Here is a 55,350-nt window from a genome sequence, read left to right as displayed (position 1 = left end):
CCGCCGAAGCCGCCCTCCCCGCGCACGAAGATCTGCGCGTCGCTCGTCCACAGCGGCCCGTCGGCGTCCGCGACCTCCGAGCGCAGCACGATCACGGCCGCCTTGCCCTTGTCGTAGACGGCGGCGACCTTGGAGCTGGAGGTGGCCCGCCCCTTGACGGGGATGGGCCGGTGCAGCTCGATGGAGTGGCCTCCGTGCAGGACGGCGGCGAGGTTCACGTCGATCCCGGGTGCGCCCAGGCCGCCCAGCATGGCCATGCCGGCGCCGGCGACGGTCGCGAAGCTGGGCAGGACGTGGAGCTTGGACTCGAGGGTGTAGCGCAGCTCGTCCGGGTCGGTGGCCGGCCGGCCCGCGCCGAGACCGAGGTGGTAGAGCTGGACGTCCTTGTGGTCCCAGCCGATGTCCCCCGGGCGGGGGTCGGCGGCGAGGGCCTTGGCGGCATCGATCGGCATGGGGGTGCTGCTCCCTGTTGTCGGAGGACCGGGGCCGTGGAAGAGCCGTGGAAGACCTCGGTGCGGCCGTCCGCACCGTCGGCCGCACCGAGGTCGTATGCGAGGGCCGGTTCTAGAACGCGTTCTAGGCCCGACCCGGTGAGGGAATGTATAACGCACGCCCCCGCACTTGGGAAGACTCTTGACTTCACGTCAGATCCACTCCGTGCGGGGCGTGTTGCGCGCCCCGCCGGGGGCTGGGCAATACCCTGCCCGCGTGGACGAAATGCCTGCTGATCACCGGGAGCACCGGGCCCTGCGCGTCCTGCTGGAGCCGCCGAATCCGGCCCTGGCGCTGCAGCTCGGCCTCCAGCCGGACATCGAGGTCGTACGGGACCCGATGGCCCGGCCCGCGGTGGCCCTGGTGGAGGAGCTCGCGGCGGTGACCGGCCTGCTGGCCGACGACCCGGAGTGCCGGGTGCTGGTCCTCACGGGCTCGGCGCACCCGGGCCTCGCGGACGCCGCCCTCGCCGCGGGCGCGGCGGGACTGGTGTTGCGGGACGGCCAGGTCGAGGACCTGGCGGACAGTATCCGCCGGGCCTCGCGGGGTGAGACGGTGGTGGACCCGGCCCTGGGGTGAACTCCGGTGGATCCGGGTGAATCCTTTCGCGGTGCTCACGCCTCTTATGCATGTGCCGACGCCAAGGTCGGCACCTGACCTGGAGGTTGTCGTGATCGCTGTTGTCGCCGGGGCCGTCGCACTGCTACTGCTCTGCACCTGCACCGTCCTCGTGGTGCGCCGACGGGCCCGCTCCCGTGGCTGAGTCGACCTGGCCCGCCGAGCCCCTGGTCCTCGCCGCGCAGCGCGGGGACCTCGATTCGCTGACCGCGCTGGTCTCCGGCTCGCACCCGAACGTACGGAGGTTCGCGCACTCGCTGTGCGCCTCGCCCGAGGACGCCGAGGACGCGGCCCAGGAAGCGCTGATCATCCTCTACCGGAAGATCGGGATGCTGCGCGCCTCCGGCGCCCTGGCCTCGTGGATGTTCCGCATCGTCCGCAACGAGTGCCTGCGCCGCGCCCGGTTGATGCCGCGCGAGCGCGCTCCTGTGCCGGACACCGCGGTGATGTCGGCCGAGGACGAGGTCCTGCAAGGCCTGGAGGCGGCCCGGGTGGCGCGGGCGATCGCCGCCCTCCCCGAGGACCAGCGGCGCGTGCTGATCATGCGGGACATCCGGGGCTACAGCGGGCGGATGGCCGCCGACGCGCTCGGCATCGGCACCGCCGCGATGAAATCGCGGCTGCACCGGGCCCGCGCGACCCTTCAGGACACCCTGCGTACCGCCCCCGGAGGCCACGATGAAGACCACTGACGGCCCCGACTTCGCCAGCTCCTCCCTGCCCCGCCACCTGGCCCGCGGGGCGATCGGCCTCGGCAGCCTGACCGCCGCCTTCGCCCTGCTCCCGCTCTACGGCCCGATCACCCTGGCCCTCGCCCCGGTCGGCCTCCTGGCCCTGCGCGGCTGCCCGATGTGCTGGGCGATCGGCCTGGCCCAGACGCTCTCCCGCGGCCGACTGCAACGGGAGTGCACCGAGGACGGCAGCTGCGCACTGCGGACCGCCGCCCGCTGAGGACGCGCAGGCCGGGGCGGGGCGCCGGGGCCGGGCGCTACGAACCGTCGCCGGCGCGCGCGTGCGCGAAGGCGGCGAGGAGCTCGCTCTCGCCCGGGGCGGTGAACAACCGCTTGGGCAGCACCACGAGGCACCTCCGGCGGCGCGAACGGCCCACGAACACGTGCAGCCGGGGCGTCTCGTGGTACCAGCGCACCTCGTCCCACACGATCCGCTGCGGCTCCCCGCCGCGGAACACCTCGATGCCCGTACCGTCCACCACGACCCGCTTCTCCTCGCAGGCCCCGCCGGTGCGAAAGCCCCGGGCCGCCGCCCACCGGGGCAGGACCAGCAGCACGAGGAGGCCGTACGCCGCCGCGATCCCGAGAACGGCGGGACGCACCGTGAGGCCGTCGGAGGACAGCGTCACGCCGGCCGCGGCGAGGAGGACCGTAGCGAGGGCGGCCACCGCCCGGCCGCCCCGGAACAGCCCCGCCGTCCGGACGGCCTCGCCGTACTCGTCCCTGGTCAGGCTGCCGGTGGCATGGAAGGACGCCTCGTGTGTCTCGCTCACGGGGGCGGAGCCTAACGCCCCGCGCCCATGGCCGAAAGCGCGTTCCTATCCCCGCCGCAGCAGCGTCACCACCGCCGCGCCGCCGAGCCCGATGTTGTGGGCCAGGCCCACCCGGGCCTGCGGGACCTGCCGCGCCCCGGCCTCGCCCCGCAACTGCCACACCAGCTCCGCCGCCTGCGCCAACCCCGTCGCCCCGAGCGGATGCCCCTTCGAGATCAGCCCCCCGGAGGGGTTCACGACCCACCGCCCGCCGTACGTCGTCGCACCCGACTCCACCAGCTTCCCGGCGGAGCCGTCCCCGCACATGCCCAGCGCCTCGTACGTCAGCAGCTCGTTGATCGAGAAGCAGTCGTGCAGCTCCACCACGTCCACGTCCTCGATGCCGAGCCCCGACGCCTCGTACGCCTGCCGCGCCGCCGCCGCCGTCATCGGCTTGCCGACCACGTCGATGCACGAGCCCGAGGCGAACGAGGCCTCGGTGTCCGTCGTCATCGCCTGGCCGACGATCTCCACCGCCTTGTCGTGCAGCCCGTGCCGCACCACGAACCGCTCCGACACCACCAGCGCCGCCGCCGCACCGTCCGAGGTCGGCGAGCACTGGAGCTTCGTCAGCGGCGCGTGGATCTCCTTCGCCGCCAGGATCTCCTCCACCGAGTAGACGTCCTGGAACTGCGCGTTCGGGTTGTTCGCCGAGTGCCGGTGGTTCTTCGCACCCACCGCCGCCAGCTGCGCGGCCGTGGTCCCGTACCGCTCCATGTGCTCCCGCGCCGCGTTCCCGAAGATCTGCGCCGTCGGCGGGGACATCTCGAAGCCGTGGCCCGCGGCCATGATCCCGTAGTGCCGGGCGACCGGCGAGGTCTTGAAGTCGCCACCGTCGGCGCCCCCGCCCAGCGCGCCGCGCTTCATCTTCTCGAAGCCCAGCGCCAGCACGCAGTCGTTGATCCCGCCCTCCACGAACTGCCGCGCCATCATCAGCGCCGTCGACCCCGTCGCGCAGTTGTTGTTGACGTTGTAGACCGGCACCCCGGAGAGTCCCAGCTCGTACGCCGCCCGCTGCCCGGCCGTGGACGCCTGGAAGCAGTAGCCCACCGGCACCTGCTCGACCAGCCCGTAGTCCACGCCCGCGTCCGCGAGCGCCGCGGCCCCGGCCTCCTTCGCCATGTCCCAGTACTGCCAGTCCCGCGACTCCGGCTTCTCGAACTTCGTCATGCCGACGCCCACGATGTACGACTTCATGTCCCTGGTGTCCCTTCAGTCCCTCGGGAGGCCGAGAATCCGCTCGGCGACGACGTTCAGCTGGACCTGTGTGGTGCCTCCGGCGATGGTCAGGCAGCGGGACATGAGCATCCCGTGCACCGCCCGCTCCCCCGCCCCTTCCCGCACCGCGCCCGCCGGCCCCAGCAGTTCGAGCGCGAGCTCGGCGGTCCGCTGCTGGTGCGGGGTCTGGACGAGCTTGCGTACGGAGGCGCCCGCGCCCGGCTCCAGCCCCGACACCTGCTGGAGCGTGGTGCGCAGTCCGATGCAGGCCAGGGCGTGCGCCTCGGCGGCGAGCGCGCCGATCCGCGCCCTGTACGTGCCGTCGAGGTCGGCGGCGCGCGCGAGCAGCGCCTCCAGGCCGGTGTCGAAGGTCATCTGGTCGGCCATGTGGACGCGTTCGTTGCCGAGGGTGTTGCGGGCCACCTTCCAGCCGCCGTCGGCCGCGCCGACCAGGGCGTCCGCCGGGAGCTCCACGTCGTCGAAGTACACCTCGTTGAAGAGGGCCTCGCCGGTGATCTCCTTCAGCGGCCGGATGTCGATGCCGGGGGTGTTCTTCATGTCGACGACGAAGTAGCCGAGCCCCTTGTGCTTGGGCGCGTCCGGGTCGGTGCGGGCCAGCAGGATCCCGAAGTCGGCGCTGTGCGCGGAACTCGTCCACACCTTCTGTCCGTTGACCCTCCAGGAGCCGTCCTCCCGCCGCTCGGCCCTGGTCCGCAGCGAGGCCAGGTCCGAGCCCGCGCCCGGCTCCGAGAAGAGCTGGCACCACGTGAGGTCCCCGCGCAGGGTCGGCAGGAGGTAGGCCTCCCGCTGCGCCTGTGTCCCGTAGGCGAGCAGCGAGGGCACTACCCAGGTGGCGATCCCGAGGTCGGCGAGCCTCACCCCGGCAGCGGCGAGCTCCTGCTGGACGACGAGCTGCTCGACGGGCCCCGCGCCGAGCCCGTACGGGGGCGGCAGGTACGGGGCCGCGTAGCCGGTGGGGGCCAGGATCCGGCGGGCGGCCGCCGGGCCGAGCCCGCGCGCGTCCGCGATGGCGGTACGGGCCTTCGCGCGGTACGCCTCGGCCTCCGCCGGGAGTTCCAGGCGCAGCTCGCGCCGCGCACCGCCCGCCGCGCACCGCACGGCCCGGACCCGGTGTCCGTCGCCGGGCCCCAGCAGCTGGCGGGCGACCAGGGCCCGCCGCAGGTGGATGTGCGCGTCGTGCTCCCAGGTGAAGCCGATCCCGCCGAGGATCTGGATGCAGTCCTTGGCGCAGGTGTAGGCGGCGTCCAGGGCGGTGCCGGCGGCGAGGGCGGCCACCAGCGAGCGCACCTCGGCGGGCTCGTCCATCGCCTGCGCGGCGTCCCAGGCCAGGGCGCGGGCCTGTTCCAGCCGGACCAGCATGTCGGCGCAGAGGTGCTTGACGCCCTGGAACTGCCCGATGGGACGGCCGAACTGCTCGCGCACCTTGGCGTGTTCGGCGGCCGTGTGCAGGGCCCAGGCCGCGATGCCGCAGGCGTCGGCGGCGAACAGCGTGCAGGCCAGGTCGCGGACCAGGGCCGCGTCCAGCTCCAGCAGCCGGTCGGGGGCGGTGGCGACCCCGCGCGCCCGCACCTCGGCGGTGGGGCGAGTCGGGTCGGCGCTCTCGTGCGTACGGATGTCCAGCGCGGCGGCGTCCACGGCGAACCAGCGGGTGCCGTGCGCGGCCTCGGCGGCCAGCAGCACCAGGTCGGCCTCACGGGCGCCGAGCACGGGCGGCGCGAGCCCGTCGAGCAGGTACCCGCCGCCCTCGACGGCCACGGCGGTCAGGGTCCCCGGCCCCAGCGCGACCGCGCCGACCCGCCCGGAGAGGGGCTCGGCGCCGGCCCGCTCCAGCAGTACGGAGGCCAGCGCGCTCGGCAGGTACGCCCCGGGCAGCGCGCCCCGGGCCGCCTCCTCGACGACGACGGCCAGGTCGAGCAGGGTCCCGCCGTCCAGATGGGGCTCCAGCAGCCCCTGCGCGGTCAGCGCGTCCCAGTAGGCGGGCCGCGCCCCGGTCTGCGGCGGGGTGTCGAGCAGCTTGCGCACCTCCTCGGGAGGCACGGCCCGCGCGACCCAGCCGCGCACCGCCTCGGCCAACTCGCGCTGCTCCTGCGTGATTCCGATGCCCATGCGCGGCAGACTAGAACACGTTCCAATCTGACGGAAGGTCAGATGAGGGGTCAGATGGACGACCGGATGACGTGTTCCTCGTGCAGCCGCCGACGCCGCAGGTCAGGCCCTGGGCCGGGGGTCACTGACTGACGTGCACCGCCGCCAGCGCGGCCTTGGCGACCTCCTTGGCCTTGCCCTCGCAGCCCTGGGGAGGGGAGAGGCCGACCCAGACGACCAGGTTGCCGTGCCGGACGGAGAGCACGCAGGACCACTCGGCGTGCCCGGACTCCCAGTACGCCCCGTCGCCGAAACCGAGGTTGTTCGCCCGTCTCCCCTCCGCCGCGTCCGCGGCGAAACCGGTCTGCTGGACCCTCGCGTTGGCCGTGGCGTCACCGCCGCGCTTGACGTCCCACCGGACCAGCGCGATCCGCTTCTGTGTGGGCGCGTACTCGTACCAGGAACACATCGTGTGCGCCTGGGTCGTGCTCGCGCTGCGGTAGTCCTCCGTGGACTCCCGCCCCGCCAGCGGGATGTTCTGGGTGACCTCCGGACAGGCCGGTACGTCGGCGTAGGCGGCGGGATCGGCGCCCGCTGCCCGGTCCAGGGCGTACGCCCCCCACGCCGAGGCCCGTCGTCAGGAGCACCCCGGCGGCCACCAGGGCCACGGTCCGCGACCGCATCCGCGGGGACCGCCCCGGCGGCGTGGCCGACGGCTCGGTCGGCGGGCCCGTCGGCCGGGGAGGCACGACGGGCGGGGCGGCCTTCGCTTCCACCGACGCCCGCTCCACCGCCGCCTCGTCCGGCACGGGGGCGGAGACGGGCTGGAGATCCGAAACCTGCTCCGGCTCCGGCTCCGGCGGCATCACGACCGTGTCCGCCGCCGGACCGGCGAACAGCCGGTCGATGTCCGCCCGTTGCGCCGCGAGCATCCGGTACACGCCGGGCGGCCACTGCCGCCCCGCCGGAGCCACCGGCCCGAGGAGTTCGAGCAGTTGCGCCGGGGTCGGCCGGGCGGCCGGGTCCTTGGCCAGGCACCGCTCCACGATCGCGCGCAGCCCGGCGGGCACCGCGCTCAGATCGGGGGTGGAGTGCACCACGTCGTAGAGCGTCCGGAGGGTCGAGGTCCCGGCGAAGGGGCTGGTGCCGGTGACCGCCATGACCAGCACGGAACCGAGCGAGAACACGTCGCTCGCCGGCGTCAGCGACTTGCTCTCGGCCTGCTCGGGCGACATGAACGCGGGCGAACCGATCACCCACCCGGTGCGCGTCAGCCCGGTGTCCCCCTCGGACTCGGCCTCGGTCGCCCGCGCGATCCCGAGGTCGATGACGCGCACCCCGTCCTCGGTGAGGAGCACGTTGTCGGGCTTGAGGTCGCGGTGGATCAGCCCGGCCCGGTGGATCTCCGCGAGGGCCGAGGCCAGCCCCGCCGCGAGCCGGTGCACGACGGCCCCGTCCAGCACCCCGTCCTTCTTGACCACGGCACCCAGCGAGGGCCCGGCCACGAACACCGAGGCCAGCCAGGGCGTCGGCGCGTCCGGGTCGGCGTCCATCACGGCCGCCGTATAGGCACCGGAGACCTTGCGCGAGGCCGCGACCTCACGCCGGAACCGGGCCCGGAAGCCGGCGTCGTCGGCGAAGTGCGCGAGCACCTGCTTGACGGCGACAAGCCGCCCGTCGGGCCCCACACACAGAAGCACCCGCCCCATCCCGCCCTGCCCGAGCACGCCAGCCACCTCGAACGGCCCCACGCGCGTCGGACCTGCCGGTCCCACGTGCTCCATATCCCCCCGACTCCCTCCCCCTCGACAGGGGGCGGATCATACCGAGACGGACCTCACGAACGCCTCGAACGCCGAGGGTCGCACGGTGAATACAGGACCTTCGGGAATCTTGGAGTCCCGTACGGCGACCAGGCAGGACTGAGCGGCGATCTCGACGCAATTGCCACCGGTGTCCCCGCTGTACGAGGCCTTGAGCCAGCCGGTGTCACCGAGCGGCGCGCACTCGACGCAGTCGCCGCCGGTGTCCCCGCTGTACGAGGACTTACGCCACTGCGCGCCCGTCAGGTTCCGGATGGTGTCCATAACGCTCCTCCATTACGCGGGCAATCCGTGCCGCCGAGTCCTGCACGGACAGGGCGGCTGCCTGCAAATGATCGTATCGGAGCGAACCCTCCCTGAGAGCGGGCGGATTGGCCGTCATATGGCCCTGCACGAAGTCCTCGGTATAGACGATGTCGGGGTCGTCCTCGAACCGCAGAAGATTGAATGAGCCCATCACCCCGGCATGGGCGCCCGCCTCGAACGGCAGGATCTGCACCTTCACCCACTCCCGCCTCTGCAGGGCCAGCAAGTGGGTAAGCTGGTTCCGCATGACCTCGCGGCCGCCGATCTCCTGATGCAGCACACCTTCACCCATCACCACCCACATCAGTGGCGGGTCTTCGCGGTCGAGGATCCGCTGCCGCTCCATTCGCGCGGCCACCTTCCCGTCCAGATCCCCCTCGGTCCGCACGCCGAGCACGGCCCGCGCGTAGGCGGGCGTCTGCAGCAGCCCGTAGACCAGCTGCGCCTGGAAGGTCGAGATGTACGAGGCCCGGGCCTCCATCTCCGCGTACGGCTGGAACCAGGTGGGCAGCTGGCACCTCAGCACCAGCCCCACCAGCCGCGAGAACACCCCACCGGTGTCGAGCGCCGCGTCCACCCGCTCCGAGAAGTCCCGGGTCGGCACCCGCTTCGTCGTCTCGACCTGGCCGACCAGGGAGCCCGTGCAGAAGATGATGTCGCCCAACTGCGCCTGCTTCAGGCCCGCCTGCTCCCGCAGCCGCCGCAGTTCGTAGCCGTAGTAGTCCAGCGGCGACGCGCTGGGATCGAGCTCGCGGATCTTGACCACGAGGTGGTCACCCCCAAGTTCACGCTGTTCGGCGTTCGTTTCGCCCTGTAGCCGAGCGTAATCAGCCCGCTGCGCTCCGATGGCCTGATTTGCGCAACCGGTCACAGTCGGACAGGAGTTGTCGACAGCCGTCCCGCACGCGCTCGGCGATAATGCCCTGCTGAACTGATCTTGCGGTGACGGGGGCCTGGCAAGTGCGGGAACTGATCGAAGACCGGTATGCGCTGGAGGAGTTGCTCGGCCGGGGCGGCTTCGGCGAGGTGTGGCGAGCCGAGGACAGCCGGGTGGGCCGCCAGGTCGCCGTGAAGATCGGATACCCGCAGACGCCCGAGGAGACCCGCCGCTTCGAGCGCGAGGCCAGCCTCGCCGGGAACCTCGCCCACCCCAACATCGCCACCATCCACGACTTCGGCCGCACCGAGCGGGCCGGTCGCAGCGCCGTCTTCCTCGTGATGGAGCTGCTCCAGGGCCGCAGCCTCGCCCAGGTCCTGGACGAGGGCGTGCCGCCGCTGGCGGACGCCCTGGACTGGGTGGCACAGGTGGCGGCCGCCCTCGGGGCCGCGCACGACGGCGGGGTCGTCCACCGTGACATCAAGCCCGCCAACGTGATGGTCACCGGGGCCCGGGGGGTGAAGGTGCTCGACTTCGGCATCGCCAAGGCCCAGGGCGGAGTCGGTACGGAGCTGACCGGCACCGGAATGATCATCGGCTCGTTCCCCTACATGGCGCCCGAGCGCTGGACCGGCGGGGCCAACGGAGTGCCCGTCGACGGGCGGGCCGACCTGTACGCCCTCGGCTGCGTGCTCATGGAACTGCTGACCGGTACCCGGCCGTTCGCCGCCCGCGAGATGCACGAGCTCCTCGCCCAGCACCTCACGGCCACCCCGCCCGCGCCCGGCTCGCTGCGCGCGGGGCTGCCGCCCGCGCTGGACGCGCTCGTGCTCGACCTGCTCGCGAAGGACCCGCGCGAGCGGCCCGCGGACGCGGGCGAGGTGTCCCGCAGGCTGGCGGAGATCGCCCGGGGCGGGGAGGCGGTCAACCCGCCCGCTCCGGCCACGGCCACGGTCCCGGACACGGACACGGACACGGATCCGGATCCGGCCTCCGCCCCGACCGTGGTGGCCACGGCCGTGGTGTCCTGGCCGCCCCCGCCCTCGTACTCCCCCACCGTGCACACCACGGCCGGTGACCCGGTCCGCTCGATGCTGGACCGCAGGCTGACGCAGCTGCTGGAGGACGCCCCGGCCGACGCCGTGGAACGGCTCGCCGTGCTCGTCACCGACCTGACCGAGGAGCTGGGAGCGCAGGACGCGCTGACCGTGCGCGCCGCCTACCACCGCGCGCTGCGTGTCCGGCGGCAGTCCACGCTGGACCTGGAGCGCATCCTGCCCCGCATGGTGCGGGTCCTGGGCCTGGAGCACCCGGACACGATCACCGGACGCGCCGTTTGGGTCGGGGAGGCCGCGGCCTTCGGGCCCGGCGACGGCCGCCGCCACGAGGAGGAGCTGCGGGAGCTGATCGGACAGGCCACCCGGGTGCTCGGCACGCACGCCGTGGTCACGCTGACCGCCCGGTACCACCTGGCCTCGGCCATGCACCGGGGCGCCCTGGACCGCGACGGCCAGTGGGACGCCCGGACCCGCGAGCGCGCGCTGAGCGAACGCCACTGGCTGGGGCCGCTGCTGCCCGATCTCGAATGGGCCCTGACGGCCGACAGCCCGCTGCTGCTGGACGTGCGGCGCCGGCTGGCCCACGACGCCTGGCTGGTCGGCGACTTCGCCGGGGCCGCGCTCCTGTACTGGCGGTTGTTCCCGGACCTCGCGGAACTCGCCGAGTACGGCGATCCCGAGGTGGCCTACCGGGTGCTCCGCAGCATCGGCGAGGCGGGCGATCCCGTCAGCGCCCTGGCGCACATGGACCTGCTGCTGCACCGGCTACCGCTGTTGTCCGGCACCGGATGGCTGGCCCAGGAGGTCTCCGACACCCGGGCGGCCTTCCGCCGGGTCGTACGGGAGCGGCGCCGCGCGGAGGGGGCCGGCGGGGCGGGCGCCCTGTCCCGCCTGTTCGGCCGCTGAGCGGGTGGCGGCGTACGGGCGCACCCCGGCCGTAGCGTCCTACCAGCGGGTAGGGCACCATGGGCCGCCACACACGATCACCGCCGGAGGAACCATGGCCACCCCCAAGCCGGAGACCCTCGCCGCCTTCGAGGCCGCCAAGGGGTTCATGCCCGTACGCGAGGGTCTCGCCCTGTACGAGGCGGCCACCGCGGCCGGGGCGCTCGGGCTGCCGCTGCTGGAGGTCGGCACGTACTGCGGCCGCTCCACCATCCTGCTCGCCGACGCCGCCCGCGAGGCCGGCGTGGCCGCGATCACCGTCGACCACCACCGGGGCAGCGAGGAGCAGCAGCCGGGCTGGGAGTACCACGACCCGACGGTGGTGGACCCGGAGGTCGGGCTGATGGACACCCTGCCGACCTTCCGCCGGACCCTCCACAAGGCGGGGCTGGAGGACCACGTGATCGCGATCGTGGGCCGCTCCCCGCAGGTCGCGGCGGCCTGGGGCGGCAAGCTCGGCTTCGTCTTCATCGACGGCGGCCACACCGACGAGCACGCCGCCGGCGACTACGAGGGCTGGGCCCCGCACGTGGCGGAGGGTGGCACGCTCGTGATCCACGACGTCTTCCCCGACCCGGCCGACGGCGGCCAGGCCCCGTACCGGATCTACCTGCGCGCCCTCGCGTCCGGCGCCTTCGAGGAGATCTCCGTCACGGACTCGCTGCGCGTGCTGCGGCGTACGGGCGCGGGCATCTGAGCCGACAAGCGGCAGGCCGACAATCACACCACGCCCCCGGATGGCTCAGGGTCCGGCCGGGCAACCGCGCAGCGGTCTAGCATCGCCGCGTGCGCAATGACGACAGCCCCCCGCCCCCCGAGTCCGGCTCCTCCGTCAGCCCGGACCGGCCCTGGTTCACCCGACGCTCCACGCTGGTCGTCGGGGTTGCCGCGCTCGCCCCGGCCGCTCTGGCGGGCTGGGTCCTGACCCAGGCCTTCGCCGGTTCGGGCTCGGACGGGGCCCGCTCGGCGCCGCTGCCCGCCTCCCACTCGGCGCTGTCGCCGGGCCAGCGGGACGCGAAGCCGGGATCCACCCCGAGCGCGAGCGCGAGTACGAGCCCCAGCGCCGGTACGAGCACCCCGGCCGCCGCGCCCGCACCCGCGAAGGGCCCGCTCACCGGCAAGACCGTGGTCGTCGACCCCGGTCACAACACCGGCAACTTCGAGCACACCGGGGAGATCGACCAGCAGGTCGACATCGGTACGGGCCACAAGGAGTGCGACACCACCGGCACCACCACGAACTCCGGCTACAAGGAGGCGGACTTCACCCTCGACGTGTCCCGCCGCCTGCGGACCGCTCTGGAGGCCCAGGGCGCGAAGGTGGTCCTCACCCACCAGGCCGACCGCCCCTGGGGCCCCTGCATCACCGAGCGCGCCCGCATCGGCAACGAGGCGAAGGCCGACGCCGTCGTCTCCGTCCACGCCGACGGGGTCTCGGCGGGCAACCGCGGCTTCCACGTCATCCTCCCGGCCAAGGTCAAGGGCGGCGGCGCCGACACCGCGAAGATCGTCGGACCGTCCCGGGAACTCGGCGAGCGGATCGCCGGGAACTTCGCCCGCACCACCGGTTCCGCCCCCGCCAACTACCTCGGCAGCGGTACCGGTTTGGTCGTCCGCGACGATCTCGGCGGACTGAACCTGTCAACTCAGCCCAAGGTGTTCATCGAATGCGGCAACATGCGTGACGCGAAGGACGCGGCGCAGCTGACGAGTCCGGAGTGGCGGCAGAAGGCGGCTCAGGGCATCTCGGACGGCATCGTCGGCTTCCTCGGCGGATAGTCCCTTCGGGAGTCCTACGGGGCTTCCCGGCGGGACTGCCCGCCGCCCCGATCATCTCGGCCGCCGGAAACCTCCGTACCATGGTGCCGCCCGCCCCGCTGCAGGCATCATCTGCGACCGCGGCACCACGAGACGACCGAGACCGAGAAGGACACCTGAGACGTGAACATCCGCTCCCTCACTCGAGGCGACGGCGTGGTGATCGGAGCAGCGGCGCTGCTGTTCATCGCCTCGTTCCTCGATTTCTACTCCGCCACCAATAGCGACCTGCCGAGTGCATGGGACACCGACTCCTACCACCTGGTGCTCCCCAGCGTCTTCCTGGTCGGCTTCATCGCCGCCGGCCTGCTGATCGCGGCGCGCTTCCAGCCCGAGACCCGCAAGGTGCTCGGCCTGCCGCTGGCCGCGTGGGGCACCGTGCTCGCCGTCGCGGCGGCCTGGTCGGCGCTGTGGGCGCTGATCACCTGCCCGTCGCTGCTCGACCTGGGCGCGGGCTCCATCCTCGCCTTCATCGCCACGCTGGCCCTGGCCGGCGTGGCCCTGTTCAGCGCGAAGGTCCCGGCGCTGGCCGGCCAGCTGGTTCCGGACCCGAAGCCGGCGGCCGTCGCGCCGTACGGCGGCCAGCCGGGCCAGCCCCAGCCGGGTGCCGGGTACGGCTACCCGGGCGGGCAGCAGACCCCGTACGGCTCCACCCCGCAGCCGGCCCCGCCGTACGGCGGCACGCAGAACCCGACCCCGACCCCGACCCCGGGTCCCGGTCCCGGTCCGCAGGACGCCCACCACACCCCGGCTCCGGCGCCTGCGGCCGACTTCACTCCGTTCTGGTTCGCGGTGCCGGTGGCCCGACCCCTTTACGCGGAGGACGGCTCCCCGACCCCGATCGCCGAACTCGCCCCGGGCACCTGGTACCTGGCCGTCGAGCAGCGTGGCGCGGCCACTCTGATCGCCCAGACCCAGGACGGCCGCCGCGGCGTCCTGAACGACACCTCGGGCATCCAGCGCGGCTGACCGCGCCGGACCCGGCCGACGGCCCCCCGCCCTTCCGGGCGGGGGGCCGTTGCCCTACAGTCACCTGACGCCTCGTCAGTTTCGGGAGGGACCGTACATGCGCCTCGGACTCGCACTCGGCTACTGGGGCCGCGGCCCCAACCCCGACCACCTGGACCTCGCCACCGAGGCCGAGAACCTCGGCTACCACTCGGTGTGGACCGCCGAGGCCTGGGGCTCGGACGCCTTCACCCCGCTGACCTGGATCGCCGCGCACACCTCGCGGATCCGCCTCGGCACGGCCATCGCCCAGATGGCCGCCCGCACCCCGACCGCCACCGCCATGCACGCCCTGACGCTGGACCACCTCTCCGGCGGCCGGATGATGCTCGGCCTCGGCCTGTCCGGCCCGCAGGTGGTCGAGGGCTGGTACGGGCGCCCCTTCCCCTCCTCCCCGCTGACCGCCACCCGCGAGTACGTGGACGTCATCCGCCAGGTGCTGCGGCGCGAGGGGCCGGTCGCACTGGACGGCCGCTTCCACAGCCACCCGTACCGCGGCGAGGACGGCACCGGCATCGGCAAAGCGCTGAAGCCCATCACCCACCCGCTCCGCGCGGACCTGCCGCTCCTCCTCGGCGCGGAGGGCCCGAAGAACATCGCCCAGACCACCCGCATCGCGGACGGCTGGCTCCCCCTGTACTGGTCACCGACCCGCACCGACGTCTACCAGGCCTCCCTCGCCGACCTCCCCCGGGGCTTCATGATCGCGCCGATGGCCCGCGCCAAGGTCTGCGACGATGTCGCGGAGGGCCTGCTGCCGGTGAAGGCGATGCTCGGCTTCTACATCGGCGGCATGGGCCACGCGGCCCGCAACTTCCACGCCGACCTGATGGCCCGCATGGGCTACGAGGAGGAGGCCCGCCGCATCCAGGAGCTGTTCCTCGCCGGACGCAAGGAGGAGGCGGTCCTGGCCGTCCCGGACGCGTTCGCCGACGAGATCTCCCTGATCGGCCCCCGCGAACGGATCGCCGAACGCCTCGACCTCTGGCGCAAGGGCCCGGTGACCGACCTCCTCCTGACGGCCCCGGACCCCCACACCCTCCGCGTCATGGCGGAACTCAACAGCTAGCCCTGCGGCACCGCGACCAGCAGTTCGCGGACGTCCAGCGGCATGACGGCGATCTCGATGCTCCCGCCGCCGTCGTAGGCGCAGGTGACGATGCGCGAGCCGGGATTGATGGAGATCCCCTCCTTCACGGAGGGCATCCGCACGCCCGTGGCCCGGCCGCCGGGCAGCTCCACGGCCTCCCCGCGCTGCGGAACCCACCGGGCCGCACCGTCCTCGGCGTACACCGTCCCGGGCCGCCACCGGCCCTCGCCGGCCGGGACCCGGACCATGCACGGAATCCCGGGCACGGGCCCGGCGGCCATCCGCGCACGATGCTTGCGCCGCAGCAGCCACCCGGCCCCGACGACGCCGAGCCCGACCACCACGATCTCGATCACCCACCCATTGAACCAGTCCCGGGTGGCCGCGCCTCAATCGCCGGCGGGGCTGGGTTGTGCCACCCGGCCGGGGTCCGGCCCGTCGGGCGGGCCGACCCCGGTGGCTTCGGGTGGGACGGTGCCCCTCGACACGCGGCGGGTGGATCCGCCGGGGTAGGGGTGTGGCGACGGCGGGGGGTGTCCCCGCAGGCGACGCGGATCCACCGCCGCCCGGCGGCTCCGTACCGCTGCACTCCGCAAGCCGAGGAGACACCCGCCGGCGGCGCCGCGCCCCCACCCCCGGTCCCGACCCCGGCCAAGCGGCCAAACCCAGCCCCGCCGGCGTTTGAGGCGCGGCCACGGGGCGGCACCCGAAGGAGAATCGGCAACCCCCCGGCCACCGGGCCGCACCCGAAGGAGCATCGGCAACGGCCCGGCCAGGGCAAGGGTCAGCCGCCCAGCTGCGACGCGCTCGGGACCTTGTCCGTCACCGTCGCACCCGCACTCTGGCCCGCTTCCTTCACACTGCCGATGACGCTGTCGAAGGCGTCGATGTCACCGTCACCCGCCTGCCCCTTGCGGAGCTTGCTCCCCAGCCCCTTCAGGGACTCGATGCCCGCCGCGAGCGGAGCCACCGCCTTCGCCAGCAGCGGGTCCCCCTTCGCGTTCTGGGTCGCCGCCTTCAGCCGGTTGTACGCGAACGCGCCCGCGAGCCCCGCCTTGATCAGCGCGAAGGTGCGGCCCTTGGTGCCCTTCTTGAACTTCCCCGCGCGGTACGGCTTGACGATCCACTGGTACGTCGCACCGGCCGCCAGGCTCGCGTTGGCGACGAAGCGCGTCTTGGCGAACTTCTGCTTCTCGGCGGAGGTGCTGGGCGACGGCGTCACCGCGGCCAGTTCGTCGGCCTCGGCGGCGACGGGCTCCGCCGCCGCGAGGGCGGCCAGCTCCCCCATCGACGCGGCGGAGAGCTCCTCGCGCGGGCCGCTGCCGCCGCTGCCGCATGCGGTGGCGCCGACCAGCAACGCGGTGGACAGAACCACCGCCGTGACGGCGCGACGGAATCGGACGGTCGTGGGTACGGACACGGTTTCCTCCGGAGACTGAGGCATCCTCCGCAGCCTCACCCCGGGCGCCCGGACCCGCGACCCGGGCGACCCGTTCGGGTTTACGCCACCCCGGCGCGGCAACACGCGCTGCATGAGCACTCACAGTCGAGTACGCACCCGAGGAAGCAGTCAGGCAGGCCGTGCCGTCGCCCTGGTGGCGGACGTGCTCGCCTTCGTGATCGGACTCTGGATCCTGCTCTACCTCCTGGAGGCCAATCCGGGCAACGCCCTGGTCGACCTCGTCCACGACGTCGCCAGCTGGCTCGCAGGCTGGTCCTACGACCTGTTCACCTTCAGCCGCGAATGGGTCCAGGTCGTCATCGGCTACGGCATAGCCGCCGTCGCCTACCTCCTCATAGGCCACGCCGTCGCCGGCTGGCTCTACCGTCGCTGAGCCCGGTCCCCGCTCACCCGCAGCAGTCGGGCTCCAGCCCGGCCGGGAGCGAGGTCCCGCCGAACACCTCGGTGGTGGCCTCGTCCCCGCCGAGCGCCGCGACGGCGAGCAGCAGCGACCCGGCGGTCCAGGTGGTCTGCTCCACCGGCCAGACGGCCCCGTCCTGGAACACGTAACCCGTCCAGTACATGCCGTTGTCCGCGCGCAGGTGGGTGATCGACCGCAGGACGTCCAGCGCCCGGTCCGACTCGCCCGTCGCCCACAGCGCGAGCGCCAGCTCGCAGGACTCGCCGCCCGTCACCCACGGGTTGGGCAGCACGCAGCGCACGCCCAGGTCCGGGACCACGAACTCGTCCCAGCGCTCCTCGATGCGCGCCGTGGCCTCGGCACCGGTCAGGGCCCCGCCGAGGACCGGGTAGTACCAGTCCATCGAGTAGTGGTTCTTGTCGAGGAACCGCTCCGGGTGGCGCCTGATCGCGTGCCGCAGCGCGCCCGCCGCCAGCTCCCAGTCGGGCTGCGGCTCCTCGCGGTGCTCGGCGATGGCCAGCGCGCAGCGCAGCGCCTGGTGGATGGAGGAGGAGCCGGTCAGCAGGGCGTCGGTGACGGCCGTGCCGTCCGCCTCCCGCTTCCAGCCGATCTCGCCGCCCGGCTGCTGGAGCGCGAGGACGTACTCCACGGCCGCGTAGACGGCCGGCCACATGCGGTCCAGGAAGGTGTCGTCGCCGGTGGACAGGTAGTGGTGCCACACGCCGACGGCTATGTACGCGGTGAAGTTGCTCTCGCGGCTCGCGTCCTGCGGCTCCGCGGTGTCCACCCCGTCCGGCCGGTCGGCGTAGGCCGCGTACCAGGAGCCGTCCTGGTTCTGGTGCCGGGCCAGCCACGCGTAAGCGCGCTCCGCGGCCTCGTGCTCACCGGCCGCGTCGAGCGCCATCGCGGCCTCGGTGTGGTCCCACGGGTCCAGGTGGTGCCCGCGGAACCACGGTATGGCCCCGTCCGCGCGCTGGGCGGCGAGGATGCCCGCCACCGTCTGAGCGGCCTGCTCGGCCGTCAGTACGCCGTCCAGGACCAGGTGTTCGGTGCGTCCGGGTGAGCTCACTGGGCGGCGCCGACGGGGAGGTGGGGCTTGGTGGCGTACGCCACGAAGCTCTTGCCGATGAGCGGGTTCAGCGCCTGCTCCGCGAGCCGCGTGGCCATCGGCTTCTTCATGATGTCCCAGACCAGGAGCTTGTGGTACGCCTTGACGGGCAGCGCCTTGTCGTTGTCCACGCCGAAGGCGCACTTGAGCCACCAGTACGGGGAGTGCAGCCCGTGCGCGTGGTGCGTGCCGTACGGCTTGAGGCCCGCGGCCTTCATCTTGCCGAGCAGCTCGTCCGCCTTGTAGATGCGGATGTGGCCGCCCTCGACCTCGTGGTAGGCGTCGGAGAGCGCCCAGCAGATCTTCTCGGGGCCGTAGCGCGGCACGGTGATGGCGATGCGCCCGCCGGGCTTGAGCACGCGGACCATCTCGGCGAGCACGCCCTTGTCGTCGGGGATGTGCTCCATCACCTCGGAGATGATGACGACGTCGAAGGAGTCGTCGGGGAAGGGCAGGGCGAGCGCGTCGCCCTCCATGGCGGTGGCGGTGGCCCCGGCGGGGGCCTCACCGGCCTCCTTCATCGCGGCGAACCACTTGGCGACCTCGCGGATCTCCTCGCCGTTGCGGTCGACGGCGACCACTTGGGCGCCTCTCCGGTAGCACTCGAAGGCGTGCCGGCCTGCGCCGCAGCCCAAGTCGAGTACGCGGTCGCCTGCGGCGAGCGGGAACCGGGAGAAATCGACGGTCAGCACGGGGTCCTGCCTTCGCGGTCGCGGGGGTGTTCGGGGGATGGGGAAGAAGCGGAGGGTCAGCGCGCCCGGCGGGTACGGTCGGCGGCGGCCTGCTCGATGGCGGCGCGGTAGTGCGCGACGGTGCCCTCGGCCGCCTTGGCCCAGGTGAACCGGGTCAGGACCCGTTCGCGCCCGGCGGCGCCGAGACGGGCCCGCAGCTCGGGGTCGCCCAGCATCCGGCCCAGCGCGGCGGCCAGCGCGCCCGCGTCGCCCGGGGGCACCGCGAGGCAGGTCTCGCCGTCGGGGCCGGCGACCTCGGGGATCGCACCGCCGGTGGTGGCGACGAGCGGGGTGCCGGTGGCCATGGCTTCGGCCGCCGGGAGCGAGAAACCTTCGTAGAGGGAGGGCACGCAGGCGATCTGGGCGCTGCGGACGAGGTCGACGAGCTCGGCGTCGGTGATGCCCTTGACGAAGCGGACCGCGTCCTGGAGGCCGTACGTCTCGATGGCGCGGGCGACCGGACCCTGCTCGGCGCGCTTGCCGACCACGACGAGGTGGGCCTCGGGCTGCTCGGTGCGCAGCTTCGCGAGCGCCTCGACGAGGTACACGAGCCCCTTGAGCGGCACGTCGGCACTGGAGGTGGTGACGATGCGGCCCGGCACCTCGGCCACGGACGGGTCCGGCGACCACAGGTCGGTGTCGGCGCCGATGTGCACGACGTGGATGCGCTCGTCGCGGACGCCCAGGTGCTGGGCGATCTCCTGCTTGGAGGAGCCGGAGACGGTGAGCACGGACTGCAGCCGGCGGGCCACGCGGCCCTGCATGCGGGTGAAGCCGTACCAACGGCGCACCGAGGCCCGCTTCAGGCGGCCCTTGGCGGCGTCGAGGTCGAGCTTGCGGTCGACGGTGATCGGGTGGTGGATCGTGGTGACCAGCGGCGCGCCGAGGTCGGTGAGCAGGCCGTACCCGAGCGTCTGGTTGTCGTGGATGACGTCGAAGTCACCGGCGCGCGCGGCCAGATGGCGGCGGGCGCGCAGCGAGAACGTCAGCGGCTCGGGGAAGCCGCCGGTCCACATGGTCGCGACCTCGACGGCGTCGATCCAGTCGCGGTACTCGTCGGGCTTCGGCGTACGGAAGGGGTCCGGGCTGCGGTACAGGTCCAGGCTCGGGAGCTCGGTGAGCGTGGCGCCCGTGTCGAGCACCGGGTAGGGCTGTGCGCCGATGACCTCGACGGAGTGCCCCAGCTGTACGAGCTCGCGCGCGAGGTGGCGGACGTAGACGCCCTGGCCGCCGCAGAACGGGTTCCCCTTATAGGTGAGGAGTGCGATGCGCAGCGGGCGGTCGCCGTCGGCGCCGGAACCCGTGAAAGGGCTCGTCACCATGGCCTCAGCGGTCACTCTCGGCCCCCTTCTCCCTGCAACTTTCGCCGGAGCGTAACCGCTCGGATAATGTAGAACAAGTTTCAGACTTGATCCGTTGAAGACCATTGAATCTACCGGCCGGAAACTACACCGTAAGAGGCGGAGCAGGTGATTCGCGCCACGGCTCCGGCGCCTACGATGCTGGCTGCGAACCAGCCCGGATTCAGCCCGCGCAACGACACGGAACGGGACACATGACAGCGGAAGTGAAGGCCGTCACCACACCGGCGTCGCCTCCCCTGACGGAGCGCCAGGAGGCACGCCGCCGCCGGATCCTGCACGCCAGCGCCCAGTTGGCCAGCCGGGGCGGCTTCGACGCCGTCCAGATGCGCGAGGTCGCGGAGGCGGCGGGCGTGGCGCTGGGCACGCTCTACCGCTACTTCCCGTCCAAGGTGCACCTGCTGGTCGCCACCATGCAGGACCAGCTCCAGCACATGCACACCACGCTGCGCAAGCGCCCGCCGGCCGGGGACGACCCGGCGGCCCGGGTCGCGGAGACCCTGATGCGGGCCTTCCGCGCCCTCCAGCGGGAGCCGCAGCTGGCCGACGCGATGGTGCGGGCACTGACGTTCGCGGACCGCAGCGTGAGCCCCGAGGTGGACACGGTGTCCCGGCTGACCACGGCGATCATCCTGGACGCGATGGGCCTGGAGGAGCCCCCGACGGCGGAACAGCTCTCGGCGGTCCGGGTCATCGAGCACACCTGGCACTCGGCGCTGATCACGTGGCTTTCCGGCCGCGCCTCGATCGCCCAGGTCAAGATCGACATCGAAACGGTGTGCCGCCTGATCGACCTGACGTCCCCGGAAAAGGCCTGAAGCCGCCGGTCCGGGCGGGGCGGCCGGGGCGGGGTCGGGAGGTGCGGGGGTGGGGGGTGGGGGGTGCGGGGTCGGGAGGTGCGGGGGTGGCTTCGGCGGGCGGGAGCCACTGGGGCGGCATCGAGAGGCGTCGGGGCATCGGAGGGCGGGAGCCACTCGACCGGCACCAAGAGGCGTCGGGGCATCCGAGAACGAGAACCACTCGACCGGCATCAGGGATGCGTATGGGGGTTTCCCGTCAGTCTCATCGTCTCTCCGGTTCGGGCCGGTCCCTCAAGGGCGCTCCTTCGTCGCGTCGCTTCGCGATGTCGCTGCGCTCCACCCTTGACCGACCGTCCCGCCCCGGAAAGTCGAAGACTGCCGGGAAGCCCCCAAAAGAACGAGCCGGGCGGAGCCTTCAGGGACGGGGCGGTCGGAGACGCCCGACCCGGTCGGGCGCAAGAGGCACGACCGACAGGCGAGGCCCATCACCGGCATCGGCCGGGTCGGTGGGGCGCGTCCAATCGCTACGCGCTCCTCACCTCTCAGCGTCCGACGACCGTCTTGGGCTGGGCATAGGCCGCCCACGACCGCGGCCCGGCCCTCGACATGCGTCCGACGACCGTCTGGGGTAGGGCATAAGCCGCCCACAGCCTCGGTTCGACGCTCGACATGCGTCCGGCGAGCGTCTGTGGCTGGGCATAGACCGCCCACGCCTCCTGGGCGCTCTCTTCGATGGCGTCTGACGGCTGTCGGGGGTGGGCATAAGGCCGCCCACAGCCTCGGTTCGACGCTGGACGTGCGTCCGGCGACCGTCCGGGGCTGGGCATAGGCCGCCCACACCTCTTGGGCGCTCCTCATGCGATGCGTCTGACGGCTGTCGGAGGTGCGGGGCGCCATACGGCGGCTATGTCGAGGTGAGCTCGGGTCAGTGAGTGTGTGCGGCTCGGAAGGCCGACCGTTTACCCCAATTGCCCTTGTTTGGGTGTGGGTTTGTGGTGTCGTCCTCGCGCTGACCCGGCTACACCTCGGCTGAGGCGAGGAATCAGCCGACCGCCCCTCTCAATGGCCTCTGACGGCGGCCGGTCGCAGTCAAAGTGAGAGTGCTGAGGCTGTGGGCGGCTTATGTCCAGCCACAGACGGTCGTCGGACGCTGTGAGTGGGAAGCGCCTAGGCGGTGGGCGGCCTGTGCCCAACCGCAGACGGTCGTCGGACGCTGGGAGTGGGAAACGCCCAGACAGTGGGCGGCCTATGTCCAGCCCAAGACGGTCGTCGGACGCTGAGAGGTGAGGAGCGCGTAGCGATTGGACGCGCCCCACCGACCCGGCCGATGGCGGCCGTGGGCCCCGCCTGCCGGACGTGCCCCTTTGCGCCCGACCGGGCCGGGCATCTCCGACCGCCCCGTCCCTAAAGGCTCCGCCCGGCTCGTTCTTTTGGGGGCTTCCCGACAGTCTTCGACTTTCCGGGGCGGGACGGTCGGTCAAGGGTGGCCGAAGGCCATCGCGAAGCGACGCGACGAAGGAGCGCCCTTGAGGGACCGGCCCGAACCGGAGAGACGATGAGACTGACGGGAAACCCCCATACGCCACTCTGATGCCGATCAACTGGCTCCCGCCCACCCGAAGCCCCCGCCCAGCGTCCCGACCCCGCCCCCTCGGCTCCCGCCCACCCGAAGCCCCGCCACACCTCACGACCCCGCCCGCCCAACCCCGCCCGCCCGACCCCGCCCGCCCCTACTCCTCCGGCGGGAACACCGGTTCCCCCGTCGCCGCCAGGGTGATGAGGATGGCCTCCACCGGGCAGCCCTCCGCCGCCGTGAGGATCGGCTCGTTCGCGTCCGCCTGGGCCTCGCGCGGGTGGGACTGGCGCGCCGAGTCCAGGACGAAGCCGTCCGGGGCGTGGTTCACGCACATGCCCGAGCCGATGCAGACCCCGCGGTCCACCTCGACCTGCCAGCGGTCACCCATCAGGCACCCGCCTCATAGCCCGCCGGGAGGTGGATCATCTTGTGCTCGAGGTATTCGCTCAGCCCCTCCGGGCCGAACTCCCGCCCGACGCCGCTGTTCTTGTAGCCGCCGAACGGCCCCAGCATGTCCAGGCTGAAGGTGTTCACGTTGAAGGTGCCGGTGCGGATCTGCCGGGCGAAGTCGATGCCGTGCTCGACGTCCGCGGTCCAGACGCTGCCGCTGAGGCCGAAGTCGGAGTCGTTGGCCACCCGTACCGCCTCGGCCTCGTCCCCGTACGGGATCAGGCAGACGACCGGGCCGAAGATCTCCTCGCGCGCGATCCGCATGGAGTTGTCGACGTCACCGAAGAGGGTGGGCTCCACGTACCAGCCCTGCTCCAGCCCCGCCGGGCGGCCGCCGCCCGACAGGACCTTCGCGCCCTCCTCCTGGCCGATCCGGATGTAGTCCAGCGAGCGCTGCTGCTGCCGCTTGGCCACCAGCGGGCCGAGCTGCGTCGCCGGGTCGAGCGGGTCGCCGACGACCAGTGCGCCGGCCGCCGCCGCGAGGGCTTCGGCCACCTCCTCGTAGCGGCTGCGGGGAGCGAGGATGCGGGTCTGCGCCACGCACGCCTGGCCGTTGTTCATCCAGGCCGCGGGCACGATCCCGGCGACCGCGGTCGCCACGTCGGCGTCCGGGAGTACCACGGCCGCCGATTTGCCGCCGAGTTCGAGGGTGACGCGGGTGAGGTTGCGCGCGGCGACCTCCATCACGCGCCTGCCCGCCGCGACCGAGCCGGTGAAGGCGACCTTGTCGATTCCGGGGTGCCCGACCAGGTACTCGCTGACCTCGCGGTCGGCGGGCAGGATCGACAGCACGCCCTCGGGGAGTCCGGCCTCCCGCGCGATGTCGGCGAGGATGTAGGAGTCCAGCGGCGCCTCGGGCGACGGCTTGAGGATCACCGTCGAGCCGGTCAGGAGCGCCGGGGCGAGTTTGGCTGCCGCCACGAACTGCGGGACGTTCCACGGGATGACGGCGGCGACCACGCCCACCGGCTCCCGGCGCACCAGGATCGGGCCGAGCACGCCCTGGCGGTGCTCCTCGTACGGGTAGGCGCGGGCGACCGTGATCGCGGCGTCGTAGACCATCATCGGGCCGAGCGCCTGGGCGAGGACGCTCCACGAGTACGGGGATCCGTTCTGGGAGCTGATGGAACGGGCGATCTCCTCGTGCCGGACGGCTATGGCGTCCTTGATCCGGGAGACGACGGCGATCCGCTCGTCCAGGGTCATCCGCGGCCAGGGGCCCTCGTCGAACGCCTTCCGCGCGACGGCTACGGCGCGGTCGACGTCCGCCTTCGAGGCGTGCGGGACGGATCCGATGACCTGCTCGGTGTGGGGGGAGACGATCCGGATCGTGTCGGTGCCCAGCGGATCCGTCCACTCCCCGCCGATGAACAGTTTTCCGTGTTCCACGAGCTCGGTCATGGCTGATGCCTCCTGCAGCTTGGCGTTCCAGAACTGATACCAGTTCTAGTTGGAGGAGTCCACGGCCAGGACGGAACCACGGGGGCCGCGGCGGGAAAGATCGAACGACTAGTCAGAGAGCCGGGAAAGTGGTCGACTTGGGCTACTACTGGAACACGTTCTCATCCGAGGGCGGCAACAGGGGAGAGCGAGGGCGCATGACGGAGGACGACACGTCACGGTTCACGGAGGACACACCCCACGTCACCGATCACGGCGGAGGCGTGTGGGGAATCAAGGTCCCCATCCCCGACAACCCCCTCGGACACACCCTCGTCCACGTCCTCGACACCGACCGCGGCCCGGTCCTCGTCGACACCGGCTGGGACGACCCCGAGTCCTGGGACACCCTCGTCGCCGGCCTCGCCGCACTCGGCATCGCCGTCGCCGACGTCCACGGCGTCGTCATCACCCACCACCACCCCGACCACCACGGCCTCTCCGGCCAGGTCCGCGAAGCCTCCGGCGCCTGGATCGCCATGCACGCCGCCGACACCGAGGTCGTCGTACGGACCCGTTCCTCCGAGCCCGGCGTCTGGTTCGACTACATGGCCGCCAAGCTCGCCGCCGCCGGAGCCCCCGAGGAACACGTCGCCCCGCTGCGCGCCGCCCGCGCGAGCGGCCGCGTGCGGACCCTGCCCGGCCTGCGCGCCGCCGTACCCGACCGGGAGATCGTCCCCGCCGAGCTGCTCCCCCTCGCCGGGCGCCGGCTGCGCGCGATCTGGACCCCCGGGCACACCCCCGGCCACGTCTGCCTGCACCTGGAGGAGGCCCACCCGGGGAACCTCCCCGGCAACGGCCGCCTCTTCTCCGGGGACCACCTGCTGCCCGGGATCTCCCCGCACATCGGCCTGTACGAGGCCCCGGAGGACACCCGCGTCACCGACCCCCTCGGCGACTACCTCGACTCCCTCGAGCGCATCGGCCGCCTCGGACCCGCCGAGGTGCTCCCGGCCCACCAGCACGCCTTCACCGACGCGCCCGCCCGCGTACGGGAGCTCCTGGACCACCACGAGGAACGGCTCTGCGGACTCTGGGCGCTGCTGGCCGAACCGCTGACCCCCTGGGGGCTGGCCGAGCGGATGGAGTGGAACCGGCCCTGGGAGCAGATCCCGTACGGCTCCCGCAACATCGCCGTCTCGGAGGCGGAGGCCCATCTGCGACGGCTGGTGAAGCAGGGCCGCGCCGAGGCGGTGCCGGGCACGGACCCGGTCACGTACCGGGCGCTGTAAGGAGCCGGGCAGGGGGCGGGGCGGCGAGCCCGGTAAGGGGCGCCCGGCCCATGCGCCCCAGGGGCCGCCGGTTACGGGCCGGTAGAGTGAACCCGTCGTCCACACCTCTGTACGGGGGGAAGCCGGTGCAATTCCGGCGCTGACCCGCAACCGTGACCCACACCCGGCACCGCCCGGGCGGGGAGCCGGAATGCCCCGTGCCGGAGGTGCGCGGCTCGTGCCGCCGGAGCCCCCGGCGGCCGGCACCGTCGAGGTAAACGGAGCCGGAGCCCGGTGCCTGTGCGTGCCTGCTGCCGGTTCCCCCGTACGAGAGGCACCCGCCCCCCATGATCGTCCGCCGTAGCGCAGCCGCGCTCGCCGCCTCCGCCGTGCTCTGCGTGGGCGCCGCCCCCGCAGCCCTCGCCGACACCGCGCCGCCCGCCTCCCCCTCCGCGCCGCCGGTCATCCCCTCCGGTCTCTACGGCAAGAACGACCCCACCTACGACGGCGTGTGGCGGCAGTCCTTCGCCCTGCTCGCCCAGCACACGGTCGACGTCAAGCCGGCCCGCCAGGCCGTGGTCTGGCTGCTAGGCCAGCAGTGCCAGACCGGCGGCTTCCCCTCCTTCCGCCCGAACCCCGGCGTGGAGTGCGACGCGAAGACGATGTACGACACGAACGCCACCGCGGCCGCCGTGCAGGCGCTGCAGGCCCTCGGCGGCCAGGACGCGGCCGTCAGGAAGAGCGTGGACTGGCTGAAGTCCGTCCAGAACGAGGACGGCGGCTGGAGCTACGTGCCCGGCTCCCCCAGCGACGCCAACTCCACCGCCGTGGTGATCAGCGCGCTGGCCGTGGCGGGCGAGAAGCCGGCCGAGGTCAAGTCCAAGACGGGCAGGTCGGCGTACGAGGGCCTGCTCCCCTTCCAGCTCGGCTGCGCCGCCGAGCCGGCCGCCGACCGCGGCGCGTTCGCGTACCAGCCGGCCGACGGCAAGCTCGTCGCCAACGCAGACGCCACGGCCGCCGCGGCCCTGGCCGGCCTCGGCAAGGGCGCGGCCGTCGTCCCGTCCGCCGAGAACACCCCCGCGGCCCCGCTGGCCTGCCCGGCCGCGAACGCCGCCGACCCGGTGGCCGCCGCCCAGGGCGCGGCCGGCTACCTGGCCGAGGCCCTCAAGAAGGACGGCCACCTCACGGCCGTCACCCCGGGTTCGGACCAGCCCCTCCCGGACACCGGCAACACCGCCGACGCGGTGATCGCCCTGGCCGCCGCCGGGCACAAGGAGTCGGCGGCGGGCGCGCTGGAGTGGCTGAAGGCCAACTCCGCGGAGTGGGCGAAGGGCAGCCCGGCGGCTCTGGGCACGCTGGTGCTCGCCGCGCACGCGACCGGCACCGACCCGAAGTCCTTCGGCGGCACCGACCTCGTCGCCGCGCTGAACGCGACCGGTCCTGCCCCGCAGGGCGCGGACACCGGGGCGACCGACGTGGACAGCGAGAAGGAGAAGCCCTCGGGCGGCCAGAACGTCTGGTGGATCGTCGGCGCGGGTGCGGCGGCCGGTATCGGCATCGGCATCCTGCTGAGCGGCCGCCGGAAGAAGAACCAGTCCTGATGCGCCGCCGCCTGCCCGCCGTGGCCCTCGCTCTCGGTATCGCCCTGGCCCTGCTGGCCGCCGCTCCGGCGCTGGCGGCCGGCTACCGCTACTGGTCGTTCTGGGACGGCGGCGCGGGCGGCGGCGCGGGCGGCGTCAAGTGGTCGTACGCCACCCAGGGCCCCTCGCTGGCCCGCCCCGCGGACGGCGCCGTCCAGGGCTTCCGCTTCGCGGTGAGCAAGGACGCGGCGGCGCAGGCCGCCCAGCCGCGCGCGGCGGCCGACTTCGAGGCCGTCTGCGGCGGGACCGCCCCGGTGGACGGCAGGAAGCGGGTGGCGCTCGTCATCGACTTCGGCGTCCCGGAGGACGCCCCGGCGGGTGACACCCCGCCCGGGGCCGCCCCGCGCACGGCCTGCGCGCAGGTGGCCCCGGACGCGACGACGGCCGAGGCACTGGCCTCGGTCGCCAAGCCCCTGCGGTACAACAGCGCGGCGCTGCTCTGCGCGATCTCCGGCTACCCGAAGCAGGGCTGCGGCGACCAGGTCGCGCAATCCCCTGCCTCGGCCGCACCGTCCGCCTCCACCTCCGCCTCCACCTCCGCCGAGGCCGAGACCGGCGGCGGGGGCCCGTCCGCGGGCCTGCTCGCGGGCATCGCCGCGGTGGCGGCCCTGGCCGCGGCCGCCGTCTGGCAGTCCCGCCGCCGCACCCGATGACGGACCACACCGCCCCGGCGCCCCCCGGCGACGACGCCGGCCCGGCCACCGGGGCCTCCGGCACCACGGACACCGGTACACCGCTGCCGTCGCACCGCGCCGACGGCAGCGAGCCGTCCACCGGGGCCTGCCGCGCCACGGGCGCGGACACCCGCCGGGCTTGGCCGCAGGCCGGCCGTCCCTCCACCGGAGCCGCACCCGGCGGCGTGACCCCGGCCCGCCGGAGCCCGGCCGCGGCGCTGGATCCCGCGCACCGGTCGACGTACGAAAGATGGAAGCCCCCGCACGCCAGTCGGGCCACCGCCCTGCACGCGGGGGCCTGGTGGCTGTGGGCCCTCGGCCTCGCCACCGCCGCCTCCCGCACCGCCAACCCCCTCCTGCTCGGGCTGATCGTCGGCGTCGCCGGTTACGTGGTCGCGGCCCGTCGCACGGACGCGCCCTGGGCGCGTTCCTACGGCGCCTTCCTCAAGCTCGGCCTCTTCGTCATCGGCCTGCGCCTGCTTTTTTCCATGCTCCTCGGCTCCCCCATCCCCGGCTCGCACCTCCTCTTCACCCTCCCGGAGGTCCCGCTGCCCGCCTGGGCGCAGGGCATCCGGTTCGGCGGCAGGGTGACCGCCGAGCAGCTCGTCTTCGCCTTCTACGACGGCGCCAAGCTGGCCACCCTTCTGGTGTGCGTCGGCGCCGCGAACGCCCTCGCCAATCCGGCGCGGCTGCTGAAGTCCCTCCCGGCCGCCCTGTACGAGGCCGGCGTAGCCGTCGTCGTCGCCATGACCTTCGCGCCGAACATGGTCGCCGACGTCGTCCGCCTGCGCACCGCCCGCCGGCTGCGCGGGCGTCCCACCGGCGGGGTGAAGGCGATCCTCCAGATCGGCCTGCCGGTCCTGGAGGGCGCCCTGGAACGCTCCGTCGCCCTGGCCGCGTCGATGGACGCGCGCGGCTACGGCCGTACGGCCCAGGTCCCGCCCGCCGTCCGGCACACCACCAACGCCCTCACCCTCGGCGGCCTCCTCGGCATGTGCGCGGGCACCTACGGCCTGCTCGCCGCGCAGGGCGCCGCATACGGGCTGCCCGTGCTCGGGATCGGCGCGGCCCTGGCCGTCGCCGGCCTGCGCCTCGGCGGCCGCCGGTCGGTGCGGACCCGCTACCGGCCCGACCGCTGGGGTGCGCGCGCCTGGCTCGTCGCCGGATCGGGCGCGGCCGTCGCCGTCCTGCTGATCCACGCCGGCTCCGTCGACCCCGCCGCCCTGCACCCGGGCGTGGTCCCGCTGGCGGCCCCCACGCTCCCGCTGTGGCCGGCGGCCGCGATCCTGATCGGCCTGCTGCCCGCCTTCGTGGCACCCGTACCGCCCAAGGAGGCATCGCAGTGATCCGCTTCGAGCAGGTGTCGGTCACCTACGAGGGCGCGGCCGGGCCCTCCCTCCGGGGCGTCGACCTGGTGATCCCCGAGGGGGAGCTGACGCTGCTGGTCGGCCGCTCGGGCGTCGGCAAGTCCACCCTGCTCGGGACGGTCTCCGGACTGGTCCCGCACTTCACGGGCGGCACCCTGCGGGGCCGGGTCACGGTCGCGGGCCGGGACACGCGCACCCACAAGCCGCGCGAGCTCGCGGACCTGGTGGGCACGGTCGGCCAGGACCCCCTCGCGCACTTCGTGACGGACGTGGTCGAGGACGAGCTCGCCTACGGCATGGAGTCCCTGGGCCTGGCACCTGCGGTGATGCGCCGCCGGGTGGAGGAGACCCTGGACCTGCTGGGCCTGAACGAGCTGCGCGACCGGCCGATCGCGACGCTGTCCGGCGGCCAGCAGCAGCGGGTCGCGATCGGGTCGGTCCTCACCCCGCACCCGAAGGTGCTGGTGCTGGACGAGCCGACGTCCGCGCTGGACCCGGCGGCGGCGGAGGAGGTCCTGGCGGTCCTCCAGCGGCTGGTGCACGACCTGGGCACCACCGTGCTGATGGCGGAGCACCGGCTGGAGCGGGTCGTCCAGTACGCCGACCAGGTCCTGCTCCTGCCTTCGCCGGGCGCGGCCCCGGTCATCGGCAGCCCGGCGGAGATCATGGCCGTCTCGCCGGTCCAACCGCCGGTGGTCTCCCTGGGCCGTCTCGCGGGCTGGTCCCCGCTCCCCCTCTCGATCCGCGACGCCCGCCGCCGCTCCGCTCCGCTGGTGGCCCGCCTGTCGCCTGCGGCGGGCTCGGCCCCGTCCAACCCCTCGGCCCGCCTGTCCGAGCCCGCCCGCCGCACCGCCTCCCAGGGCGCCGCCCCGGACCCCGCGCCTCAAACGCCGGCGGGGCTGCATCTTTCAGCCCCGCCGGCGTTTGAGACGCGGGGGTCCGGGGGCGGAGCCCCCGTTGCCGAAGCCCCGGGCCTGCTCGCGCGCCTGCTCCGCCGCGGCAAGCCGAGCCCGGACCCCGCCGCCGCCCCCGCCCCCGCCCCCGGCGACCGGCCGGCCGAGGTCCGCGACCTCACCGTCCTCCGCGGCCGCGTACAGGCCCTCCGTGGAGTCACCCTCACCGTCGCCCCCGGCGAAACCATCGCCCTCATGGGCCGCAACGGCGCCGGCAAGTCCACCCTCCTGGCCACCCTCGTCGGCACGGTCGCCCCCACCACCGGCCAGGTGACGGTCGGCGGCCGCACCCCCCACCGCACGGCCCCGCCCGAGATGGTGCGCCGCGTCGGCCTCGTTCCCCAGGAGCCCCGCGACCTCCTCTACGCCGACACGGTCGCCGCCGAGTGCGCCGCCGCCGACTCCGACGCCGCCGCACCCCCCGGCACCTGCCGCGACCTCGTCACCGCGCTGCTTCCGGAGGTCCCCGACGACACCCACCCGCGGGACCTGTCCGAGGGCCAGCGCCTGGCCCTCGCCCTGGCGCTGGTCCTCACCGGCCGCCCCGCCCTGCTTCTCCTCGACGAGCCCACCCGCGGCCTGGACTACGCCGCCAAGGTCCGCCTGATCGAGATCCTGCGCGGCCTCGCCGCCGAGGGCCACGCCATCGTGCTGGCCACCCACGACGTGGAGCTCGCGGCCGAGCTGGCCCACCGCGTGGTGATCCTGGCCGGCGGGGAGGTCGTCGCGGACGGCCCGACCGCCGAGGTCGTCGTCTCCTCCCCCGCCTTCGCGCCGCAGGTGGCGAAGGTCCTGGCGCCGGGCCACTGGCTCACCGTGCGCCAGGTCGCCGAGGCCCTCGATGCGGCGGAGGCACAGTGAAGAACAACCCCGCCACCCCCGCCCGCTCCGTCCGCCCCGTCCGGATCGGCCCCCGCGCCGCCGTCGCCCTGATCCTCGTCACCCTCATCGGCGTCGCGGCCTTCGGCTGGCCCCTGCTCGCCGACCGCCAGTCCGGGCTCGCCCACTCCCAGGACGCCCCGTGGCTCTTCGCCGCGCTCCTCCCGCTCCTGGTGGCGGTCGTCGTCGCGACCATCGCGGACAACGGCATGGACGCCAAGGCGGTGGCGATGCTCGGCGTGCTCGCCGCCGTCGGGGCGGCGCTGCGACCGCTGGGCGCGGGCACGGCCGGCCTGGAGCCCATGTTCTTCCTGATGGTGCTCAGCGGGCGGGTCCTCGGACCCGGCTTCGGTTTCGTCCTGGGCTCGGTGACGATGTTCGCCTCCGCCCTGCTGACCGGCGGGGTCGGGCCGTGGATGCCGTTCCAGATGCTGGCGATGGGCTGGTTCGCGCTGGGCGCGGGGCTGCTGCCGGGCCCGGAGCGGATCCGGGGGCGGGTGGAGCTGCTGATGCTGTCCGCGTACGGCTTCGCGGGCTCGTTCGCCTACGGCACGATCATGAACCTGCAGGGCTGGGTGATCCTGCAGGGCATGGGGCAGGGCGTCTCCTTCCATCCGGGGGACCCGGTCGCCGCGAACCTGGCGCGCTTCGTGGCGTACTGCCTGGCGACCTCGGTCGGGTGGGATCTGGGGCGGGCCGCGCTGACCGTCGTACTGACGCTCACGCTGGGGGCGACCTTGCTGAAGGCGCTGCGCCGGGCGACCCGCAAAGCTGCCTTCGACGCCCCGGTCTCCTTCGATTCGGGGGTCGGGATCGGGTCCGACCCCGCTCTCGAAAGGGGTACGAACGGCAGCAGAGGGTGACATTCGGGGCCTTCCCCGGTGACCCGCCCCATAGGACGTGGGTCACATACGAGCCGGGCTAGTAGCCCCCGAGGCCCCGTACCCGCCCGCGGAGCCGTCCCCTCGGCGGGCCGGCCCCGCCCCCACTGCGAGGACGGCTAGTAAGCGGGGTCTTTGCCAGGCCGTCCGGGCGTCTGTAGAACTGGATGAGTCGCAGGGCGGCAGGGGTACTTCACCCGCCGCCGACGAACCCCTCTCCAGCGCGTGAGTGGCTCACGCATGTCCTCGACATGCCGCGACCGCCCTTGTCCCCTTCGGAAGGTCAATTCGTGTCCAACGTCATCATGCGCCGCATCGCCGCCTCCAAGAAGACCCTCGCGGGTACCGTCCTCGCCGTGGGCGTCGCCGGTTCCATGCTGGCCGCGGTTCCCGCGCAGGCCGCCCCGATGAGCGCCAAGGCGATCGCCCAGCAGATGATCAAGGACCCGGCCCAGTTCGCCGCCTTCGACAAGATCATCTCGCACGAGAGCGGCTGGGACTACACCGCGACCAACTCCTCCTCGGGCGCGTACGGCCTGGCCCAGGCCCTGCCGGCCTCGAAGATGGCCTCCGCGGGCGCGGACTGGAAGACCAACCCGGCCACCCAGATCAAGTGGGGCCTGGACTACATGAACGACCGCTACGGCAGCCCGGTCGGCGCCTGGAACTTCTGGCAGAACAACCACTGGTACTAAGCCACCAGCCGGCAGCAGCCAGCAGGCAGGCAGGCAGGCAGGCAGCGGTAACAGCAGCAGACATACGAGGGCCCGGTGGCCGGCCTCCCCAGGTCCGGCCACCGGGGCCTTCTGCATCCCATCCCACGGGTCTCAGTGGCGCCTCACAGGCGCTGGATGATCGTGCCGGTCGCCAGCGCGCCTCCCGCACACATGGTGATCAGCGCGAACTCCTTGTCGCGGCGCTCCAGCTCGTGCAGCGCGGTGGTGATCAGCCGGGCGCCGGTGGCGCCGACGGGGTGGCCGAGCGCGATGCCCCCGCCGTTGACGTTGACCTTCTCCAGGTCCTGGTCGAAGACCTGGGCCCAGGACAGGACCACGGAGGCGAAGGCCTCGTTGATCTCGACGAGGTCGATGTCCCTGAGGGACATCCCGGCCTTGCCCAGCACGGCCCGCGTCGCGTCGATGGGCCCGTCCAGGTGGAAGTGGGGGTCGGCGCCGACGAGCGTCTGGGCGACGATCCGGGCGCGCGGCTTGAGCTTGAGGGCGCGGGCCATCTTGCGCGAGGCCCACATCACGGCGGCGGCGCCGTCGGATATCTGCGAGGAGTTCCCGGCGGTGTGCACGGCGGTGGGCATGACCGGCTTGAGCCGGGCCAGCGCCTCCATGCTCGTGTCCCGCAGCCCCTCGTCCCGGTCGACCAGGCGCCACATGCCCTGCCCGGCGGCCTGCTCCTCCTCGGTCGTCGGCACCTGTACGGCGAAGGTCTCGCGCTTGAAGCGCTCCTCGGCCCATGCGGCGGCGGCCCGCTCCTGGGAGAGGAGGCCGAACCGGTCGACGTCCTCGCGGGACAGGCCCCGGTGCCGGGCGATCCGCTCGGCGGCCTCGAACTGGTTGGGGAGGTCGACGTTCCACTCGTCCGGGAAGGGCTTTCCCGGGCCGTGCTTGGATCCGGAGCCCAACGGCACGCGGCTCATGGCCTCGACGCCGCAGGCGATGCCGATGTCCATGACCCCGCCGGAGATCATGTTGGCGACCATGTGGTTGGCCTGCTGCGAGCTGCCGCACTGACAGTCCACCGTGGTCGCGGCGGTCTCGTACGGGAGCCCCATGGCGAGCCAGGCGTTGCGGGCGGGGTTCATCGACTGCTCGCCCGCGTGCGTGACGGTGCCGCCGACGATCTGCTCGACGCAGTCGGGCTGGATTCCGGTACGGGCCAGCAGTTCGCGGTAGGTCTCACCGAGCAGGTAGGCGGGATGGAGGTTGGCGAGAGCGCCCCCGCGCTTACCGATGGGGGTGCGTACGGCTTCGACGATGACGGGTTCCGCGGCCATGAGCTCGTCCTCTCCTGCACTGCGTCAGCACGGCGGGCCGTCCCGGCGCCCCGCCCCGAACTAGTACGCGTTCTAGTTCTCCCCGCAGTCTTATGACCTGAGGTCCTGACGCGCAAGGGTCTTGCACGCGGCCTGCACGGATTCCACACGCAACAGTTGGCGCCGGGACCCTTGTCACTTCTGGAACTCGTTACTACCTTCGAGCCAACTTCTGATGGTCCGTCAGACTTTGGAGTTGCCCGATGTCCTGCCCCGCACTGCCCGAAGGCTTCGACGCCACCGACCCAGACCTGCTCCAAAACCGGGTCCCCTTCCCGGAGTTCGCTCAGCTGCGGCAGACCGCACCCGTGTGGTGGTGCCCGCAGCGGCGGGGCATCACCGGCTTCGACGACGAGGGCTATTGGGCCGTGACCCGGCACGCGGACGTCAAGTACGTCTCCACGCACCCGGAGCTGTTCTCCTCGACCACCAACACCGCGATCATCCGCTTCAACGAACACATTGCGCGTGATGCGATAGATGCCCAGCGACTGATCATGCTGAACATGGATCCGCCGGAACACACGCGCGTACGCCAGATCGTGCAGCGCGGCTTCACCCCGCGGGCCATCCGCGGACTGGAGGAGGCCCTGCGGGACCGCGCCCGGAAGATCGTCGAGGAGGCCGCGGCGACGGCGGCCGACGGCAGCTTCGACTTCGTCACGCAGGTGGCGTGCGAGCTCCCGCTGCAGGCCATCGCCGAACTGATCGGCGTACCGCAGAAGGACCGCACCAAGATCTTCGACTGGTCGAACAAGATGATCGCGTACGACGACCCGGAGTACGCGATCACCGAGGAGGTCGGCTCCAACGCGGCGATGGAGCTCATCGGCTACGCGATGAACCTCTCCGCCCAGCGCAAGGAATGTCCGGCCGAGGACATCGTCACCCAGCTGGTGGCGGCCGAGGGCCAGGGCAACCTCGGCTCCGACGAGTTCGGCTTCTTCGTGCTGCTGCTGGCGGTCGCGGGCAACGAGACCACGCGCAACGCCATCAGCCACGGCATGCACGCCTTCCTCACCCACCCCGAGCAGTGGGAGCTCTACAAGGCGACCCGGCCGTCGACCGCGGCCGAGGAGATCGTCCGGTGGGCCACCCCGGTGGTGTCCTTCCAGCGCACCGCCACCCAGGACACCGAACTGGGCGGCCAGAAGATCAAGGCGGGCGACCGGGTGGGGATGTTCTACTCCTCCGCCAACCACGACCCCGAGGTCTTCACGAACCCGGACGTCTTCGACATCACCCGCGACCCCAACCCCCACCTGGGCTTCGGCGGCGGCGGCCCGCACTTCTGCCTCGGCAAGTCCCTGGCGGTGATGGAGATCGACCTGATCTTCAACGCCCTGGCCGACACCCTCCCGAACCTCCACCTGACCCCCGCGGCCCCCCGCCGCCTCCGCGCAGCCTGGCTCAACGGCATCAAGGAACTCCGCGTCACCCACCCCTGACCCCCCTCGATTCCCCCCACCCCCACCGCCCCCTCCAGCCCCGCCGACGCTCTTCCAGCCCCGCCGACGCTCTTTCAGCCCCGCCGGCGTTTGAGGCGCGGGGTCCGGGGCCGAGCCCCGCCCTCCCAGCCCCGCCGGCGTTTGAGGCGCGGGGTCCGGGGCAGCGCCCCGGCAACGGCGCCGCACCCGTTCGAGTGGCGGCCCACCCCGAACGGAGTGATCCTGGCAAGCAGCGGCGATCCAGCCGAAGGGGCGCCGGGGCATCCACTGCCCCGGCGCCCCTTCGGCCTCCCCCGACCCGGCCCGAGCCGGCCCAGCCCAGGCCAAGCCCGGCCAGGGCTACGGCGGGAGCCGTACCCGCTACGAGGCGGCCCGCGCCCCGGCCCGCGGCTTCCGCTCGCCCTGACCTTCGCCTTCGCCCGGTTCCTCCCCGCCCCCGCGCGGCCCGGGCAGGCTCAGCCGCAGCCCCCGCGGCCCGGACAGCACGTACACGAGCCCGAAGCCGGCCGTCACGACGACGGCCCCGCCCACCGCGTCCAGCACCCAGTGGTTGGCGGTGGCCACGATCGCGCACACCGTGATCAGCGGGTGCAGCGCCCCGAGCAGCTTCTGCCAGCCCTTCGGCGCCAGCACCACGATCACGATCCCGCACCACAGCGACCAGCCGAAGTGCAGCGAGGGCATCGCCGCGTACTGGTTGGAGATCGCGGTCATGGCCCCGTACGAGGGATTGGCCAGGTCCTGCGGCCCGTGCACGGTGTCGATGAAGTCGAGGCCGGGCATCAGGCGCGGCGGCGCGAGCGGGTAGAGCCAGAAACCGACGAGGGCGAGGACGGTGGCCAGGCCCAGGGAGGCCCGCGCCCAGCGGTAGTCGCCGGGGCGGCGCCAGTACAGGACCGCCAGGATCGCCAGCGGGACCACGAAGTGGAAGGAGGTGTAGTAGAAGTTGAAGAACGCCTCCAGCCAGGGCGTGTTGACCACGGCGTGGTTCACGGCGTGCTCGATGTCGATGCCCAGCGCCCGTTCGATGGCATGGATCTGGCTGCCGTTGCCCTCGGCGAGGCTGCGGCTGGTGGGCGCGGCGGCCCGGATGTGCGAGTAGAGCGAGTAGCCCACCCGTATCAGCAGGAGTTCCAGCAGCAGGTTCGGGCGGGACAGCACGCGACGCCAGAAGGGCATCAGCGGCACCCGGGACCAGCGGGCCGCCGCCGGGCGCCCGTAGTCGGTCGGCACGGGCTCGCGCCAGTACGGTGACGAGCGCGGCAGGAACGGCACCGCGCAGGCGGCGGCCACGGCGGTGAGCAGCAGCACGTTGTCGCGTACGGGGGCCAGCGCGGCCAGGTTCGGCAGCAGCACCGTGCTCGGCAGGGTCATGGCGAGGACCACGGCCACCGGCCATACGGAGCGGTCGGCGGCCCGCTTGCCCACCTTGCCGGCGACGGCGAGGAGCACCCACAGCAGCTGGTGGCGCCAGCCGGCCGGGGACACGGCGACGGCCACGCAGCCGGTGACGGCGACGGCGAGCAGCAGCTGGCCGTCGCGGGCGTAGCGGACCGCGCGGCGCAGGCCGAACCAGACGATGGCGCCCGCAAGGGCGGCGTAGAGCAGGATCTCGGCGGGTCCGGTCAGGCCCAGGCGCAGCAGCGCGCCGTGCACGGACTGGTTGGCGAGGCCGTCGGGGACTCCGCCGAGGCCGGTGCCGGCCAGGTGCTGGACCCAGTACGTCCAGGAGTCGCGCGGCATGGCCGCCCAGGACAGCGCGGTGGCTCCGGCGAAGGTCACGGCTGCGGTGCGCGCGGTGGGGCGGCGGCCGGTCAGCCACAGCAGCGGGGCGAAGAGCAGCAGCGCCGGCTGGAGCGCGGCGGCGAGACCGACGAGGATGCCCGCTGGCCGGTCGCCGGGCACGCGGAAGACGGCCAGCAGCACCAGCAGGACGGGCAGGACGGCGGTCTGACCGGGTGAGGCGGCCTCGCGGACGGGCAGCGAGACCATCATCAGGGCGGTGAGCACGGGCGCGGCAAGGAGCGCGGTGCGCCGCGGTACGGGGTCGGGCAGGCCGCGCGCGGCGACGAGCCCGATGGCGGCGACGCAGAGCAGGGTCACGCAGGTCCAGGCGACCTCCAGCGACGGGGCGGCGAGGCCGACCAGCGGCTTGAGGACCAGCCCGGCGAAGGGGGTGCCGGAGAACTGGCCGGTGTCGTAGACCGATCCGGGCAGGTTGCCGGGGAGGTGGAAGCCGTTCAGCCACTCGCCCGGTGGCACCCGCAGCACGGCGGCGGCCTGTCTGACGGCGAGGGCGCCCGCGAGCGCCCACAGGAGGAGGCGTGCGGCCCCGAGCCTGCTGTCATCGCCTATGACTCCGGCATGTCCGGTCGCACTGCTGTGCTCTGCCGCGTTAGCCACGCCTCGCCGGCCTCCCGCCGTGTTGACCGCAACCCTGACTTCGCCTGGCTGCCGCGCTCCATTACCCGCACGACGATATCCCCCACGGGATACCTAGGATGGCTCTCATGAGCATCGTGAAGATCAACGCACTGACGGTCCCCGCCGAGCAGCGGGACGTTCTGGAGCAGCGTTTCGCCTCCCGGGCCGGGGCGGTGGAGAGCTCGGACGGGTTCGAGTGGTTCGAGCTGCTGCGCCCCGTGGAGGGCACGGACCAGTACCTGGTCTACACGCGCTGGCGTTCGGAGGAGGACTTCCAGGCGTGGATGGAGGGGCCGATGAAGGCCGCTCACCAGGGTGGGGGCGGCGCGGCGGGTGGCGGTGAGGGCGGCGGCGAGCGCCCGAAGCCCGCGGCTTCCGCCTCGACGGTGTGGTCGTTCGAGGTCGTGCAGCAGGCGGCGCCGAAGAAGGCCTGACGCGCCCCGGGGCCCGGCCCGCATCGGGGCAGGCCCCCTGGCCGGGCCGGTGGCGCGCTCGGCGGAGCACCCGCTGGCCGGCTAGGCAGTGTCTGACAAATGATCACGGACTGGTTCGCGGAGCCAGAGGATCAGCGAGGCCAGGACGACTCCGGCGCGGTAGCGGTCGGCTAGCTTGTCGAACCTGGTCGCGATCGCGCGGAACTGCTTGAGGCGTGCGAAGCATCGTTCGACCACGTTGCGGTCGCGGTAGACCTCCTTGTCGAAGGCGGGCGGCCGGCCGCCGAGGCGCCCTCGGCGCCGACGGTTGGCCGCTTGGTCGCGGCGCTCGGGGATCGTGACGGCGATGCCCCGACGCCGCAGCAGATGCCGGATCGCCCGGCTGGAGTAGGCCTTGTCGCCCAGGACTCGGGTAGGTGTCGTGCGCGGGCGGCCGGTGTCGCCTCGCGGAACGCGGATCCCGTCGAGGACCTGACCGAATGCGGTGGCGTCGTTGACGTTGCCGGGCGTGAGCACAATCGACAGCGGCAGGCCCCGGCCGTCGACCGCGAGGTGGACCTTCGTGGTCAGCCCGCCTCGGGACCGGCCGAGGGCCTGGCGCGTCTGCGAGCAGCCCGGATCTTCCAGTTCGTCCCCGTCTGCGGCCCCCTTTTACGTGCGCCGGCAGCGTGCTGGTGGGCACGGTTGACCGTGGAGTCGACCGCGACGATCCACTCCACCCGGCCCACCGCATCATCGCGGACCTGCACATGCTCCAGCAGCCTTGCCCACGTGCCATCCGCCTCCCAGCGGGCGAACCGCTCGTAGACGGTCTGCCACGGCCCATACCGCTCCGGCAGGTCACGCCACGGAGCCCCGGTCCGCAACCGCCACAGCACACCATTGACCACCTGCCGGTGATCACGCCAAGGCCGACCACGCCCGTCTACCTGCGGCAACAAGGGCTCTATCCGCTCCCACGCCGCGTCCGTCAACTCACCTCGACCTGCCACAAGATCAATTATCAGACAGGCCTTAGGGGAGTGGCTTGCCCCAGAAGACGTCTTCCTCGTCGATGTCCGCGGTGCACTGGTCGATATCGGTGATCTTGTTGCCGATGATCGTGAAGAAGAGTCCCTGGCGGATCTCGATGCCGCGGTCACCGCGGTCGGCGCGCGCCGTGTGGAAACTCATCACGTGCCCGCGTCCGTCCGCCAGCACCGATTCCAGGTGTACCTGGAAGGTGCCGTTCGTTTCGGTGCCGAGGCGGCGGAAGAGGTCGAGGACGTTCTCCCGTCCCTTGTGGTGCCCGGACAGCGGGTTGCCGCCGGGGACGTGGTGGATGACGTCGGCCGTCAGCAACGTGCTCATCGTCTCCATGTCGCCCTTGCCGAAGGCCTCGTAGCCGCGGCGGACCAGGGCACAGTCGGGATGCTCTGACATGGCGCTTCACACCCTCCGGGTAGGCGCAGATGGACCTTTTCCTATCATCGGCCCGGCCCTGTGGATATTCCACGCGGGAGATCCGCCCCGCGCTCCACAATGACGCCATGACCACACAGAGCCGGCACTCCACACCCCCCACACCCACCACTTCCACCATGTCGTGGACCGTGACCCCCGAGGCCTTCACCACCCGGGACGCCACTGCCCTGCGCCGCGCGTACTACGCCGAGGTTGCCGGCCGGTACTGGAAACGGCAGGTCACCGAGGCCGAGATCGACCAGGGACTGCTCGACTTCCCGGACGAGGGGCTCCTCCCGCCGACGGGGCAGTTCGTCGTCGGCCGGCTGGACGGCGCACCCCTGGCGTGCGGCGGGGTCCGGCTGCTCGACCCCGCCACCGCCGAGCTCACCAGGGTGTACGTCGACCGGCGCGCCCGCGGCACGGGCGGCGGGTCGGCCCTGCTCAAGGCCCTCGAGGCGGAGGGCCGTGCGCTGGGCGCCGAGCGGGTCCGGCTGGACACCCGGTCGGATCTCGTGGAGGCCCGGTCGTTGTACGCGCGGCACGGGTATGCGGAAATACCGGCCTACAACTCCAGCCCGTACGCACACCACTGGTTCGAGAAGCGCCTGGCTTGAGCCGCGCGGGAGCCACTGCTGAAGCTGCCTCGGGAGCCGCTAGTGGGCGGCGTGGTCCCGGCGCGGCGCGGAATCGTAGGGCTCCTCGGCGTCGGAACCGCACAGCTCCGCGTTCAGCTCCCGCACCAGCTTCACCAGGTCGGTCGGCCGGTCCGGTCCCCACCAGTCGCCGAGCAGCTCGGCGAGGGACTCCTGCCGGGCAGCGGCGAGCTTCGCGGCGCTCACCCGCCCCCGGTCGGTCAGGACCAGCGGCAGCCCGTCCCGGACGGCGAGCCCCCGCTCCTCGATCTGGCGGGCGGCGTCCGTGATGATCTTCAGCGGCACATGGGTGCGCTCGGCGAGCATCGCGGGCTCCGCGGAGCCGTACTTCTTGATCCGCAGCAGCAGCCAGCTGGCGGCGGGCAGCAGGTCGTAGCCCGCCTTCTCGGTGATCTTCTCGTAGACGTGGCGGCGGCCCTCACGGGTACCGAGGACCGACAGCGCGCGGGCCACCTCGTCGTGGGAGGAGCGGTGGACGGGGTTGGAGGCCAGGGTCTCCGTCACATCGGGTGCGGTGACCGAGCCGCGGAGCTTGTCCTCCTTCAGGAACCAGGCGATCACGAAGGCGATCAGGACGATCGGCACGGCGTAGAGGAACACGTCGGTGATGGCGGTGGCGTAGGCGTCGAGCACCTGCGGTTGGAGCTCGGCGGGAAGGGCACTGATGGCCCGCGGGTCGGCCTCCAGCTGCGCCACGCTCGCACCGGCCGGCAGCGTGGCGCCCGCGAGGGCGGTGGCCAGCTTGTCGTCGAGCTGGTTGGTGAAGATCGTGCCGAAGATCGCGACGCCGAAGGAGGCGCCGATGGAGCGGAAGAAGGTGGCACCGGAGGTGGCGACACCGAGGTCGGCGTAGCTGACCGCGTTCTGCACCACCAGGACGAGCACCTGCATGACCAGGCCGAGACCGGCGCCGAAGACGAAGAAGTAGACGCTCATCTCCCAGGTCGAGCTGGTGCGGTGCAACTGGTGCAGGAGGAGCAGACCGATCGCGGTCACGGCCGTGCCCGCGATCGGGAAGACCTTCCAGCGCCCGGTGCGGCTGACGATCTGGCCGGAGACGGTGGAGGTGATCAGCATGCCGAGCACCATCGGCAGCATGTGGACGCCGGACATGGTCGGCGAGACGCCCTGGACGACCTGGAGGAAGGTCGGCAGGTAAACCATCGCGCCGAACATCGCGAAGCCGATGACGAAGCTGATCACCGAGCAGAGGGTGAAGGTGCGGATACGGAACAGTCCCAGTGGCAGCACGGGTTCGGTGGCCTTGCGCTCCACAAAGAGGAAGACGGCGAGCAGTACGGCGCCGAGGACGGCGAGGCCGATGATCCGGGCCGAACCCCAGCCCCAGGTGCCGCCGAGGGAGGCGACGAGCACGAGGCAGGTGGCGACGCAGGCGATGAGGAAGGTGCCGAGGTAGTCGATGGTGTGCTTCGAGCTGCGCGCCGGGATGTGCAGGACGGCGGCGATGACGACGAGCGCGACCAGACCGATGGGGAGGTTGATGTAGAAGACCCAGCGCCAGGACAGGTTGTCCACGAACAGACCGCCCAGCAGCGGGCCGAGCACGCTGGTCGCGCCGAACACGCCGCCGAAGAGGCCCTGGTACTTGCCGCGTTCACGGGGCGGGACGATGTCGCCGACGATCGCCATCGACAGCACGATCAGCCCGCCGCCGCCCAGGCCCTGCAGGGCGCGGAAGCCGATGAGCTGGGGCATGTCCTGGGCGAGGCCGCACAGGGCCGACCCGATGAGGAAGAGGACGATGGCGTACTGGAAGAGCCTCTTGCGGCCGTACTGGTCGCCGAGCTTGCCCCACAGGGGGGTGGCGGCGGTGGAAGCGAGCATGTAGGCGGTGACCACCCAGGACAGGTGGGCCATGCCGCCGAGGTCGCTGACGATGGTCGGCAGGGCGGTGGAGACGATGGTCTGGTCGAGTGCGGCGATCAGCAGGCCCAGCAGCAGCGCTCCGATGGAGACGAGTACCTCGCGGGAGGTGTGCTCGGCGCCGGGGCCGGTCTTCGCCGGGTCGGGAACAGGGCCCCTGGCCTCCGCGGTCATATCCTGCGCCATCGATACCTCCTCAGGCCGGATCAACATCTCCATCCTGAGCGGTGTGTCCGGTTATGGCCTCTCGGGCGGTTGGGAGGGCCCCTGCGGGTCTGCATAATCGCAGGCAAAAGCGAGGGAGGGAGTCCAGTGAGCCGTCAGCACTGTCCAGAATGCGGCGCCCCGGGCGCCGGCTGCGGGTGTGTGCCGGGTGTGGGTTTCAACCCCTTGCGCATTCGCCCGTACGTGACGTTGCCCGACCCCGGCGAGCCGGACACCCCGGCGCCCCCGCAGCCGGTGTCCGGCGTGGTGGCCCCGCCCCCGCGCCCGGCGCAGGACGACACCCCGGCGTACGGGATACCCGTGCCGCCGGCGGACGGGCCCTGGCCGGCCGGGCCGCAGCATGCGCCGCGCCCGGCCGAGACGGTCCGGCTCCGGACCGTCCCGGCAGCGGCCCACACATCAGGCGGCGGAGGGGGCGGGGGCGGGGGCGGGGAGAAGCGAACCGGCCCGGGCGCCCGAAGACCGCTGGCGCTGCTGATCGGCGCCGCGGCGGTGGTCGCCCTCAGCGGCACGGCCATGGCCGTGTGGGTGCTCCCGGGTTCCACCGGCAGCGATGCCGCGCTGGTGGACGCGAAGGCACCGGCGCCCGCGGCGAGCTCCGCCCCGCCCGCGCCCTCGGCGAGCCCGTCCCCGAGCACGAGCAGCGCATCCCCCTCGGCCTCCCCGTCGCCGAGCGCCTCGAAGTCGGCGTCGCCGTCGCCGTCCCCCTCGCCGAGCGCGTCCCGCACATCGGCGCCTCCGTCCCCCACCCCGTCTCCGAGCGCGAGCCGCGCCTCCAGTCCGCCGCCCACGAAGGGCCCGATCCTGCGGTACGGGGACACGGGCCCGGAGGTGGAGAAGCTCCAGCGGCTGCTCGCGGGGCAGGGCCTGTACCGGGGCAAGATCAACGGGCGGTTCGACTGGCGGGTGGAGGACGCGGTGTCGGAGTTCCAGTACGACAGGGGCATCGACGATCAGGAATGGGGCTTCTACGGCCCGGTGACCCGCAAGGCCCTGGAGGGATGAGGGTCACATGCCCGCTGGTGGCGCGGACCGCCCTTCATTTTGTATCGTGAGGGAACAAAGTGGTTCCGTCTTCATTCCCTGACCGGTGGACGGAACCACTTGTTTTCTTTCCCCGCCCGTCTGGAGCCCCGCCGATGCCGGCCAGCACCACCACCGCACCCGTCGCCCTCACCGCCAAGGCCCTGCTCCTGGACATGGACGGCACGATCGTCAACTCCGACGCGGTGGTCGAACGCTGCTGGCGCGACTGGGCGGTGTCCCACGGGCTGGACCCCCGGGAAGCGATGAAGGTGGTCCACGGCCGCCAGGGCTACGCCACCATGGCCGTACTCCTGCCGGACCGCCCCATGGAGGTCAATCACGCCGAGAACGCGGTGATGCTGGCCCGCGAGACGGCCGACACCGACGGCGTGGTCCCGATCGCGGGCGCCCCGGAGTTCATGGCCGCGCTCGACGGCCTCCCGCACGCCCTGGTCACCTCCGCCGACACCGCCCTGGCCACGGCCCGGATGACCGCCGCCGCCCTGCCGATGCCCGAGATACGGGTCACGGCCGAGTCCGTCCAGGCCAGCAAGCCCGACCCCGAGGGCTTCCTCATGGGCGCCGCCGCACTGGGCGTGGACCCGGCCGACTGCATCGTCTTCGAGGACTCCGCCGCGGGCATCACCGCGGGCCGGGCAGCGGGCATGCGCGTGATCGGCGTGGGCCCCCGCGCAGCCGCCCACGCCCCGACGGCCCACGTCCCGGACCTGACGGCACTCCACGTCACCACCACCCCGGACGGCTCGATCACCATCACGGTGGGGGCACCGGAGGCGTAGGGCGGGGGCTTCGTGACGCTGGGCGGTGGCTTCGGGTGGGCGGGAGCCACTTGATCGGCATCAGAGTGGCGTATGGGGGTTTCCCGTCAGTCTCATCGTCTCTCCGGTTCGGGCCGGTCCCTCAAGGGCGCTCCTTCGTCGCGTCGCTTCGCGATGTCGCTGCGCTCCACCCTTGACCGACCGTCCCGCCCCGGAAAGTCGAAGACTGTCGGGAAGCCCCCAAAAGAACGAGCCGGGCCAAGGACAAAGGGACGGCCTCGCCGGAGACGCCCGCCCGGGTCGGGCGCAAGGGGCACGACCGACAGACGGGGCCCATGTCCGCCATCGGCCGGGTCGGTGGGGCGCGCCCCATCGCTACGCGCTCCTCACCTCTCAGCGTCAGCGACCCGTCTCTGGCTGGACATAGGCCGCCCACTGCCTGGGCGCTTCCCACTCCCCACGTCCGACGACCGTCTGCGGCTGGGCACAGGCCGCCCACCGCCTAGGCGCTTCCCACTCACAGCGTCCGACGACCGTCTGCGGCTGGGCACAGGCCGCCCACCGCCTAGGCGCTTCCCACTCACAGCGTCCGACGACCGTCTGTGGCTGGACATAAGCCGCCCACAGCCTCAGCACTCTCACTTTGACTGCGACCGGCCGCCGTCAGAGGCCATTGAGAGGGGCGGTCGGCTGATTCCTCGCCTCAGTCGAGGTGTAGCCGGGTCAGCGCGAGGACGGCACCACAAACCCACACCCAAACAAGGGCAATTGGGGTAAACGGTCAGCCTTCTGGGCCGCGCACACTCACTGACCCGAGCTCACCTCGACATAGCCGCCGTCTGACGCTCCTCCACCCCCCCAGCAGCCGTCAGATGCATCGCATGAGGAGCGCCCAAGAGGTGTGGGTGGCCTATGCCCAGCCCCGGACGGTCGCCAGACGCATGTCGAGCGTCGAACCGAGGCTGTGGGCGGCCTTATGTCCACCCCCGACAGCCGTCAGACGCCATCGAAGAGAGCGCCCAGGGGTCGCGGGCGGCCTATGCCCAGCCACAGACGCTCGCCGGACGCATAGCAGGCACCGAACCGAGGTCGTGGGCGGCTTATGCCCTACCCCAGACGGTCGTCGGACGCATGTCGAGGGCCGGGCCGAGGTCGTGGGCGGTCTATGTCCAGCCCGAGACGGTCGTCGGACGCTGAGAGGTGAGGAGCGCGTAGCGATTGGACGCGCCCCAACCCGCCCGGTGCCGGTGATGGGCCTCGCCTGTCGGTCGTGCCTCTTGCGCCCGACCGGGTCGGGCTTCTCCGACCGCCCCGTCCCTGAAGGCTCCGCCCGGCTCGTTCTTTTGGGGGCTTCCCGGCAGTCTTCGACTTTCCGGGGCGGGACGGTCGGTCAAGGGTGGCCGAAGGCCATCGCGAAGCGACGCGACGAAGGAGCGCCCTTGAGGGACCGGTCCGAACCGGAGAGACGATGAGACTGACGGGAAACCCCCATACACATCCCTGATGCCGATCAAGGGGCTCCCGCCCATCCGAAGCCACCCCCACACCTCCCGATCCCGCCCCAGCAGCTCCCGCCCCCGAAACACCCGCCCCCCACCCCCAACCCCTACTGCCCCACCCGCCCGTCGATCCGCTCGCGCAGGAAGTCCGCATGGCCGTTGTGGCGGGCGTATTCCTCGATCATGTGGACCAGGACCTCGCGGAGCTCCATCGGCTCGCCGTCGTGTCCGCCGTCACCCGTGATGTCCATGCCGGGGGCCTCCGCGACGAGTTGTTCCGCGAAGGCGACTTCGGCCCGCCAGGTGGCCCACGCGTCCGCGACGACCGCCGGGTCGGCCACCGCGCCGGTGAAGTCACCCGCGCGGTCCTCCTCCGAGCGGTAGTGGCGACGTATCTCCTGGCCCGCCATGACCTGCCGGAACCAGTACTGCTCAACGCCCGCGAGGTGGCGTACGAGTCCCAGTAGCGACAGGTTGGACGGTTCCACCGAGCGCTGCGCCAGTGCCTCCGCGTCGAGGCCCGCACACTTGAGTTCCAGCGTCAGGCGCTGGTCACGCAGGTAGCCGGCGAGCACGGCGCGCTCCCCCTGGAAGCCGCCGTCGGTCCGGGCGTCCTCATCGGGGTGGACGAACATGTTGGACCAGCCGAACTGCCGGTCCTCAGCGGTCACAGACGTATGCGCGGGCTCGATGAAGGGGCTGGTGGAGGGCCTGGTGGAGGCGCTGGTATCAGTCACGGGCACGAGCGTGACCCGTGCCCTCACCTCCCGCAAGGAAATATCCGCCACCGACACCGACACCGGCACCACCCCGCCCCGCCCCCCAGCCCGCACTCCGCCCCGTCAGCCCGCGATCGCCTCGTACAGCGAGAAGGCGGCCAGCGCGGCCATGACGGCAGCCGCGATCTTGGTGATGAGCCGTAGCGGCACGTGCTTCATCAGGGTGCGGCCGCCCAGGATGCCGATGCCCGCGACCGCCCAGAGGGCGAGCACGGCTCCGATGCCGACCGAGACGGGGTCGTCGTACCGCGCGGCGAGGTTGGCGGTCATGATCTGGGTCAGGTCACCGAACTCCGCCACCAGGATCAGCATGAAGCCCGCCCCGGAGACCTTCCAGAACGACTGGTCGGCGGGCGGCTTGACCTCATCGCCCCCGTCGTCCTTCTTCAGGAGCAGCATGGCCGCGCCCAGGAGGAAGAGGACGCCGACGACGGCCTGGACGAGCCGGTGCGGGAGCAGCGTGAGGACGCTGCCTGCGGCGATGGCGAGTGCGACGTGTACGGCGAAGGCGGCTGCGACGCCCGCGAAGACGTACGAGGCGCGGTAGCGCGTGCCGAGCATCAGGCCGGCGAGGGCCGTCTTGTCGGGGAGTTCGGCAAGGAAGACGACGCCGAAGGCGATCGCCGTGATGCTGAAGCTGAACACGGGGGCGAAACCTCAATCGGTCGGGCAGGGTGCCATCGGGACCGAGAGACCTGGGGTGTTTCAGGGGTCGCTTCGGCTCGGCGGCGCCCTGGATTGCGCATGCGCGTACGAAACGCGCCTGCGCCTGAACAGGACACTGCGGCCGAAGGTCTCGCTGGCCGACCGCCTGCGCGGCCTGCCTCCGGGCGCCGGCTGGGGTGACCCAGCAGTATGTCGACGGTCCGGCGAAGAGCTACTCCCCTTCTGCTCCGAACAGAGTACGCGACGCCTACGGCCGGCCGGAATGGGCCTTTGGTCCCGCCCCGTCCCTCCTCACCCCTCCCGCCCCCTCCTGACCCCTCCCACCCCCTCTGGACCCTCCGCCCCCTCCTGCCCCCTCCTGCCCCCTCCTGCCCCGCCCCGTCCCGACCCCCACCCTCGGAATGTCAAACTCCGTTTAAATTCGGGCCGTTGACGACTTGATGTGACGTGCCCATGTCGCCAGGCTGTCACCCGGCGCCCATCCCCGCGACACCCGGCGCCGACACCATGGCCACGCCCCGCCGGGGTCGCCCGGCCACACCCCCCGCACCCAGGGAGCCCCTCATGGCACTCATATCCAATGTCTACGCGCGTCGAATTGGCGTGCTCGCGTCAGCGGCCGCACTCGCCGCACTGACCTCCCTCCTCAACGCCCCCGCCGCCCAGGCCGCCCCGCCCGCCCCCATCAGCGCCTCGGCCGCCCGCGCCTACCTGGCGACGGTCACACCGAAGGCCGAGGGCTCCACCAGCGGCTACAGCCGCGACCTCTTCCCGCACTGGAGCACCGTCTCCGGCAGCTGCAACACCCGCGAGACCGTCCTCAAGCGGGACGGCGTCAATGTCGTCCAGGACTCCGCCTGCGCCGCGGTGAGCGGAAGCTGGTACTCCGAGTACGACGGCGCCACCTGGACCGCCGCGTCCGACATAGACATCGACCACATGGTCCCGCTCGCCGAGGCCTGGCGTTCCGGTGCCAATACCTGGACCACCAGCAAGCGCCAGCAGTTCGCGAACGACCTCACACGCCCGCAGCTCATCGCGGTCACCGACAACGTCAACCAGGCCAAGGGCGACCTCGACCCCGGCAAGTGGCTGCCCTCGCGGACGACCTACCGTTGTACGTACGCACGGATGTGGGTCAACGTGAAGCAGTACTGGGGTCTGAGCATGGACTCCGGCGAGAAGACGGCCCTGGTCAACATCCTGAACGGCTGCTGACCCCAAGCCGGCCGATCTTTCCCCCGCCAGGGGGAGGCGTGGCTCCCCCCACCCGTCGTACCGTGATCGAAGGGGATACGGAGGAGGGGGAGTTGCATGGCCGGACTGCGTCTGGGGCCGCTGCTGCGCCACGTCGACTGGGACACGGGCGGGTCGGCCACGATATGGGTCGAGGCGGACCGCCCGTGCACGGCCGAGGTGCGGTGCGCGGACGGGGCGGGCGGCAGTGTGCGCACCTTCCAGATAGCCGGTCATCACTACGCGCTGGTGCCGGTGACCGGCCTGACCCCGGGCACGACCACGGCGTATGAGGTGCTGCTCGACGGCCGGCCGGTGTGGCCACTGCCCGACAGCGGCTTCCCGCCGAGCACGATCACCGCTCCGGCCGTGGCGGGCCCCGGCCGGCCCGGCTCCGGGCTGCGCGTCACCTTCGGCTCCTGCCGGCAGGCCGCGCCGCCCGCCGACCGGCGCGGGCCGCACGGCGCGGACGCGCTGGACACCCTCGCGGCGCGGCTCGCCGCCGACCCTGAGGCGGTGCGCCCGGACCTCCTGCTGCTGCTGGGCGACCAGGTGTACGCGGACGCGCTGTCCCGGGAGACCAGGCAGTGGCTCGCGGCCCGGCGGGATCTGCGGGAGCCGCCGGGCGCCCAGGTCGCGGACTACGAGGAGTACACCCGGCTCTACTACGAGTCCTGGCTCGACCCGGAGATCCGCTGGCTGCTGTCGACGGTGCCCAGCCTGCAGATATTCGACGACCACGACGTCATAGACGACTGGAACACGAGCGCGGCGTGGCTGGCGGAGATGCGGGCGACGCCGTGGTGGCGGGAGCGCATCCTCAGCGGGCTGATGTCGTACTGGGTGTACCAGCACTTGGGGAATCTCTCTCCCGCCGAGCTGGCTGCCGACGGGTTGTACGAAGCCGTCCGGCAGACCCCGGACGGTACGGAGGTGCTACGGGCCTTCGCGTCCGCGGCGGATGCCGATCCGAGCACGGTGCGCTGGAGCTACCGGCGAGACTTCGGGCGGACCCGGCTGCTGATGGTGGACACCCGGGCGGCGCGAGTGCTGGCCGAGGACGGGCGGGCGATGCTCGATCCGACGGAGCAGCAGTGGCTGCGGGAGAACGCCCTGGCCGGGCACGGCGGTTACGACCATCTGCTGATCGGGTCCTCACTGCCCTGGCTGATGCCGCCGTTGATCCACGATGCCGAGACGTGGAATGCGGCGCTGTGCCGCGGGGCGCGCGGGCCTCGGTGGGCGCGGATCGGGGAGAACCTGCGCCGGCGCAGCGATCTGGAGCACTGGGCGGCGTTCCCGGCCTCGTTCACGGCGCTGACGGATCTGATCGAGGAGGTGGGGACGGGGCCGCGGGCGCCGGCGACGGTGTGCGTGCTGTCCGGGGACGTGCATCACGCGTATGTGGCCGAGCCTCGAATACCGAGTACGGCGCGGGTGTTCCAGCTGACGTGCTCTCCGGTTCACAATTCCATCCATACCGCGGTGAAGTGGGGTTTCCGGCTGGGCTGGTCCCGGACGGGGCGGTGGCTGGGGCGCGGGTTCTCCCTGCACGGGCGGACGGGGCGGCCGCCGGTCAACTGGCGGCGTACGGGTGGGCCGTGGTTCGGGAACCAGCTGATGACGCTGGCTCTGTCGGGTCGGACGGCGCGGCTACGGCTGGACCAGGCGCGCAAGCAGCGCGAGGGGGCGGTGCTGGTGACGGTGCTGGACCGGGAGCTCACGGCGGCGGAGTAGGGCAACCGCGAGTCCGGAGGTGCGGGGCGGCGGAGTTGGCGTGGCGGCGGCGTGGGAGGCGCCCCGGGCATCCGGGGCACGAACGCCGGGCGTACGCTGTATGGCTGTCAAGCCGCTCCTGCCGCTCCCCGCGACGTCGCGGCGCTTTATGCCGCAGCACGTCAACCGGACTGGGGAGTCCCGTTTTGTTTGAGACGCTGGGTTCGCTCACCGCGAGCCCATGGATCTACGCCCTCGTGGCGGCGTCCATCGTGCTCGACGTCTTCCTCCCGGTGCTCCCGAGCGGGGTTCTGGTGATCACCGCTGCGGCGGCCGCGGCGGCTGCCGGTGCGGCGGGTCCGGTGCCCGTGCCGGCACCCGAGCAGGTGCCGGACATCCTGCTCCTGCTCGTGATCGCCACGTCGGCCTCGGTGCTGGGTGACATGGCCGCGTTCCGGCTGGCCCGGCACGGCGGAGCCCGGCTGGACCGGGCCATCGCCCGCTCCCGCCGGCTGACCCGGGCCCATGAGCGCCTCGGAACGGCTCTTGCACGCGGGGGCGGCGCCCTGGTGGTGATCGCCCGCTTCGCTCCGGCCGGGCGCTCGGTGGTGTCCCTGGGCGCGGGCAAGACGCAGCGCAAGGTGGCGGAGTTCCTGCCCTGGTCGGTCCTGGCGGGCATGGCCTGGGCCGGCTACAGCGTGGCCCTCGGCTACTTCGGCACCCAGTGGCTGGGCACTCAGTGGCTCGGCACCGCGCTTTCGGTCGTGGCCCTGTTCGCCGCTGGCGCCCTGGCGGCCTTCCTCGTCCGCCGCCCGGCCCCCGCGGCTGCGAGCGCCGCGTAGCCGGGCCTCCCGCGACCGGAGGTCTCCCGGGGCCCGGCTCCAGCATGCTCGGCTCGTGGCGGATCGGCTCGGCTCGTGCGGCTCGGCTCGGCTCGGCTCGTGCGGCTCGGCTCGGCTCGTAGCGGCTCGGCTCCCCCGGGTGGAGCAGTGGCTCACCCGTTCACCCGGCCCCGATCGCCGCCCCCGGCTTGGGCTCCTAGCGTCCAGAGGACGGCGCGTCACCGAATCCGCGTCACATCCGTGGCCTGGCCGCGCCGTTTCGACGAGCCGAGGAGTTCTCTCCATGCCCGCCAAACCGCCCGCCGCACCCCGCGCTGCCGCGCGCCGCCTGATGACCGTCGCCGCCGCGACCCTCATCGCCGCTGCCGCCGCTCCCGCCACACTCGCGTACGCCTACCCGACCGCCACCGTCTCCCCCACCAACGTCGCCCCGGGCGGCCGGGTCGCCCTCAACGTCCAGGGCTGCGGCGCGACGACCGCCCGGGTCACGTCGACCGCCTTCGGCGAGGTACGGCTGACCGCGGGCAACCAGAACGCCGCCAATCTCTTCGGCAGCGCCACCGTCTACACCAACGCCAACCCGGGGGCGCACCGCGTCGTCTTCGAGTGCGGCGGCCCCGGCGGCGAGCGCGCCACCGTATCGCTGCAGGTCACCCCGGGCGCGGCTCGCGGCGGGACGGGCGGCAGCATCGGTTCGATGAGCCCGGGGCAGATCGCCCTCGGCACCGCCCTCACCGCGGGTGCACTGGGCGCCGGTGTGTGGGTGATGCGCCGCCGCGCGGCGGCCTCGTAGGCCGGGTCCGGGTTACGCCGGGGCGGCCTGCCCCCGTACGTGCATCCCGTCGAGCAGCGCCGCGGTGGCCTCGGCGACGGCGTCCACCGCCGCGTCGAACACCTCGCGGTTGTGCGCGGCGGGCGCCCGGAACCCGGACACCTTCCGTACGTACTGCAGGGCGGCGGCGCGGATCTCCTCCTCGGTCGCCTTCTCGGGGATGGCGGGCGGACGCAGAGTCTTAATGGAACGGCACATACCCCCACTATCCGCTACCGGGGCAGCTCGGCCCCGGAAAGTTTCATGATCAAACCAGCTTGGAGGCGGGCCCGTAGCCCCGGGTCCTCGACCGTGTCCAGCAGCTCGATGGCCTGCTGGGTCGTCTCGGCGGCCCGCCGGTCGTCGCGCAGCGAGGCGGTCTGGTCGGCCATGTGCTGGAGCGCGATGTCGGCCCGCCGGTGGAAGAGCTGCCCGATCAGGGTGGTGACCACTCCCGCCGAGCTCGTGACGATCCCCAGGTACAGCTCCCCGCCTACTTCGGCCTTCCAGACGGCGAGCCCGACCCCGGCGAGCAGGATCGCCGCCCCGACCCCGGCGAACCGCTGGCTGGTCACGAAGCTGCTCCGCGCCTGGGTCAGTCCGTAGGCGTAGTACTCCACGAGCATCGGCGTGAATTCGTCCCGCCGCTCTCCGGCCTGCGCCTCGGGGTGCTGCACTCCGCCGACGTCCTGGAACTTCCGCCCCCCGGGCCCGGGCGCGGGCCGCTCCTGCGCCTCGGCAAGGCCGGCAAGCAGCCGCGCCCGCTCCTGGTCCCGTTTCCGCTCGAACCCCACCCCCAGGGACCGTTCCATCAGCGCCAGCGCCACGGCGACAACGGCCACGGCCAACCCACCCCACGCGAGCTCGCCCATCCCCCGACGATCCCACGCCGGGAACCACCGGCCAAGGGAGCGTCCATCTCCCCAAATGCGAATGAACCGCCCCGAACCTAGACTGACCGAGGCATGAAGAGTCACCGACGAGGGAGACCAGCATGGCTAAGCGAGGCAACAAGCGCCGGGCCCGCAAGAAGAAGAAGGCCAACCACGGCAAGCGCCCCAACGCCTGACCCGAAAGACCCCCGACCACTCCTGGCCCGGGGGTCTTCGCGGTCACTTCCTCTTCCGGAGCTTCCGCATCTTCGCTTCGGCTTCCTTCTTCTTCCGCTGCGCCACTCCGTAGCCGGACCAGCTGCCCTGGTGCAACTGACACCGAGAGCTGTTCACGAGCGCGGGCTTGCTGCACGGCCGCCCCGCGGCCGTCTGCGCCCCACACCTGGGCCGAGTCACGTTGCCCCCTCCTCCGACACTGCGACGGACCCCGGGATGATCTCGCTCCCCGCACCCCCGGACAAGGCGCAAACCCCGCGCCCGGAAGCACCCCCGGCACACACCGCCGGCCCGGCGTCGGGCGGTCGGAAAGACCCGCTTCCCTCGAGATGGACTCCTCACCGCTGAGCGACCCGGCGATCCCGAGGGTCCGGCCGCGTCAGGGGCCGGTCGCCGTGAGGGTGGGGCGGGTGGTGTTGATGTGGGCCGCCAGGGCGCTCAGCGAGCAGTGGATGTGGGCTCCGGGGATCGGGGCGAAGTCCTGGACCCGGGGTGCCGTGGCGAGGTAGTCGGAGGGGGTCAGGCCCCAGGCCTCGATCCGGCTCCAGCCAGCGTGAACCTCGGCGCCACGGCCGTCACTTGAAGACACGCGCAGCCATGCCGTGCACTGGTCCGAGAAGTCGTACGGCAGGTAGGCGGTGCCGCCCGTGCCGGTGAGTGCTTCGACCTGTGCGGCCCACTGTTCCAGCAGGCGCGAGAGCCTCGGGCCCAGGCCGCCGAAGGCAGTCGGGGAGTTGTCGATCGCAAGGTAGTAGGAATCGCAGGTGTGTCGGTAGGAGCCGAGGCGCAACCGGAGGTCGTTGTGGCTGCCCTTGGTGCGGACTCGCTCGAACCGGAGGGCGATGTCGGGCGCCACCGTTTCTCCCCTGCCCACCGTCGTGCGTCTTTCCGTCACGTCGAAGGCCCCCAACCAAGATCGGTTGGGGGCCTTCGTGCTGGTGGGCGCGGACGGTTTCGAACCGCCGACATCTGCTTTGTAAGAGCAGCGCTCTACCCCTGAGCTACGCACCCGTGGATGAGTGGACAGCCTACATGGCGGGCACACCCCCCACGCAAACCCGTTCCCGTGGGGGAGAATGGGTCCGGGGCATGGCGGACGCGGTACGGGAGAGGGATTGTGACGACGGCATCCCGGCGGTGGTTCGGTGGGCGGGACGAGAGTCGGCGGGCGGATGCGCAGGCGGCGAAGGATGCCGCCGCCGCGGCGTTCTACGAGCTGGACACCGCCCAGCGGGATCTGCGGATCTCGATCGAGACCATCGCCGCGGCGGACGGGTCGCCCGCCGCGCGGCAGGCGACCGAGGGGTTCGCCGCGCTGGGGCAGCGGATCGACCAGGTCAGTCATGTCTACATCGAGGCGGTCGACGCGCACGACCTGGACCGGGCGGAGTTGGAGGCCTCGGTCGCCACGCGTGCGCGGGAGCAGCTGACCCGGGCGCGCGATGAGCTGGTGCGGGTCCAGGGAGAGCTGGAGCGGTTCGCGCAGGGGCTGCAGCCGCTGCTGGACAAGGCCGAGACGCAGCTCGCGCGGGTGGCTCCGGCCCGGGAGCGGGCCAGGGCCGCGCTGATCGGGGCCAGCGACGCGCTGGACGCCGTACGGGCCAAGGGGATGCGGGCCGATGATCTGGCGGCGCGGCTGGCGGCGCTCGGCCCGGAGCTGACCAAGCTGAACCAGGGCGCGGCCCAGCACGGGGTGCAGGAGACCGTGCAGCGCGCGGACCGGATCCTGCGCGACGCGGAGGCCGTACGGGCCGAGGCGGCGCGGCTGCCCGAGCGGGCGGCGGAGATCGACCGGCGGCTGGTGAGTCTGCGGACGCGGGCGCAGGCGTTGCGCAACCGGGCGGACCGGGTGGATCCGGTGCTCAGCGAGCTGCGGCGGCGGTTCAGTGCCGCGTGCTGGCAGGACCTGCAGCACGTGCCGGACCAGGCGGTACGGGATGTGGCGCGGGCCGAGGAGCAGTTGCGGGAGGCCGGCCGGGCCCGGGACGAGCAGCGCTGGGCCGATGTGGGGGCGCTGATCGAGGCGGTCCGTGGCTCGCTGGACGCGACGGACGAGGCGGTGTCGGCGGCGCAGGACCGGCTGACGCGGCTGGAGGCGGTGGCGCGGGATCCGCAGGCGGAGGTGGACCGGACGCGCTTCGCGATCCGGGATGCGCAGCGGCTGGCGATGGCGGGGCGCAGTGTGCCGGATCCGCGGCATGCGCAGCCGCTGGACGATGCGGTGGCGCGGGTGAGCCGGGCGCTGACGGCGCTGGAGGGCCGGCACCCGGACTACTGGGCGTTCCTGCTGGAGATGGAGGACGTACGGGGTGCCGTGAACCGGGTGGTGAGCGGGATCCGGGCCGAGCGCGGGCACGCCTAGGGGTGTCTTGCCGATCAGGCCGGCCTGATCGGCAAGACACCCCCCGAGGGGCCCCTTTGGGTGCCGGGTGGGCCGGGCGGCTCGAGCGTGCCGGGGCCCGCCCGGGCCCGTGGCGGCGGGCAGGGCGGG

The 55,350-nt window shown here is 72.7% G+C and carries 54 protein-coding genes, 1 tRNA gene and 1 riboswitch (1 of these 56 cut by a window edge); of the genes, 28 read left to right on the top strand and 27 right to left on the bottom strand.

The window, feature by feature from the left end:
- Positions 1 to 452, bottom strand: the 5' portion of a protein-coding gene (locus ACGFZK_RS18955) for a MaoC/PaaZ C-terminal domain-containing protein (protein WP_393850002.1). The gene continues 403 nt to the left of window position 1, outside the view; only the first 452 of its 855 coding nucleotides appear in the window; its start codon is at positions 450 to 452; its stop codon lies beyond the left edge, outside the window.
- A 265-nt stretch (positions 453 to 717) separates the two neighbouring features.
- On the opposite strand from ACGFZK_RS18955, the gene ACGFZK_RS18950 reads away from it, so the two are divergent.
- The 3 genes from ACGFZK_RS18950 (at position 718) to ACGFZK_RS18940 (ending at position 2,061) form a co-directional block, all read left to right on the top strand.
- On the top strand, positions 718 to 1,071 hold the full coding sequence (locus tag ACGFZK_RS18950; protein WP_393850080.1) for a DNA-binding response regulator: 354 nt from the start codon (positions 718 to 720) through the stop codon (positions 1,069 to 1,071).
- Positions 1,072 to 1,247: 176 nt separating this feature from the next.
- Positions 1,248 to 1,802, top strand: a complete 555-nt coding sequence (locus tag ACGFZK_RS18945; protein WP_393850001.1) for an RNA polymerase sigma factor — start codon at positions 1,248 to 1,250, stop codon at positions 1,800 to 1,802.
- Entirely contained in the window at positions 1,789 to 2,061 is a 273-nt protein-coding gene (locus tag ACGFZK_RS18940) for a hypothetical protein (RefSeq protein ID WP_393850000.1), read from the top strand. The genes ACGFZK_RS18945 and ACGFZK_RS18940 overlap by 14 nt, the downstream gene beginning before the upstream one ends.
- Positions 2,062 to 2,098: 37 nt before the next feature.
- On the opposite strand, the gene ACGFZK_RS18935 is transcribed toward ACGFZK_RS18940, so the two are convergent.
- The 7 genes from ACGFZK_RS18935 to ACGFZK_RS18905 form a co-directional block, all read right to left on the bottom strand.
- Complete coding sequence (locus ACGFZK_RS18935; protein ID WP_393849999.1) at positions 2,099 to 2,614, bottom strand: YcxB family protein; 516 nt, start codon at positions 2,612 to 2,614, stop codon at positions 2,099 to 2,101.
- Positions 2,615 to 2,659: 45 nt separating this feature from the next.
- A complete protein-coding gene (locus ACGFZK_RS18930; protein WP_393849998.1) occupies positions 2,660 to 3,850 on the bottom strand; it encodes a beta-ketoacyl synthase N-terminal-like domain-containing protein in 1,191 nt (396 codons plus the stop codon).
- 15 nt (positions 3,851 to 3,865) lie between these two features.
- Positions 3,866 to 5,998 carry an acyl-CoA dehydrogenase gene (locus tag ACGFZK_RS18925; RefSeq protein WP_393849997.1) on the bottom strand — a complete coding sequence of 711 codons (2,133 nt, stop codon included), beginning with the start codon at positions 5,996 to 5,998 and terminating at the stop codon, positions 3,866 to 3,868.
- A 121-nt stretch (positions 5,999 to 6,119) separates the two neighbouring features.
- Entirely contained in the window at positions 6,120 to 6,446 is a 327-nt protein-coding gene (locus tag ACGFZK_RS18920; RefSeq protein ID WP_393849996.1) for a hypothetical protein, read from the bottom strand.
- Positions 6,370 to 7,677 (bottom strand): serine/threonine-protein kinase, encoded by a 1,308-nt coding sequence (locus ACGFZK_RS18915; protein WP_393849995.1) that lies wholly within the window; start codon positions 7,675 to 7,677, stop codon positions 6,370 to 6,372. Before ACGFZK_RS18915 ends, ACGFZK_RS18920 begins: the two co-directional genes overlap by 77 nt.
- A 120-nt stretch (positions 7,678 to 7,797) precedes the next feature.
- Positions 7,798 to 8,064 (bottom strand): DUF397 domain-containing protein, encoded by a 267-nt coding sequence (locus ACGFZK_RS18910; RefSeq protein WP_393849994.1) that lies wholly within the window; start codon positions 8,062 to 8,064, stop codon positions 7,798 to 7,800.
- Positions 8,024 to 8,872 (bottom strand): helix-turn-helix transcriptional regulator, encoded by an 849-nt coding sequence (locus ACGFZK_RS18905; RefSeq protein ID WP_393849993.1) that lies wholly within the window; start codon positions 8,870 to 8,872, stop codon positions 8,024 to 8,026. Before ACGFZK_RS18905 ends, ACGFZK_RS18910 begins: the two co-directional genes overlap by 41 nt.
- Before the next feature lie 194 nt (positions 8,873 to 9,066).
- Here ACGFZK_RS18905 and ACGFZK_RS18900 point away from each other — a divergent pair, with 194 nt between their 5' ends.
- The 5 genes from ACGFZK_RS18900 to ACGFZK_RS18880 all read left to right on the top strand — a co-directional run bounded on the left by ACGFZK_RS18900 (position 9,067) and on the right by ACGFZK_RS18880 (position 14,881).
- The gene (locus ACGFZK_RS18900) at positions 9,067 to 10,947 is read left to right on the top strand and encodes a protein kinase (RefSeq protein ID WP_393849992.1); all 1,881 of its coding nucleotides are present in this window, start codon (positions 9,067 to 9,069) and stop codon (positions 10,945 to 10,947) included.
- A gap of 94 nt (positions 10,948 to 11,041) precedes the next feature.
- Positions 11,042 to 11,683: a class I SAM-dependent methyltransferase gene (locus ACGFZK_RS18895; protein ID WP_393849991.1), complete on the top strand. Its 642-nt coding sequence runs from the start codon at positions 11,042 to 11,044 to the stop codon at positions 11,681 to 11,683.
- Between the two features lie 89 nt (positions 11,684 to 11,772).
- The gene (locus tag ACGFZK_RS18890) at positions 11,773 to 12,765 is read left to right on the top strand and encodes an N-acetylmuramoyl-L-alanine amidase (protein ID WP_393849990.1); all 993 of its coding nucleotides are present in this window, start codon (positions 11,773 to 11,775) and stop codon (positions 12,763 to 12,765) included.
- A gap of 162 nt (positions 12,766 to 12,927) precedes the next feature.
- Entirely contained in the window at positions 12,928 to 13,773 is an 846-nt protein-coding gene (locus ACGFZK_RS18885) for a hypothetical protein (protein ID WP_393849989.1), read from the top strand.
- A 97-nt stretch (positions 13,774 to 13,870) separates the two neighbouring features.
- Positions 13,871 to 14,881 (top strand): LLM class F420-dependent oxidoreductase, encoded by a 1,011-nt coding sequence (locus tag ACGFZK_RS18880; RefSeq protein ID WP_393849988.1) that lies wholly within the window; start codon positions 13,871 to 13,873, stop codon positions 14,879 to 14,881.
- Here ACGFZK_RS18880 and ACGFZK_RS18875 read toward each other — a convergent pair.
- Together ACGFZK_RS18875 and ACGFZK_RS18870 are read right to left on the bottom strand one after the other, a co-directional pair.
- Positions 14,878 to 15,258: a hypothetical protein gene (locus ACGFZK_RS18875; protein WP_393849987.1), complete on the bottom strand. Its 381-nt coding sequence runs from the start codon at positions 15,256 to 15,258 to the stop codon at positions 14,878 to 14,880. The genes ACGFZK_RS18880 and ACGFZK_RS18875 overlap by 4 nt on opposite strands.
- Before the next feature lie 428 nt (positions 15,259 to 15,686).
- The gene (locus ACGFZK_RS18870) at positions 15,687 to 16,346 is read right to left on the bottom strand and encodes a hypothetical protein (RefSeq protein WP_393849986.1); all 660 of its coding nucleotides are present in this window, start codon (positions 16,344 to 16,346) and stop codon (positions 15,687 to 15,689) included.
- A gap of 88 nt (positions 16,347 to 16,434) precedes the next feature.
- On the opposite strand from ACGFZK_RS18870, the gene ACGFZK_RS18865 reads away from it, so the two are divergent.
- Positions 16,435 to 16,737 carry a hypothetical protein gene (locus ACGFZK_RS18865; RefSeq protein ID WP_393849985.1) on the top strand — a complete coding sequence of 101 codons (303 nt, stop codon included), beginning with the start codon at positions 16,435 to 16,437 and terminating at the stop codon, positions 16,735 to 16,737.
- A gap of 13 nt (positions 16,738 to 16,750) precedes the next feature.
- Here the strand turns inward: ACGFZK_RS18865 and ACGFZK_RS18860 are convergent, their stop codons facing one another.
- The 3 genes from ACGFZK_RS18860 to ACGFZK_RS18850 are packed head-to-tail and all read right to left on the bottom strand — an operon-like array spanning position 16,751 to position 19,940.
- On the bottom strand, positions 16,751 to 17,833 hold the full coding sequence (locus tag ACGFZK_RS18860) for a prenyltransferase (RefSeq protein WP_393849984.1): 1,083 nt from the start codon (positions 17,831 to 17,833) through the stop codon (positions 16,751 to 16,753).
- A complete protein-coding gene (locus ACGFZK_RS18855; protein WP_393849983.1) occupies positions 17,830 to 18,564 on the bottom strand; it encodes a class I SAM-dependent methyltransferase in 735 nt (244 codons plus the stop codon). Before ACGFZK_RS18855 ends, ACGFZK_RS18860 begins: the two co-directional genes overlap by 4 nt.
- A 56-nt stretch (positions 18,565 to 18,620) precedes the next feature.
- The gene (locus ACGFZK_RS18850) at positions 18,621 to 19,940 is read right to left on the bottom strand and encodes a glycosyltransferase family 4 protein (protein ID WP_393849982.1); all 1,320 of its coding nucleotides are present in this window, start codon (positions 19,938 to 19,940) and stop codon (positions 18,621 to 18,623) included.
- 218 nt (positions 19,941 to 20,158) lie between these two features.
- Between ACGFZK_RS18850 and ACGFZK_RS18845 the strand changes: the two genes are divergently transcribed.
- The gene (locus ACGFZK_RS18845) at positions 20,159 to 20,782 is read left to right on the top strand and encodes a TetR family transcriptional regulator (RefSeq protein WP_393849981.1); all 624 of its coding nucleotides are present in this window, start codon (positions 20,159 to 20,161) and stop codon (positions 20,780 to 20,782) included.
- A gap of 1,712 nt (positions 20,783 to 22,494) precedes the next feature.
- Here the strand turns inward: ACGFZK_RS18845 and ACGFZK_RS18840 are convergent.
- Together ACGFZK_RS18840 and ACGFZK_RS18835 are read right to left on the bottom strand one after the other, a co-directional pair.
- A complete protein-coding gene (locus tag ACGFZK_RS18840; RefSeq protein WP_393849980.1) occupies positions 22,495 to 22,728 on the bottom strand; it encodes a ferredoxin in 234 nt (77 codons plus the stop codon).
- Complete coding sequence (locus ACGFZK_RS18835; RefSeq protein WP_393849979.1) at positions 22,728 to 24,191, bottom strand: aldehyde dehydrogenase; 1,464 nt, start codon at positions 24,189 to 24,191, stop codon at positions 22,728 to 22,730. The genes ACGFZK_RS18840 and ACGFZK_RS18835 overlap by 1 nt, the downstream gene beginning before the upstream one ends.
- Before the next feature lie 197 nt (positions 24,192 to 24,388).
- Here ACGFZK_RS18835 and ACGFZK_RS18830 point away from each other — a divergent pair, with 197 nt between their 5' ends.
- The 7 genes from ACGFZK_RS18830 to ACGFZK_RS18800 all read left to right on the top strand — a co-directional run bounded on the left by ACGFZK_RS18830 (position 24,389) and on the right by ACGFZK_RS18800 (position 32,530).
- Positions 24,389 to 25,462 carry an MBL fold metallo-hydrolase gene (locus tag ACGFZK_RS18830; RefSeq protein ID WP_393849978.1) on the top strand — a complete coding sequence of 358 codons (1,074 nt, stop codon included), beginning with the start codon at positions 24,389 to 24,391 and terminating at the stop codon, positions 25,460 to 25,462.
- A 115-nt stretch (positions 25,463 to 25,577) separates the two neighbouring features.
- Positions 25,578 to 25,658: riboswitch (cobalamin riboswitch) on the top strand.
- 130 nt (positions 25,659 to 25,788) lie between these two features.
- On the top strand, positions 25,789 to 27,042 hold the full coding sequence (locus tag ACGFZK_RS18825) for a prenyltransferase/squalene oxidase repeat-containing protein (protein WP_393849977.1): 1,254 nt from the start codon (positions 25,789 to 25,791) through the stop codon (positions 27,040 to 27,042).
- Positions 27,042 to 27,734 (top strand): SCO2322 family protein, encoded by a 693-nt coding sequence (locus ACGFZK_RS18820; RefSeq protein WP_393849976.1) that lies wholly within the window; start codon positions 27,042 to 27,044, stop codon positions 27,732 to 27,734. The genes ACGFZK_RS18825 and ACGFZK_RS18820 overlap by 1 nt, the downstream gene beginning before the upstream one ends.
- Positions 27,731 to 29,101 carry an energy-coupling factor transporter transmembrane component T gene (locus tag ACGFZK_RS18815; RefSeq protein ID WP_393849975.1) on the top strand — a complete coding sequence of 457 codons (1,371 nt, stop codon included), beginning with the start codon at positions 27,731 to 27,733 and terminating at the stop codon, positions 29,099 to 29,101. Before ACGFZK_RS18820 ends, ACGFZK_RS18815 begins: the two co-directional genes overlap by 4 nt.
- Positions 29,098 to 30,936 carry an ATP-binding cassette domain-containing protein gene (locus ACGFZK_RS18810; RefSeq protein ID WP_393849974.1) on the top strand — a complete coding sequence of 613 codons (1,839 nt, stop codon included), beginning with the start codon at positions 29,098 to 29,100 and terminating at the stop codon, positions 30,934 to 30,936. Before ACGFZK_RS18815 ends, ACGFZK_RS18810 begins: the two co-directional genes overlap by 4 nt.
- Positions 30,933 to 31,817, top strand: a complete 885-nt coding sequence (locus ACGFZK_RS18805) for an ECF transporter S component (RefSeq protein ID WP_393849973.1) — start codon at positions 30,933 to 30,935, stop codon at positions 31,815 to 31,817. Before ACGFZK_RS18810 ends, ACGFZK_RS18805 begins: the two co-directional genes overlap by 4 nt.
- Positions 31,818 to 32,086: 269 nt before the next feature.
- Positions 32,087 to 32,530, top strand: coding sequence for a transglycosylase SLT domain-containing protein (locus ACGFZK_RS18800; protein WP_393849972.1), 444 nt, complete (start codon positions 32,087 to 32,089; stop codon positions 32,528 to 32,530).
- Between the two features lie 143 nt (positions 32,531 to 32,673).
- Here ACGFZK_RS18800 and ACGFZK_RS18795 read toward each other — a convergent pair whose 3' ends face one another.
- Positions 32,674 to 33,843, bottom strand: coding sequence for a steroid 3-ketoacyl-CoA thiolase (locus ACGFZK_RS18795; protein WP_393849971.1), 1,170 nt, complete (start codon positions 33,841 to 33,843; stop codon positions 32,674 to 32,676).
- Between the two features lie 242 nt (positions 33,844 to 34,085).
- On the opposite strand from ACGFZK_RS18795, the gene ACGFZK_RS18790 reads away from it, so the two are divergent.
- Positions 34,086 to 35,330 carry a cytochrome P450 gene (locus tag ACGFZK_RS18790; protein WP_393849970.1) on the top strand — a complete coding sequence of 415 codons (1,245 nt, stop codon included), beginning with the start codon at positions 34,086 to 34,088 and terminating at the stop codon, positions 35,328 to 35,330.
- Positions 35,331 to 35,690: 360 nt separating this feature from the next.
- Here ACGFZK_RS18790 and ACGFZK_RS18785 read toward each other — a convergent pair whose 3' ends face one another.
- Positions 35,691 to 37,733 carry a bifunctional glycosyltransferase 87/phosphatase PAP2 family protein gene (locus ACGFZK_RS18785; protein ID WP_393849969.1) on the bottom strand — a complete coding sequence of 681 codons (2,043 nt, stop codon included), beginning with the start codon at positions 37,731 to 37,733 and terminating at the stop codon, positions 35,691 to 35,693.
- A gap of 107 nt (positions 37,734 to 37,840) precedes the next feature.
- On the opposite strand from ACGFZK_RS18785, the gene ACGFZK_RS18780 reads away from it, so the two are divergent.
- Entirely contained in the window at positions 37,841 to 38,188 is a 348-nt protein-coding gene (locus tag ACGFZK_RS18780) for an antibiotic biosynthesis monooxygenase family protein (protein ID WP_393849968.1), read from the top strand.
- An 81-nt stretch (positions 38,189 to 38,269) separates the two neighbouring features.
- On the opposite strand, the gene ACGFZK_RS18775 is transcribed toward ACGFZK_RS18780, so the two are convergent.
- A protein-coding gene (locus tag ACGFZK_RS18775) for an IS5 family transposase (RefSeq protein WP_393849967.1) occupies positions 38,270 to 39,180 on the bottom strand; the annotation gives its coding sequence in 2 pieces (ribosomal slippage) (positions 38,270 to 38,826 and positions 38,826 to 39,180; 912 coding nt in all).
- Between the two features lie 22 nt (positions 39,181 to 39,202).
- Entirely contained in the window at positions 39,203 to 39,610 is a 408-nt protein-coding gene (locus ACGFZK_RS18770) for a nuclear transport factor 2 family protein (RefSeq protein WP_393849966.1), read from the bottom strand.
- A 158-nt stretch (positions 39,611 to 39,768) separates the two neighbouring features.
- On the opposite strand from ACGFZK_RS18770, the gene ACGFZK_RS18765 reads away from it, so the two are divergent.
- Positions 39,769 to 40,248, top strand: a complete 480-nt coding sequence (locus ACGFZK_RS18765) for a GNAT family N-acetyltransferase (protein ID WP_393850079.1) — start codon at positions 39,769 to 39,771, stop codon at positions 40,246 to 40,248.
- Between the two features lie 39 nt (positions 40,249 to 40,287).
- Here the strand turns inward: ACGFZK_RS18765 and ACGFZK_RS18760 are convergent, their stop codons facing one another.
- Together ACGFZK_RS18760 and ACGFZK_RS18755 are read right to left on the bottom strand one after the other, a co-directional pair.
- The gene (locus ACGFZK_RS18760; RefSeq protein WP_393849965.1) at positions 40,288 to 42,357 is read right to left on the bottom strand and encodes a DHA2 family efflux MFS transporter permease subunit; all 2,070 of its coding nucleotides are present in this window, start codon (positions 42,355 to 42,357) and stop codon (positions 40,288 to 40,290) included.
- Between the two features lie 134 nt (positions 42,358 to 42,491).
- Positions 42,492 to 43,187 (bottom strand): hypothetical protein, encoded by a 696-nt coding sequence (locus tag ACGFZK_RS18755; protein WP_393849964.1) that lies wholly within the window; start codon positions 43,185 to 43,187, stop codon positions 42,492 to 42,494.
- Between the two features lie 40 nt (positions 43,188 to 43,227).
- On the opposite strand from ACGFZK_RS18755, the gene ACGFZK_RS18750 reads away from it, so the two are divergent.
- Positions 43,228 to 43,401: a peptidoglycan-binding protein gene (locus ACGFZK_RS18750; RefSeq protein ID WP_393849963.1), complete on the top strand. Its 174-nt coding sequence runs from the start codon at positions 43,228 to 43,230 to the stop codon at positions 43,399 to 43,401.
- 134 nt (positions 43,402 to 43,535) lie between these two features.
- Positions 43,536 to 44,222, top strand: a complete 687-nt coding sequence (locus tag ACGFZK_RS18745) for an HAD-IA family hydrolase (RefSeq protein WP_393849962.1) — start codon at positions 43,536 to 43,538, stop codon at positions 44,220 to 44,222.
- Positions 44,223 to 45,807: 1,585 nt separating this feature from the next.
- On the opposite strand, the gene ACGFZK_RS18740 is transcribed toward ACGFZK_RS18745, so the two are convergent.
- Both ACGFZK_RS18740 and ACGFZK_RS18735 read right to left on the bottom strand, forming a co-directional pair.
- A complete protein-coding gene (locus tag ACGFZK_RS18740) occupies positions 45,808 to 46,335 on the bottom strand; it encodes a DinB family protein (protein WP_393850078.1) in 528 nt (175 codons plus the stop codon).
- 207 nt (positions 46,336 to 46,542) lie between these two features.
- Positions 46,543 to 47,124: a TMEM165/GDT1 family protein gene (locus ACGFZK_RS18735; RefSeq protein WP_393849961.1), complete on the bottom strand. Its 582-nt coding sequence runs from the start codon at positions 47,122 to 47,124 to the stop codon at positions 46,543 to 46,545.
- A 594-nt stretch (positions 47,125 to 47,718) separates the two neighbouring features.
- Between ACGFZK_RS18735 and ACGFZK_RS18730 the strand changes: the two genes are divergently transcribed.
- The 4 genes from ACGFZK_RS18730 to ACGFZK_RS18715 all read left to right on the top strand — a co-directional run bounded on the left by ACGFZK_RS18730 (position 47,719) and on the right by ACGFZK_RS18715 (position 51,732).
- Positions 47,719 to 48,363, top strand: coding sequence for an HNH endonuclease family protein (locus tag ACGFZK_RS18730; protein WP_393850077.1), 645 nt, complete (start codon positions 47,719 to 47,721; stop codon positions 48,361 to 48,363).
- A gap of 96 nt (positions 48,364 to 48,459) precedes the next feature.
- The gene (locus ACGFZK_RS18725) at positions 48,460 to 50,118 is read left to right on the top strand and encodes an alkaline phosphatase D family protein (RefSeq protein WP_393849960.1); all 1,659 of its coding nucleotides are present in this window, start codon (positions 48,460 to 48,462) and stop codon (positions 50,116 to 50,118) included.
- Positions 50,119 to 50,303: 185 nt separating this feature from the next.
- Positions 50,304 to 50,939 carry a DedA family protein gene (locus tag ACGFZK_RS18720; protein ID WP_393849959.1) on the top strand — a complete coding sequence of 212 codons (636 nt, stop codon included), beginning with the start codon at positions 50,304 to 50,306 and terminating at the stop codon, positions 50,937 to 50,939.
- A 283-nt stretch (positions 50,940 to 51,222) separates the two neighbouring features.
- Positions 51,223 to 51,732, top strand: coding sequence for a hypothetical protein (locus ACGFZK_RS18715; protein ID WP_393849958.1), 510 nt, complete (start codon positions 51,223 to 51,225; stop codon positions 51,730 to 51,732).
- 12 nt (positions 51,733 to 51,744) lie between these two features.
- Here the strand turns inward: ACGFZK_RS18715 and ACGFZK_RS18710 are convergent, their stop codons facing one another.
- Both ACGFZK_RS18710 and ACGFZK_RS18705 read right to left on the bottom strand, forming a co-directional pair.
- Entirely contained in the window at positions 51,745 to 51,969 is a 225-nt protein-coding gene (locus ACGFZK_RS18710; protein WP_393849957.1) for a DUF2277 domain-containing protein, read from the bottom strand.
- A 14-nt stretch (positions 51,970 to 51,983) separates the two neighbouring features.
- Positions 51,984 to 52,622 (bottom strand): hypothetical protein, encoded by a 639-nt coding sequence (locus ACGFZK_RS18705; RefSeq protein ID WP_393849956.1) that lies wholly within the window; start codon positions 52,620 to 52,622, stop codon positions 51,984 to 51,986.
- Between the two features lie 122 nt (positions 52,623 to 52,744).
- Here ACGFZK_RS18705 and ACGFZK_RS18700 point away from each other — a divergent pair, with 122 nt between their 5' ends.
- Positions 52,745 to 52,819: a 50S ribosomal protein bL37 gene (locus ACGFZK_RS18700; RefSeq protein ID WP_100661309.1), complete on the top strand. Its 75-nt coding sequence runs from the start codon at positions 52,745 to 52,747 to the stop codon at positions 52,817 to 52,819.
- Between the two features lie 419 nt (positions 52,820 to 53,238).
- Here the strand turns inward: ACGFZK_RS18700 and ACGFZK_RS18695 are convergent, their stop codons facing one another.
- Entirely contained in the window at positions 53,239 to 53,715 is a 477-nt protein-coding gene (locus ACGFZK_RS18695) for a hypothetical protein (RefSeq protein WP_393849955.1), read from the bottom strand.
- A gap of 80 nt (positions 53,716 to 53,795) precedes the next feature.
- Positions 53,796 to 53,870 (bottom strand) — tRNA-Val (locus ACGFZK_RS18690).
- A gap of 55 nt (positions 53,871 to 53,925) precedes the next feature.
- On the opposite strand from ACGFZK_RS18690, the gene ACGFZK_RS18685 reads away from it, so the two are divergent.
- The gene (locus ACGFZK_RS18685; protein ID WP_393849954.1) at positions 53,926 to 55,221 is read left to right on the top strand and encodes a hypothetical protein; all 1,296 of its coding nucleotides are present in this window, start codon (positions 53,926 to 53,928) and stop codon (positions 55,219 to 55,221) included.
- The last annotated feature ends 129 nt before the right edge of the window (positions 55,222 to 55,350 follow it).

Source organism: Streptomyces sp. NPDC048257 (genome assembly GCF_043201855.1).
Classification (GTDB): domain Bacteria; phylum Actinomycetota; class Actinomycetes; order Streptomycetales; family Streptomycetaceae; genus Streptomyces.
The sequence above is the reverse complement of the archived record's forward strand: the minus strand, read 5'-3'. Positions and strand labels throughout refer to the sequence as shown.

Coding starts and splice junctions, on each gene's coding strand:
- ACGFZK_RS18740 (WP_393850078.1), bottom strand. CDS start 46,335: ATGTTCGTCCACCCCGATGAGGACGCCCGGACCGACGGCGGCTTCCAG.
- ACGFZK_RS18795 (WP_393849971.1), bottom strand. CDS start 33,843: ATGGCCGCGGAACCCGTCATCGTCGAAGCCGTACGCACCCCCATCGGT.
- ACGFZK_RS18760 (WP_393849965.1), bottom strand. CDS start 42,357: ATGGCGCAGGATATGACCGCGGAGGCCAGGGGCCCTGTTCCCGACCCG.
- ACGFZK_RS18940 (WP_393850000.1), top strand. CDS start 1,789: ATGAAGACCACTGACGGCCCCGACTTCGCCAGCTCCTCCCTGCCCCGC.
- ACGFZK_RS18770 (WP_393849966.1), bottom strand. CDS start 39,610: ATGTCAGAGCATCCCGACTGTGCCCTGGTCCGCCGCGGCTACGAGGCC.
- ACGFZK_RS18825 (WP_393849977.1), top strand. CDS start 25,789: ATGATCGTCCGCCGTAGCGCAGCCGCGCTCGCCGCCTCCGCCGTGCTC.
- ACGFZK_RS18870 (WP_393849986.1), bottom strand. CDS start 16,346: ATGCCTCAGTCTCCGGAGGAAACCGTGTCCGTACCCACGACCGTCCGA.
- ACGFZK_RS18790 (WP_393849970.1), top strand. CDS start 34,086: ATGTCCTGCCCCGCACTGCCCGAAGGCTTCGACGCCACCGACCCAGAC.
- ACGFZK_RS18930 (WP_393849998.1), bottom strand. CDS start 3,850: ATGAAGTCGTACATCGTGGGCGTCGGCATGACGAAGTTCGAGAAGCCG.
- ACGFZK_RS18880 (WP_393849988.1), top strand. CDS start 13,871: ATGCGCCTCGGACTCGCACTCGGCTACTGGGGCCGCGGCCCCAACCCC.
- ACGFZK_RS18835 (WP_393849979.1), bottom strand. CDS start 24,191: ATGACCGAGCTCGTGGAACACGGAAAACTGTTCATCGGCGGGGAGTGG.
- ACGFZK_RS18895 (WP_393849991.1), top strand. CDS start 11,042: ATGGCCACCCCCAAGCCGGAGACCCTCGCCGCCTTCGAGGCCGCCAAG.
- ACGFZK_RS18830 (WP_393849978.1), top strand. CDS start 24,389: ATGACGGAGGACGACACGTCACGGTTCACGGAGGACACACCCCACGTC.
- ACGFZK_RS18705 (WP_393849956.1), bottom strand. CDS start 52,622: ATGGGCGAGCTCGCGTGGGGTGGGTTGGCCGTGGCCGTTGTCGCCGTG.
- ACGFZK_RS18920 (WP_393849996.1), bottom strand. CDS start 6,446: ATGTGTTCCTGGTACGAGTACGCGCCCACACAGAAGCGGATCGCGCTG.
- ACGFZK_RS18910 (WP_393849994.1), bottom strand. CDS start 8,064: ATGGACACCATCCGGAACCTGACGGGCGCGCAGTGGCGTAAGTCCTCG.
- ACGFZK_RS18820 (WP_393849976.1), top strand. CDS start 27,042: ATGCGCCGCCGCCTGCCCGCCGTGGCCCTCGCTCTCGGTATCGCCCTG.
- ACGFZK_RS18780 (WP_393849968.1), top strand. CDS start 37,841: ATGAGCATCGTGAAGATCAACGCACTGACGGTCCCCGCCGAGCAGCGG.
- ACGFZK_RS18845 (WP_393849981.1), top strand. CDS start 20,159: ATGACAGCGGAAGTGAAGGCCGTCACCACACCGGCGTCGCCTCCCCTG.
- ACGFZK_RS18725 (WP_393849960.1), top strand. CDS start 48,460: ATGGCCGGACTGCGTCTGGGGCCGCTGCTGCGCCACGTCGACTGGGAC.
- ACGFZK_RS18815 (WP_393849975.1), top strand. CDS start 27,731: ATGACGGACCACACCGCCCCGGCGCCCCCCGGCGACGACGCCGGCCCG.
- ACGFZK_RS18950 (WP_393850080.1), top strand. CDS start 718: ATGCCTGCTGATCACCGGGAGCACCGGGCCCTGCGCGTCCTGCTGGAG.
- ACGFZK_RS18765 (WP_393850079.1), top strand. CDS start 39,769: ATGTCGTGGACCGTGACCCCCGAGGCCTTCACCACCCGGGACGCCACT.
- ACGFZK_RS18745 (WP_393849962.1), top strand. CDS start 43,536: ATGCCGGCCAGCACCACCACCGCACCCGTCGCCCTCACCGCCAAGGCC.
- ACGFZK_RS18925 (WP_393849997.1), bottom strand. CDS start 5,998: ATGGGCATCGGAATCACGCAGGAGCAGCGCGAGTTGGCCGAGGCGGTG.
- ACGFZK_RS18800 (WP_393849972.1), top strand. CDS start 32,087: ATGCCGCGACCGCCCTTGTCCCCTTCGGAAGGTCAATTCGTGTCCAAC.
- ACGFZK_RS18840 (WP_393849980.1), bottom strand. CDS start 22,728: ATGGGTGACCGCTGGCAGGTCGAGGTGGACCGCGGGGTCTGCATCGGC.
- ACGFZK_RS18710 (WP_393849957.1), bottom strand. CDS start 51,969: ATGTGCCGTTCCATTAAGACTCTGCGTCCGCCCGCCATCCCCGAGAAG.
- ACGFZK_RS18865 (WP_393849985.1), top strand. CDS start 16,435: ATGAGCACTCACAGTCGAGTACGCACCCGAGGAAGCAGTCAGGCAGGC.
- ACGFZK_RS18715 (WP_393849958.1), top strand. CDS start 51,223: ATGCCCGCCAAACCGCCCGCCGCACCCCGCGCTGCCGCGCGCCGCCTG.